Genomic DNA, 56,189 nt, shown 5'->3' on the forward strand with positions numbered 1-56,189 from the left:
GACGCCATTTGCGGGAATAGCTCAGTTGGTAGAGCACGACCTTGCCAAGGTCGGGGTCGCGAGTTCGAGTCTCGTTTCCCGCTCCATATTCAATAAAAACGCCGATCAGCAATGATCGGCGTTTTTATTTGTGCGCGTTTAGCACCCGTGCCAGCCGCTGCGTGGCTTGACGGATCTCATCCCGATCCAGTGAGGCAAAACCCAGGCGCAGGGCATTTTCCGGCAGGTTCATCGGCGAAAACTGACGGGCGCTGCGCACCACGATGCCCTGGTCCTGGGCGGCGTTGACCCGTTGATCGACGTCGGTGTCATCCTCGAACCGCACCCAGAGCGCGAGACCACCCTCCGGCTCGCGTACCCGGATACGGTCGCCAAATGCCTCCTGCAGGCAGCTCTGCAGCACCTCCCGACGCGCGGCGTATTCTTTTGAAACGCGGCGCAGGTGTTTCTTCAATTCGCCCTGGTTGATCAGGTCGGCCAGCATCTTCTGCGCGACCGCGTCGCTGTCTCCCACCACCAATGCCGCGCTCCTCTGCAGCACTTCAATCACGCTGGCGGGGGCGACGACGTAGCTGCAACGAAAGGTTGCGCCCAACGCTTTGGATAACGAGCCAATATAGATCACATGACGTTGTGCGTGATCACTGGCCAATGGCAAGTACGGCCGCCCGTTGAAATGGTATTCGTGGTCGTAGTCTTCTTCGATCACGCAGAAATTGTGCTGCGCCGCCAGTGCCAGCAACTGTTGTCGACGTGCTGCATGCAGGCTCACGGTGGTGGGGAATTGATGGTGCGGCGTGAGGTAAATCATCCTCACGTTGTGCATGTGGCATAACCGCTCGATGTGGTCCGTTCGACATCCTTCGTCGTCCATATCGACCATGACCAATTGCGCACCGAGCTTGCGGAAGATTTCCCACGCGGGGGGATAGCTCAAGCGTTCTACCAGCACCACGTCCCCCGGTTGGATCAGCAGGCCGGCGGTAAGGAACAGCGATACCTGAGTGCCTGGGGTCAGGCAGATATTCTCGGCGTTGACGGGCAACCCACGGTTATTGCGCAACATTTGCGCCAGTGCGCAACGCAATTCATAGCCGGTGCCCTCGCTCCCATAACGCACGCAGTTGGACGTAAAGCTTTTGCGCAGCGCGTTGCGGTAGTAGCGATGCAGCACGGCCTGGGGCAGCAAGCGATGGTCGCAGGCGCCGTTATCGAAAAACAGCGCGTCGTGCCGATGTTGCAGGGCGATCACCTGGGCGTTCTGGGTGAAGTACGCGACGTTCGCTTGTTCCAGCAATGGCGGGGCAAAAGACTGTTGTGCGCCGCGCGGCGTTGGCGTGGGCGCCAGTTGCGTATTGACGAACGTCCCACGTCGCGGCTCGCTGATCAGCCAGCCTTTGGTCAGGGCTTCTTCATAGGCCAGGATGACCGTCTTGCGGTTGACGTCGAGCAACTGCGCCATTTCTCGCGTGCCCGGCAGCAGCGTGCCCGGCGACAGACGCCCGTCGACGATCGCAGCCACCAGGCCCTCGGCGATCTTGCGATAGGAGGCTTGGTGGGTGTTCTCATCCAACTTGAGCAACGGGCGCCATTTACGCATCTGGACCATCTGAAGTATCCAAAACTGGAGGTTTCTAATGGGCCTAGTCTAGCGCAACAATCAAGCCTCACTTACCCCGAGGTCTTTATGAATACACGCCATGTCATCGAACTCGCCCCCTCGGGGAAAACCTTTGAAGCCGGTGACGAGCTATTGCTGGACGCGATGCTCGCCAGCGGCCTGTCCGTTCCGTTTTCCTGCCGTCGCGGCGCCTGCGGATCCTGCAAGGTCATCGTCACTGCGGGGCACTACCGGGCCAAGTCACTGGCGCCCGGCGCCCCTGCGCCATGCTTCCCCTTGGCGGCCAATGAAATGCTGTTGTGCCAAAGCCACGCGTGCGCCGATATGCGCCTGGAAATTCCTGGCTGGTCGCTGGACACGCCCGCGCTGGTTGTCGAGGCGACGGTGCTGAGCAAGCGCGCACTCAGCGCCGATATCACGGAGTTGGTCCTGATGCCGGATAAGCCATTGGCAGTGCGGCCGGGCCAGTACCTCAAATTCCGTCTGGTCGGCGGTGACTCGCGCTGCTTCTCGATCGCCAACCTGCCGGCCGAAGGCGATGGGCGCCTGGTGTTTCAGATTCGCCGGGTGCGCGGCGGGCTGTTTTCCGAGACGCTTCTGGATGACCTCGAGGCCGGCGATCTGTTGCAGTTGGAAGGGCCTTTTGGTGCCTGTACCTGGCAGGACGATGCCGCTGCGCCTGTGGTCTTGTTCGCCACGGGCACCGGCTACGCGGGTATCAAGCCGATCTTGCTGACCGCCCTGCAACAGGATGTGCCCGTGACGTTTTACTGGGGTGGCGCACAGGCGGCAGATTTTTACGACCGCGCATTCCTGGATCGGGCGGTCATCGACTCTGCGCATTTTCATTGGCACCCGGTACTGGCAACCGAGGGCAGGGTGCAGGAGGTTGCGCTGAGCCATGGTCACGCCTGGGAGGCGGCTCAGGTGTATGCCTGCGGCAACAGCGTAATGATCAACCAGGCGCGTGCAGCTTGCCTGGACGCGGGCTTGCCGGCCCATCGGTTTATCGCAGAGGCCTTTGTGCCCAGTGGCCAGTCCGGCGCCGATACGCTGCTCGACAACCTGGATCAAACCTGGGAAAAAGTCGGGCCGCGCTATTCTCTCGACGGCATGCTCGCGGCACGTGAGAAAAGCGTGCGTGCACTGGCCGCGATCGCCAGTCAACTGAAGGTGGGCATGACCACGGGCGCCGCCCTCGAAATGGCCGCCCAGCAACTGCAGGCCATGGGTGCCTCACATACCTGGCACCCCACCTACATCCGCTTTGGCGATGATACGGTGCGCCCATCCCGGGAAGGCATCGACCCACTGCGCACATTGCGCCCCAGCGACATCGTGGTGGTGGACCTTGGCCCGGTCTGGGACGGCTATGAAGGGGACTACGGCGATACCTTTGTCTTCGGCGAGGCGCCGTTGCACCTGGAGTGCCGCAAGGTGTTGCATGAAGTCTTCGATGAAACCCGCGAAGCCTGGCTGCGAGGCATGACCGGCTGTGAACTGTATGACTTTGCCGAACGCCGCGCCGTGGACAAGGGCTGGCGGCTGTCACGCAACCTGGCCGGTCACCGCATTGCGGATTTTCCCCATGCATTGTTCGGGAACAAGGAACTGGCTGACTTGGCTATCACCCCCAGCGAAATGGTGTGGGTGCTGGAGATCCAGCTTTGTCACCCCGTGCTGCCCATCGGTGGGTTCTTCGAAGATATCCTGATGCGTTGAGCCCGCCGTTGCGGCGGGCTCAAATCGCCTCAGAGCTTGGGCAGTTGTCCGACGCGGCCCATCATTTCGGTGACGATCTGCAGGTCGAGCAGGAACTGCTCGACGCTCTTGAACTCGCCGTCCGTGTGCCCGGTGTATTTGACTTCCGGGCGCGCCAGGCCGAATTGCACGCCATTGGGCAATTCGTGCACGGAGGTCGCGCCGGGCGAAGTGCCGAACTTGTGTTCCATGCCCAGGTTTTCGCTGGCCACGGCGAGCAAGGCTTTCACCCATTCGCCTTCAGGGTTGCGGTACATCGGCTCGGCCACCGAGTAGGTAAAGTCCACCTTGACCTTGGATTGCTTGTCCCAGGCGCTGAGCTTGTCGGCGATTTCGGCCTTGAGCACTTGCGGCGTCTTGCCCTTCGGCACGCGCAGGTTCACCGCCAGTTTGAAGGCTTTGGCATCCTGGCCGACAAAGGTCAGCGAGGTGGTCAGCGGCCCCATGAAGGGGTCGGAGAAGCCCACGCCCAATTTGCCGCCCAGGTAATCCAGGCCCCAGTTGTCGGCGGCATATCGCGCGGCATCAGTGATGTGGTTGTGTTTGAGGGCGATCTTGCCGTCCAGGCTGTGGATCAGCACCAGCATGCGCGCCACCGGGTTCACACCGGATTCCGGTTTAGAGGAATGAGCGGACACGCCGGTCACCGTCAGCTTGACCTCGTTGCCGACCACTTTGGCCGCCACCTCGAAGTCGCCGCCATTCTGCTTGGCGTATTCAACGCCGGCTTTTTCCAGGCTGGTCGCCAGTTCAGCCGGCTTGTCGCTGACCAGAGTGGCCACCGATACCGAAGGAATCTGGTTGGTGGCCATGCCACCGGTCATCGAAATGATCTCGGCGCCTTTGCCTTCACCTTTGCGCACCGGGAAGGTGGCCATGACGGTGCCGTAACCTTTCTCGGCAATCACCACCGGATAGCCGCCATCCAGCGCCAGGTTGTATTGCGGAACCGGGTTGTGTTCGAAGTAGTACGGGATCGCATCGCCGGAGGTTTCTTCAGTCGTGTCCACCAGCAACTTGAAGTTGCGCGCCAGCGGCAGCTTTTCTTCCTTGATCACTTTCATGGCGTACATGGCCACGACGATGCCGTTCTTGTCATCCTCGGTGCCACGACCATACATGCGGTCGCCGATCAGCGTGACTTTGAACGGGTCGAGTTTGGTGCCGTCCTTGAGCACCCAGTTTTCCGGCGTTACGGGCACCACGTCTGCGTGGGCGTGGATGCCCACCACTTCGTCACCGCTGCCTTCCAGGGTGATTTCATAGACGCGGTTGTCGACGTTGCGGAAATTCAGATTGAACGCTTTGGCCAGGCTCTGGATCTTGTCGGCGATCTTGAGAAATTCCGGGTTCTTGTACTGCGGCAGGCCGTCGACATTGAACGTCGGGATTTCCACCAGCTCGCGCAGGGTTTCCAGGGCGGCCTTGCCGTACTTCACCCGCGTGTAAATACCGAGCAGACGATTGATTTCGTTCTGCTGGTCGGCGCTCAGCGGTTTGTTGGCCAGGAAGGTCTCGATGGCCGGGCCGACATCATCGGTTTTCGCCAGCTCGCCCTTGGACAGGGTACCGAGGAAACCCCGGAAATCGGTAGCCGGCGCTTCGTTGAAATGCTTGATGATCGTCGCGCTTTGTTCGGCGCTGAGGTTGGCGAAAGCGGGTGTGGCGACTGCCGAGAGGCTGGCTGCGAACAGGGTGGCGGCTACCAGTTTTTTGAGTGGAAAGTGCATTGTCAGAGGCATTCCTTTGCAGATAGTGAGTAAGAGGTTTCTGATCAATAAGTCAGAAACATTTCTACACACTACCATCACCAAGGTCGCTATAGGGAGGCCTTGGTGTGGGAAATATCGTACTCAGGTGTCAGGGCAATAAAGACTCAAATGTGGGAGGGGGCTTGCCCTAATGCCAGTCAGTTAAGAGAACCTGCCGCAACCAAACTCTGTAGTGAGCGGGCTTGCCCCGCGCTGGGCGGCGCAGCCGCCCCAACAAAGACGCCACGGTATTTCAGAAGGACCGAAGTGCCTGGGTTTGGGGCGGCTGCGCCACCCAGCGCGGGGCAAGCCCGCTCACTACAGATGATGTGTTCTACATCCCACCATTAACTGACTGGCATTAGGGCTTGCCCCCCTCCCGCAGGGGGGCGTTGAATCACATTTCAGGTCAAGGCTTGCCTGGGTGCGGCTCCGGATACTGAGCCATGACCTCCAGCGCCTTGGCATATGGCCCATCCCACAACTGCTCATGCAACTCGCCGATACGCTTGGCCATCGCGTTGTCGTGCATCACCACTTCCAGGTTGCGCGAGTTGTCGAAGTAGCCGCCGAGCCAGTTGCTCGTACCGACCCACGCCACCTGCCCGTCGATCTCCATGGTCTTGCTGTGGATCACCCGCGCATAGGGGATAAAGCCTTGTTTGGCCTCGGGCAGCGTGACGATCTTGATTTCGACATTCGGCAATACGGCCAGGCTTTTGAGGTAGGGCAGTTCCAGCGTGTCGGTGTTCCAGTTAGACACCATCAATTTGATCGACACCCCACGTGCGGCGGCGGCGCGTATGGCGTTGTCGATCACGGCGTAGTAGGGGCGGGTGCGATCCGGCCCATAGGACAACGGCGCATAGTCCAGCAGTTGCACGCGCACTTCCTTTTTTGCCTCGCTCAGCAGGCGTGGCAGCTCCAATTGTGAATCGCCCACGCCCGGTGGGTTGTAGCGTTGCGGGCTGGCGACCAGGTAGTTGCCGGTGCGCGCAGGTTCCTGGCCGGTGACCGGCAGGGGCACGGGTTTGTGGTCGGCGAGGGCGGCCTGGGCTTTCCAATCCTGGTTGAAGATCGCCTGGACCTGTCTCACCACGGTCGCATCGCTGATGCGCAGGCCGGTTTCGTGGATATGTTCCAGTGAACGCCAATCGAAATTCTGGCTACCGACAAACGCCTGTTTACCGTCCACCACCAGGTATTTGGCGTGGATGATGCCGCCGCTCACTTGCCCGTAGGGCAATACGCGGAAGGTCAGGTTGGGAATGGCGCGCAAGCGTTCCAGCGTGGAGGCTTCCGATAACTTGATGCCTTTTTCTTCAAGCAGGAAGCGAATCTTCACACCGCGTTTGCCGGCGGCTTCCAGGTGCTGGATCACGGTGTCCATCACTGAGCCTGGGTGGTCGGCGGCGTAGAACTGGCCGATATCAATGGTCGTTGTCGCACCGTCGAACAACTCGATCCACACCGGACCAGGCTGGCGCAGGTCAGCCGTGCCCAACGCAGTCTCCACCGGTACGGTGTGCACCAGTTCAAACCCCGGAATTGAAAAGTCCGCTTGGGCAAGCGGACTGAGGAGCACGCCGGCGATGTCTGCGATACGCAATTTCATGGATAGGTGCATGGGCGTCTCATCGAGCAGAAAGAACGGCGGGCGCATCACGCGCCCGCCTTTAAGGTCATGCCGTGCGGGTGTGCAGCGGCGTCGGCACCAGGTGCGGGACTTCACCCTGGACACGGGCGCCGGTGGCGGCGCGGATCAGCAGGATCTTCAACTGATCGTTGATGCGCTCCAGGCTGTCCTGGAAGAAGTTATGGAACACCACGCAGAACAGCGCAATGGCAATCCCCAGGCCGGTGGCGAACAAGGCCGTACCGATACCACCGGAGATCTGGCCCGGGTCGGATACGCCGGCCGTGGCCAGTGCCTTGAAGGTGTCGATGATGCCCAGGATGGTGCCCAACAGGCCCAGCAGCGGCGCGGCGGTGGTGATGGTCTCGATGATCCACAGGCTGCGCGACAGCGGTGCACGGGTCTTGAGGTACTGGGTGTCGATCTCGTCGTCCAGGTCCTTGCGCGAACCATGGGCGGCCTTCTGTGCCAGGATCGGCAGTACCATGTTCAGCGGCAGGCTGGCGCGGCGGGTCAGCGCCTGCGGCAGGTCGCGTTCGCTGTGCACGTTGGCACCGAGCACTTCGGTCAAGTCACGTGCCTGGCGACGCACATAGGCGAAGTAGATGCCGCGTTCGATGGTGATAAAGATCGCAATCGCCATGGCGGCGTACATTACATAAAAGGTGATGGCGTGAAGCAGGTTCATGTCCATGATCTGTAGCCTCGCAATTAGAAGTTCGCTTCCAGGGAAACCGTGACGGTACGGTCTACGCCCACGATGTAAGCCGGGTCGCCATCGCGGAAGCCGCTGTAGCTCGCCGAGTTGGTCTTGGTGGTGTACACGCCGTCCAGGTATTTCTTGTCGAACAGGTTGTCGACGTTCAGGCGCAGGGTCGCGTCCTTGACCACTTTCTTGTCCACCGGCAGGTAGATACCGGCGCCGAGGTTGAACACGGTGCGGCCGGAGATGGATTCATCGTTGGTCAGGTCGCCATAGAGCTGGCTGGTGTATTTGCCGCCGAAGGTGCCGTAGAAGCGCCCATCGTCATAACCGATGTTGGCTGCCAGCATGTTCTTGGGCACGTTGGCGAACTGCTTGCCGCTGGTGGGCAATACGATGGCTTTGCCCGCGTTGTAGACGGTCAGGTCATCTTGCTGTTCGGCCTTGGTGTAGGTGTAGGAGGTGTAGTAGTTGAAGTGGTTAGGCAGCAGGCCGCTCCATTCCAACTCCAGGCCCTTGTTGGTGACGGAACCGGCGTTGATGTCGGCGAAGTCGCCGTTGATGTCCTTGGACGATACCTGGCGGTTCTTGAACTCCATGTAGAACAGGGTGGCGGCCAGGGTCATGTCGTCGGCGGTGTAGCGCCAGCCCAGTTCGTGGTTCCAGCTGGTTTCCGGCTTGGAGTTGATCGAGTCGGCACCTTTGTCGTACAGCACATAGTTCTGCGGCACGCGCATGTTGCGCGACAGGCTGTAGAACAACTGGTCACGTTCGTCGAGTTGGTATTTCAGGCCCGCGTTGGGCAGCAGCTTGTTGTAGGTCTGGTTACGCTTTTCCGGTTGTTCGGTGAGGCTGCCATGGTTGGTGCCGTCGCGCTCGACGTTCATGTAGGCAAGGCCAGCTATCAGGGTCCAGTCCGAATTGATGAACCAGGTGTCCTGGGCCCAGACTTTTTGCGCCGGGGTCACGGTGAAGCGGTCGCGACCCTGAACGGTGTTGCCGTTGGCGTCGACCACGGACGAGCCATCCGGCCAGGTGTCGCTTGGCTTGCCGCTGTTCTTGAGGGCAATGAACGGTTGGGTCTGGCTCTGGCGTGCGCGCTCGTACCAGTAGCCGAATTGCAGGCTGTGGTCGCCCAGGTCCCAGTTCAGTTTGGTGGTGATGCCCGGGCGCCAGGTCTGGGTGCGCGAAGGGCGATAGTAGACGCCGCTGGTCGAGGAGCCATCGGCATTGTACTGGGCGGCGGTTGGCAGGTTGCCCAAGTCGAAGACGCCGCCCTGGTTGGAGCCACGGTTCAGCGCATAGGAAGAGGAGCCGACACCGCTGCCATTACCCCAGTAGTAATACGGGATGACCGACAGCGACAGGTTGTCGGCCAGCTTGAACTGGGTGTTGAGCACGCCGGTAAAGGTCTGGAACGGGTTCTGCGCCAGGGCGTAGTAGTTGTTGACCTTGCCGTTGCTGCCCAGGGCCGGCGTCGCGGCGTACGGGTCGTATTTGCGGCCGAACTGCTGGAACTGCGCCTTGGTCAGTTGGCTGTAACTGTTGTTGTCCTGCTCGTGGTACTTGAGGATCAGGTTCGCGGTGTTGCCGTTGCCGGCGTCGAAGAAGCTGTTCCACTCTACTTTGTCGGCGCGCACGGCACCCGAGCCCCGCCACATATCGCCTTCAGTGTGGGACACCGAGAGCCAGTTGCTCAGGCCGTTGACCTCGCCGGTGTTGAGGCGGGCGAAGGTCTTGCGGGTGGCGTTGCTGCCCACGACCTGCTTGACGAACGCCCCGGTTTCCTTGGTCGGGCGGATCGTCACGATGCCGATGTTGCCGCCGCTTGAACCGATATGCGGGCCGTCTGCTTCCGAGGAACCCTGGGTGACGAAGATCTGGTCGATGTTTTCCGGGTCGCCCAGCAGGTTGGAGTACAGCGCGTAGTTGCCGGAGTCGTTGATCGGCATACCGTCCACCGACATGCCCACCTGGTCGGAGTTCATGCCGCGCATGGTAAAGCGGAAACCGGAGAGGCCGGTGTTGTCTTCGCTGGAGATATTCAGCCCCGGCGTGTACTTGAGTTTGTCGATGGCGTTGCCGGTGGCGGTTTGCTTGTCCAACGCTTCCTTGGTGATGGTCGAGCGGCCCTTGGCGCTTTCTTCCGGGACCATGTAACCGCCCCCAGCGGTCGCCTTGCCCTGTACGCCAATCGTCCCGACGTCACTGTCGCTGGTGGCTGCCATGGCCCAGCCCTGGGTCATGCTCGTTGCGGCAACGAGTGCCAGATGAATACGTGTGAACCTCATCACTGTCGTCCTGGTGTCGGGTGCTTATTGCACGCTGTAGTTGAAGGTGGCGGTGAAGCGTTGCTCGTTGCGTCCACCGAAGGCTTGTTCGGGGAACGGCTTGACCTGCTTGATACGGCGCAGGCTATTGGTAGCGGCCCGGTTGAGCAGCATGCTCGGTGCCGGGGTCTGGATCCCGGAGTCGAGGACGCGGCCTTGTCGATCCACCATCAGCCAGACCACCACCTCGCCACTGGGGCGCTCGAGGGACGCCTGGCGCCCGGTGGGGTATTGCTTGTAAGTGTCCAGCTCGTTGCGCAGACCCTTGAGGTAACCCCCCTCCAGTGCCTGCCCATCCACCTTGGGCGGTGCCGGTGGCGCAGGCGGTGCGGGTGTCGGTGCGACGGCGGCCTGCACCGGCTTGGCGGCGACGGGGGCTACTGGCGCGGGGGCGGGCGTTGGCTTGGCGGCCACCACGGGTTTGGGTTTGGGCAGCGGCTTGGGCTTGGGTTCAGGTTTGGGCAGAGGCTTGGGCGGCGGTGGCGGCGGGGCCGGTTCGGCTTCTTCATCCTCGATCACCGGTGGTGGCGGTTCTTGCTCCACCACGGGTTCAGGCACCACCTCGGGCTCCGGCTCGACCAGGGCAAGCTCGACCGCCGATTCATCGTACTGAGGCTGGATCTTCAGGGGCTGGGACTGGATGCCCAAGGCAATCAGCACCAGGGCGATCAGGGCCGGGACACTGCCCAGCAGCTGACGCGCACGGAACAATACATACATGGTCAGGACTTACGCGTGGCGATGGAGACGGAGGTAAAGCCACCCTGGCGCAGGGTGTCCATCACTTCCACCAGGCGCGCAACCTCGACGCCTTTGTCGCTGTTGACGATGATCGTCGACTTGGTATCGGGCTTTTCAGCGGCCTTCAGGGCCGGTACCAAGGCGTCGACCGTGAGGTCTTTGCCGTCGAGCTGCAGTTGGCCTGCCAGGCCCAGCGTCAGGATGAATTTGTTCTGCGGCTTGAGTTGTTGCGAGCTGCTGGCGCTGGGCAACTGCGTCTTCATGCCGAGTGCCGGAATCACGTTCAGACTCACCAGTACGAAAAACACCAGGAGGAACATCATCACGTCGATCATTGGGATCAACTCGATGTGTGCCTTGCGTTTCTTGGGTTCATCCCAGGTTCTCATTCCGTTACCCCGTTATTGAATTAGGGGCGACACGCTAACAGTCAAAAATGACCGAACGGTTAACAAAAATTTACGGTTTGAAGGCTCTAGGACGAGTCTTTCAGAAGATTTACCTTGCAGTTTTGTGACGTAATGAAATTGACACGAAGGCCGTACACTCTTGTGCATTTATTTCGCGAGCCGCCCCGTATGTCGACTGAACTGCCTCATTTGTCCACGCCGCGTTTACTCCTGCGGGCACTGGAGCCGGACCAGGCCGAGATACTCTCCACGCTCGCCAACGGGCCGAAAATCGCGGATAACACCGCCAATATTCCAGTGCCTTACACGTTGGAAACTGCGCAGCTTTTTATTGCCGGGAGCGCAGAAAAATATCGTGCCGGCGAGTTGCTGAGCCTGGGCATGCATGTCCAGGCAACCGGCGAATTGATCGGTATCGTCAGCCTGCGTATCAACTCTCGACATCACTATGGACACCTCGGCGGATGGGTGGCGGCGCACTGTCGCAATCAGGGTTATGCCGCGGAAGCGGCGAGTGCAGTGACCGACTTCGGCTTCGTCGAACTGGGGTTGCAACGGGTGGGCAGCCAGTGCTTTGGTCGCAACCAGGAGTCGGCGCGGGTCATGGAGAAAATCGGACTGCGCTATGAGGGCTGCCTGCGTCAGGCGTTTCTCAAAAATGGCGTGTATGAGGACTTGCTCGGGTTTGCCACCGTGCGTGACGACTGGGAGCGCCGGTTGTGAGCGGCGCAGTGGACCATGGCCGCCGCCGGGTACTCTCCGGGCTGGCGGTGGCGACGGCATTTTCGATCCTCAGCCCCTTTGCGCGCAGTGCCGGGGTGGACTACCCGTTTACCCTGGGCGTGGCATCGGGTGACCCGTTGCCGGATGGTTTTGTGATCTGGACGCGCCTGGCGCCCGTGTTCAATGCCGTGGATGGACGCGGTGGGTTGAGCCGCGCCGTGCCGGTGCGTTGGCGGGTGGCCAGTGATGCGGCGATGAAGCGCATCGTCAAGCAGGGCGAGGTGATGGCGACCGAACGGTTTGCCCACTCAGTGCATGTCGAGGTCGCGGGGCTGGAAGCGGGCAGGCCGTATTGGTACCAGTTCGAAGGGCTTGGGGCACAGAGCCCGGTAGGGCGGGTGAATACGGCGCCGCCCTTGCAGGCTATGGCTGCGGCACGGGTGGGGTTTGTGTCTTGCTCGCATTGGGAGCGCGGGTATTTCAGCGCCTACCGCCACCTCGCGGCCGAGCAACCGGACCTGGTGTTTTTTCTCGGCGACTACATCTACGACAGTTCCTACGCGCCGGACTCGGGCAAGATCATTCGCCCCCACGGCAGTGGCAACGCAGTAAGCCTGAGCGATTACCGCAACCGCTATGCGCTGTACAAAACCGACCCGGACCTACAGGCCTTGCACGCCGCCGCGCCCAGCGTGGCGACCTGGGATGACCACGAGGTACAAAACGACTACGCCAATCGCTGGTCCCAGGACCCGAAAATACCGGTGGGGCAATTCCTGCAGCAACGGGCGGCGGCCTACCAAGCCTTTTACGAGCATATGCCACTGCGCGCCGGCAGCGTGCCCAGAGGTCCGGATATGCGCATCTATCGGCGTCTGGACTACGGCCGGCTGGCGCGCTTCCATGTACTGGATGGGCGCCAGTACCGCTCGGAACAGCCCTGCATTCTCGCCAACGGCAGTCACCAGGGGCATGTCGCCGACAATACGTGCACGGACTTGCGCGCACCCAATCGCACGATGCTCGGTTGGGAGCAGGAAGCCTGGCTGGACCGAGGGTTCGCCGAGTCGCGGGCGCAGTGGAACGTCATCGCCCAGGACCTGCTGGTGGCACCGCTGACTCAGCGCGACCTGACCAACCACAAGCCCGGACGCTGGACCGATGGGTGGGACGGCTATATGGCCAACCGCGAGCGCATGTTGGCGTCGATTCAACGCCGACGGGTGAAAAACCCGGTGTTCTGGGGCGGCGATATCCACTCGTTCTGGACCACGGATCTGCACGCTGACGCCAGTGACCCGGACTCGCCCGTTGTCGCCACCGAATTCGTCGGCACGTCAGTGACGTCCGACGGCCCACCGTTCGATGCCTTTACGCAGATCCTGCCGCTCAATCCCCATGTGAAGTTCTTTGACAGCCGTCAACGTGGCTACGTATCGGTGGCGCTGGAAGAGCAGAAGATGGTGACGAACTTCCGGGTGATCAGCGACCCGCGCGACCCCAGCGCCACGGTCTCGACCCTTAAGTCGTTTGTGGTGGAGCCGGGGCGAGCGGGGGCGATTGCGCTTTAATCCAGGCTGTAGCGTACCGACAGCGCGCCTTTCTTTTCCGACAGGGCCAGGATCGTTACCTGGCCCAGTTCGCTCAGCGATTGCACATGTGTGCCGCCACAGGCATACGGCGGCAACTCGCCGAACCCGACTTCCCGCGTGCCGTCTTCCAGCGTCGTGTGACGGGCATAGTCAGCGGCGATCCATTGCTCGATCTGCCGCTGAATCAACTCGGGATCCATGGCTTGCGCTGTCTCCCCGCGGATAAAGGTGATTTTGCCTTCACCCGGCCAGTGATGCGCCTTGATCGGCATCCAGCCCAGGCTTTCCCCGGCATTACCGATCAGATGCCCGGCGGAATGCAGGCGCGTGTGCAGGGCACGGCGTTGTTCGTCGACCCTTGCGGTGACGGTTCCGAGCGCGACGGGTTTATCGACATAGTGAGCGAGGCGGTCGGCTTCCTGGATAACACGCAGTACGGCGCTCTCACCGAGCCAACCGGTGTCGTGCGGCTGGCCGCCGCCCTGGGGATGAAAAATCGTCGATTGCAAGGTGACTGCAAACTGATCTTCGTGCGGTGTACAGGCGAGCACTTCAAGTTCGGCTGTCAGATGGTCGTGAGTAAAGAATAGGCGCTCGGTCATGGGTTACATCCGCATCAGGGTTCTGTGAGCAGTATAAATAGTGCTCGGATAGGTGATAATCCGTTCAAATATCAATGGACCTGTGCGTTATGAGCATCAATCTTCCTTTGCCGTTGCTGGGCGAAATGGCGATTTTCGTCAAGGTGGTCGAAACCGGCAGCTTCTCTGAGGCTGCGCGGCAACTGAGTGTTTCACCCTCGGCGGTGAGCCGCAGCATCTCGCGCCTGGAGCAAGCCCTGGCCACTAGGCTTCTGCAACGCACCACGCGCAAGTTGCGCTTGAGCGAGGGGGGTGAAGAGGTTTTCAAGCGCTGCCGGGAGATGGTCAGCGCGGCGCGTTCGGTGATGGAAATCAGCGGCCAATTCACTCATGAGGCCGAGGGCCTGGTGCGGGTCAGCGTGCCCAAGGCGGTGGGGCGGTTTGTGGTGCACCCACATATGCCGGAGTTTTTGCGGCGCTACCCCAAGGTGGATGTGCAGTTGATCCTCGAAGATCGGCATGTCGACCTGATCGATGACAACGTCGACCTGAGCATCCGCATTACCGACAGCCCGCCGCCGGGCCTGGTGGGGCGGCAGTTGTTGCCCATTGAGCATTTATTGTGCGCTACGCCGCACTATCTGGCTGAGCAGGGGACGCCGTTGCACCCCCATGATTTGCTGGAACACAGTTGCATTTACCTGGGTGAAACCCCGGGGGATTCCCGTTGGAAATTCCGCCAGGGCAGCAAGGCTGTGACCGTCGGCGTGCGTGGGCGCTACGCGGCGAACCATACCGGGGTGCGTCTGGACGCCGTGTTGCAGCATGTGGGGATTGGCAGCTTGCCGTACTTCACTGCGCGGCATGCGTTGGAGGCGGGGCGCTTGGTGCAGGTGTTGCCGGAGTGGGATTTTATTGCGTCCTACCACGGCGAGGCGTGGTTGCTGCATTCGCCGACGCGCTATCTGCCGCCGAAGTTGCGGGTGTTCATCGATTATCTGGTGGAGTGCATGGCGACGGAGCCGACATTGCGCCGACGGTAGGAACAGGGTCCGAAATGTGGGAGCGGGCAAGCCCTAATGCCAGTCAGTCAAATGGTGGATGTAGAACACATCATCCGTAGTGAGCGGGCTTGCCCCGCGCTGGGTGGCGCAGCCGCCCCCAACCCGGGCGCCTCGGTCCTTCTGAAATACCGTGGCGTCTTTGTTGGGGCGGCTTTGCCACCCAGCGCGGGGCAAGCCCGCTCACTACAAAGTTTGGTCGTGGCAGGTTTTCTTAACTGACTGGCATTAGGGCAAGCCCGCTCCCACCTGAAGATCAGTGCTTGCTCTGGTCCTGAGGCATGGAAAGCAGCTGCTTTTCCTGGTTCCAGTCGAACGGTTCGTCGTTCTGTTCGGCCTCATAGCGACGCTCTTCCAGTGCCTGGTACATGTCCAGTTCTTCGTCGGGCATGAAGTGCAGGCAATCGCCGCCGAAGAACCACAGCAGGTCGCGTGGCACCAGATGGGCAATTTGCGGGTAGCGCAGGATGACCTGACTCATCAGGTCCTGCCCCAGGTACTGGCTTTCGATGGGGTCGACCGGCAGCAGGGCGCGCAGTTCGTCGAAACGCTCCAGGAACAGCGCATGGCTTTCCTCAGGCACCTGTTCGGCTTCGCCGACGGCAACCAGGATGCTGCGCAGGTGGTCGAGCAAGACGAGATGATCGGCAACGGCGTTGGACACGAGATAAGTCCTCTAAAGCAAAAACGGGCGCGAGAGTATATAGCTCAAGCGCCCGTAATTATATGACTGCCCGACTCAGCGGACTTTACCCTCAGCCTGGGCCAGTTCTTCCTTGCTGAAATCGTCCACGTCGATCACCTTGCGTCGCGCGGCTTCAGCCTCACGCAGCGTCTGCGCTTCGGCGGCCTGCAGGACGCCTGCGTTCAGCGCGGCATCGATGACATGCTCGCCCGCAGCGGGTTTGACCTGGCCGCTTTTGAGCGCGGTGTGCAGTTTTTTCTGCAAGGGCTGTCCGGCACCGAGCAGGTCGTAGGCGTGTTGCAGTGCGCCCACCGGATCCTCCGCCGATTGTGGGCGGTAGCAGCCGGCCAGCAACTCCTCCAGGGTAGGGTCGCCCTTGGCCCGGCCGATCACCGCGGCCACTTCGGCATCCAGCGCATCGGACGGTCCGGTATGGCGACGCCCGAACGGGAACACGATCACCCGCAACAGGCAACCGAGCACTTTGTTCGGGAAGTTGCTCAACAGTTCATCCAGTGCGCGCTCCGACTGGCCGAGGCTTTCTTCCATGGCCCAGGCGAACAGCGGTTCCAGGTGATCCGGCGAATCGAGGTCGTGATAACGCTTGAGCGCGGCCGATGCCAGGTACATATGGCTCAGCACATCGCCCAGGCGTGCCGACAAGCGTTCACGACGTTTCAACTCGCCGCCGAGCAGCATCATGCTCAAGTCGGCGAGCAGGGCGAACGCGGCGGCCTGGCGGTTCAAGGCGCGGAAGTAACCCTGGCTCAAGCGGTTGCCCGGGGCTTTCTCGAAATGCCCTACACCTAGGTTCAGTACCAGCGTGCTGGCGGCGTTGCTCACGGCAAAACCGATGTGCTGCAGCAGCAGGCCATCGAACTCCTTGAGAGCCTGGTCATGGTCTTCGCGACCGGCCAGGGCCATTTCCTTGAGCACGAACGGATGGCAGCGAATGGCGCCCTGGCCGAAGATCATCAGGTTGCGCGACAGGATATTCGCGCCTTCCACGGTGATGAAGATCGGCGCGCCCTGCCAGTTACGGCCCAGGTAGTTGTTCGGGCCCATGATGATGCCCTTGCCGCCGTGCACGTCCATGGCGTGGCTGATGCACTCGCGACCGCGTTCGGTGAGGTGGTACTTGAGGATCGCCGACAGCACCGAAGGTTTTTCCCCCAGGTCCACGGCGTTGGCGGTGAGCATGCGTGCGCTGTCCATCAGCCACGCATTGCCGCCGATACGCGCCAGGGCTTCCTGGATACCTTCGAAGGCCGACAGCGGCACGTTGAACTGTTCACGTACCTGAGCGTACTGGCCGGTCACCAGGCTGGTGAACTTGGCGGCGCCGGTGCCCACGGCAGGCAGCGAGATCGAACGGCCAACCGACAGGCAGTTCATCAGCATCATCCAGCCTTTGCCGAGCATTTCCTGGCCGCCGATGAGGTATTCCAGGGGAATGAACACATCCTTGCCGGAATTGGGGCCGTTCATGAACGCGGCACCCAGAGGCAGGTGACGGCGGCCGATTTCGACGCCGGGGGTGTCGGTGGGGATCAGCGCAAGGCTGATGCCCAGGTCTTCTTCTTCGCCCAGCAGATGATCCGGGTCATACGCCTTGAAGGCCAGGCCGAGCAGCGTCGCTACCGGGCCAAGGGTGATGTAGCGTTTTTCCCAGTTCAGGCGCAGGCCGAGGGTTTCCTTGCCTTCCCATTCTCCCTTGCAGATCACACCGGTGTCGGGCATGGCGCCGGCGTCGGAGCCGGCCAGCGGGCCGGTCAGGGCGAAGCAGGGGATGTCATCGCCACGGGCCAGGCGTGGTAGATAGTGGTTGCGCTGTTCGTCGGTGCCGTAATGCAGCAGCAGTTCAGCCGGGCCGAGGGAGTTGGGCACCATCACCGTCGAGGCCAGGTCGCCGCTGCGCGTGGCCAGCTTCATCGCCACCTGGGAATGGGCATAGGCGGAGAAACCCTTGCCGCCGTACTCCTTGGGAATGATCAGCGCAAAGAAACCGTGGGTCTTGATGTGCTCCCAGGCGGCGGGCGGCAAGTCCATGGCCTGGCCGATTTCCCAGTCGCTGACCATGGCGCAGAGTTCTTCGGTGGGGCCGTCGATAAACGCTTGTTCTTCTTCGGTCAGTTGGGCCTTGGGGTAGGCCAGCAACTTGTCCCAGTCGGGGCGGCCGCTGAACAGTTCGCCATCCCACCACACGGTGCCGGCGTCAATGGCGTCGCGCTCGGTCTCGGACATCGGTGGCAGGACTTTCTGGAACCAGTTGAACAGTGGCTTGGTGAAGTATTGACGACGCAGGTCGGGTAGCAGCAGGGGGGCGGCGACTGCCGCGATCAATACCCAGAAGATCAGCAACAGCCAGCCCGGCGCGTGGCTCCAGGCGCCCATCGCCAGCAGGTAGACGGCGACCACGCCCAGGGCGGGCAGGGGCGCGGTGCGGCGGTGTGCCAGGTAGGCAATGCCGAGCACTAGAACCAGTATCCACAACAACAGCATATTCAATCCTCCGTGAAACCAGGGGCGAAACCACCTTGGAGCTTAGTCGGCATCCGAAAAAGCGCGGTGATCAGGGTGTAACGAGTTGTATTGGGAGCACCATCACCAGGCGCCGACATTTGGCCGAATCGTCGTTATCTCCAGGGCAGACCTGTCGTTAAACTTCAGGCATGTCTCGGAGATAACGCTTATGGATACGTACCTGCGTCCCAGCCGCTTCATCGATAGTGACCACCCTGCGGTGGTGGAGTTCGCCGAAAAACATCGGGGTCCGAGCGCAGATCCGCGTGACCAGGCAGTCAGTCTTTACTACGCCGTGCGTGAGGCTATTCGCTACAACCCTTACACCTTCAGCCGCGATCCCGGCAGCCTGAAAGCCAGCTTCGCGCTGGCCGCCGGCGAGAGCTACTGCGTGCCCAAGGCTACCCTGCTCGCTGCGTGTGCTCGCCATTGCGGTATCCCGGCGCGCATCGGCCTGGCGGATGTGCGTAATCATCTGTCGACTCCCCGCCTGATCGCGCTGCTCAAGAGTGATGTATTCGCCATGCATGGCTACACCGAGTTGTTCCTGCGGGGCCGCTGGGTCAAGGCCACGCCGGCGTTCAACCAGCAACTGTGCGAGTTGTTCGATGTACCGCCACTGGAATTCGATGGCATTCACGACAGCATCTTCCACGCATTCAACCGTCAGGGCCGACGCTCGATGGAATATGTGCTGGAGCACGGGCAGTTTCCGGACGTGCCCGAAGCGTTTTTTTTCGCCCACATTCAGCAGTGTTATCCCCACCTGTTTACCGAGGACGCGCCAACCTTGCTGGGCGACATGCACAGCGATTCAAGCCGCGCGTGAACCGGCGTATGCTGCTGCATTCATCAAGCCATGTTCATCAACGATAAGGCGCGGTCATGCTGAAGATCTGGGGTCGTAAAAATTCATCAAACGTCAGGAAAGCACTGTGGTGCGCCGAGGAACTCGGCCTGGACTATGAGGCAATTGATGCGGGCGGGGCTTTTGGCGTGGTCGACACGCCGCAATATCGGGCAATGAATCCCAATGGCCGGGTACCGGTGATCGAAGACGGTGATTTTGTGCTGTGGGAATCCAACACCATCGTGCGTTACCTGTGCGCCAAGCATGCGTCGGCGTTTTACCCGAGCGACCTGCAAGCCCGCGCCAACGCCGAAAAGTGGATGGACTGGACCACCTCGACCCTCGCCGAGCCGTTCAAGGCGGTGTTCTGGGGCATCTTGCGTACCCCGGCGGAAAAACAGAACTGGGACAGCATCAACGCTGGGCGCCAGGCCTGTATCGATGCTTTGGCTACCGTGGACAAAGCCCTGGCCGAGCAGCCTTATCTGTCCGGCAACGCATTCGGCATGGGTGATATCCCCCTGGGCTGCTTTATTTACGCCTGGTTCGAAATGCCTATCGAGCGTCCTGCAATGCCGCATCTGGAGGCTTGGTACCAGCGCCTGCAGCAACGCCCGGCGTACCGCAAAGCCGTGATGACTGCGTTGACTTAATACCTACTATTAATACGGGTGACTGTACTTGTGCGACGTGGGCACGCACCATGCCCGTGCATCGCAGGTTGAACTACCTGCGGTGCGCCCTCATCTATCTTGTCTATTCCCTTCTTTGGTGCGTAATCCGATATGAGTTCCGCTCTGTCCATCCGGCAGCTAACCAAAACCTACGGCAACGGTTTCCAGGCCTTGAGTGGTATCGATCTGGACGTCGCCGAAGGTGACTTTTTCGCCTTGCTCGGCCCCAACGGCGCCGGCAAGTCCACGACCATCGGCATCCTTTCGACCCTGGTCAACAAGACCAGCGGCAGCGTGAATATCTTTGGTCATGACCTGGACAAATCCCCTGCGGCGCTCAAGCGTGCCATCGGCGTGGTGCCCCAGGAGTTCAATTTCAACCAGTTCGAAAAGACCTTCGACATCGTCGTGACCCAGGCCGGCTACTACGGCATCCCGGCGAAAGTCGCCAAGGAGCGCGCCGAGCAGTACCTCACCCAACTGGGCTTGTGGGACAAACGTGACGTGCCGTCCCGCTCGCTGTCCGGGGGTATGAAACGTCGCCTGATGATCGCCCGTGCGCTGGTCCATCAACCGCGCCTGCTGATCCTCGATGAACCCACCGCGGGCGTGGACATCGAACTGCGTCGCTCGATGTGGACCTTCCTGACCGAGCTGAACGAGAAGGGCATTACCATCATCCTCACCACCCATTACCTGGAAGAGGCTGAGCAACTGTGCCGCAACATCGGCATCATCGACCACGGCACCATCGTCGAGAACACCAGCATGCGTAACCTGCTGGGCCAGTTGCATGTGGAAACCTTCCTGCTGGACCTGAAAAACAATCTGTCGGCGCCGCCGCAGTTGCTCGGTTACCCAAGCCGGCTGGTCGATGGCCACACCCTGGAAGTGCAGGTGGACAAGGCCATGGGCATCACTGCGCTGTTCACCCAGTTGGCGACTCAGAACATCGAAGTGCTGAGCCTGCGTAACAAAACCAATCGCCTTGAGGAGTTGTTCGTGTCCCTGGTGGAGAAAAATCTGGCGAAGGTGGCGGTATGAGTTCCGAACTGCAACCCAACCTCGTTGCCCTGCAAACCATCGTCTACCGCGAAGTGAAGCGCTTTACCCGGATCTGGCCGCAAACCCTGCTGCCGCCGGCGATCACCATGGTCCTGTACTTCGTGATCTTCGGTAACCTGATCGGTCGCCAGATCGGTGACATGGGCGGTTTTACCTACATGGAGTACATCGTGCCCGGGCTGATCATGATGTCGGTGATCACCAACTCCTACGGCAACGTGGTCTCCAGCTTCTTCGGCAGCAAGTTCCAGCGCTCCATCGAAGAACTGATGGTATCGCCGGTGTCGCCCCACACCATCCTGATCGGCTACACCCTGGGCGGCGTGCTGCGTGGCTTGATGGTCGGCGTGATCGTGACCTTGCTGTCGTTGTTCTTCACCCATCTGCAAGTGCATCACCTGGGCGTCACCCTGTTGGTGGTGGTGCTGACGGCGACGATCTTCTCGCTGCTGGGGTTTATCAACGCGGTCTTTGCACGCAACTTCGATGATATTTCAATCATCCCGACCTTCGTGCTGACGCCGCTGACTTACCTGGGCGGTGTGTTCTACTCCATTACCCTGCTGCCGCCGTTCTGGCAGACCGTGTCGCTGGCCAACCCGGTACTGCACATGGTCAACGCCTTTCGCTACGGCATCCTGGGGGTATCGGATATCAAGATCAGCGTGGCGATCACCTTTATGCTGATCGCTACCGTGGTGTTGTACATCGGTTGCGCGAGGCTGCTGGTGAGCGGGCGTGGTATGCGTACGTAAGGTCGAACGCTGTAAAAATGTGGGAGGGGGCTTGCTCCCGATGGCGGTGTGTCAGTCAATCAATAAGGTGACTGGTCCACCGCCATCGGGAGCAAGCCCCCTCCCACATTTGGTTTGGTATATGAGCTTCAGGCTTTGAGCGCCAAGTCGATCAGCTCATGCAGCTCTTCAACCGGCAGTGGCGTGCTGGAAAACAGGCTGCGATACACCGTTGGCGCGGCAATCAGGTTCAGCAACCTGTCCAGTGTGGGTAACGGACCGACGGTGTCCTGATACCGATCAAGAATAATCTGCAACTGGCCCATCAGAATGTGGGTGCAATAGTCCCTTGGGCGACTGCACTGCACGTCGCGCATCATATTGCGCCCCAGCTCCGAGCTCATTTCATCCAGGTATTGTTCGCCCCAGGCGCGCAGGTCGCCGCGCAGGCTACCGGTGTTGGCAGGTTCGCCGTCCGGGCGCAGGCGCTCCAGTGCCACATCGGCGAGCAGGGCGGACAGGTCGCCCCAACGGCGGTAAATGGTGGACGGCGTGACGCCTGCCCGTGCCGCAATCATCGGCACGGTAACGCTGGAGCGCTCATGGGCTTCCAGCAATTCACGGGCAGCGCTGTGCACTGATTCTTGGACCCGGGCACTACGGCCTCCCGGGCGAAGGCCTTCTTTTATCGCCATGGCTAAAACCTTAACACAAAGAATTTGCTTTAAGCGCTTTCTGGTAGCACACTTCGAAAAAGCAAATTATTAGCTTTAGCGGAGCGTGCCCATGTCCAGTCCTACTTCCCATCGTTCCCGCCTGGCGTTCCTGGTGGTGACGGTGCTGACCTTTCTCGCCGCGTCCAGCGCGCCAACGCCGCTGTATCAGGTGTATCAAGACCATCTGCATTTCTCGGCGGCTGTGTTGACGATGATCTTTGGCGTGTATGCCGTGAGCCTGTTGGCAGCCTTGCTGACCGTCGGCTCGCTATCGGATTACCTGGGACGCAAGCCGGTCATTTTTGCGGCATTGATCCTGAATATGCTGGCGATGCTGCTGTTTATCAACGCTGATAGCACCGCGTACCTGATTGCCGCCCGGGCGGTGCAAGGTTTCGCCACCGGCATGGCGACGGCGGTGCTGGGTGCAACCTTGCTCGATACTGACCGTGTCCGCGGCCCGATGCTCAACAGCCTTGCGCCGATGCTGGGGATGGCCAGTGGCGGTTTAGGCAGCGGCCTGTTGGTGGAGTTTGCGCCACGGCCGACCCAATTGATTTATTTCGCGATGCTCGGGCTGATGACCCTGCAAGCGCTGTATGTGTGGCGCTTGCCGGAGACAGTCAGCCGCATACCGGGGGCCTTGAAGTCGCTGGCGCCGACGCTGCATGTCCCCGAACAAGCGCGCCGTGCCCTGTGGCTGGCGATGCCGCTGAATGTGGCGGTATGGGCACTGGGAGGGTTCTTTTCTTCGCTGGTGCCTTCGCTGGTGCGGGCTGCTACCGGGTCGACCTCGCACCTGATTGGGGGTGGGTTGGTGGCGGTGGTGACGCTCAGTGGTGCGGTGATGATCTACAGCCTGCGCAATCGCCCGGCCGATAAAATCATGCGCCTGTCGGCTGTATTGCTGGCGACCGGGGTGGCGCTGTTGTTGGTGGCGGTGCAGAGCGCCAGTCTGTGGCTGTTCTTTGTGGCCAGTGTGATCGCCGGCTTGGGTTTTGGCGGCGGCTTCACGGGCAGTGTGCGCAGTATCGTCGGTTTGGCGTTGCCTCATGAGCGGGCAGGGCTGATGTCGGCCTTCTATATGTTGAGCTATCTGGCGTTCTGCTTGCCGGCGTTGCTGGCCGGTAACCTGAGCCGGGAGTTTGGCTTGATCGCCACCACCGATGGCTACGGTGCCGTGCTCATCCTTTTGGCCCTGGGTGCACTGGCCGGCTTGCTGTTGCAGGAAACGGCGCGGGCCAAGGCTGCGGTATAGTCAGTGTCATATATAGGTAAAGTAGATAACAGATAGAGAAATTACCCGTTATATAGATATTCGATCAGGTTCTATGATGGCTTCAACCTCATACGAGGAAGAGGATTATCAACATGAGCTGCGCGAATACCCCAAGCTACAAACCCTTCAGTCACCTGACCCGGCCGCGGGAAGTGATTCGTCAATTCACGCCCAACTGGTTTGCCGCCACCATGGGCACCGGCGTGCTGGCACTGGCGCTGGCACAACTGCCCGTCAACGTGCCGGGCCTGTACGCCGTCGCCGAAGCGTTGTGGATGTCTACCATTGGCCTGTTTGTAGTGTTCAGTGGGTTGTACGCCGCGCGTTGGGTGATGTATTTCCAGGAGGCGCGGCGGATTTTCGGGCACTCCACGGTTTCGATGTTCTTCGGCACCATTCCCATGGGGCTGGCAACCATTCTCAACGGTTTGTTGCTGTTCGGCCTGCCGCGGTGGGGCAGTGACGTGCTGCCGTTGGCGCAGACTCTGTGGTGGTTGGACGTCGCGATGGCCCTGGCGTGCGGCGTGCTGATTCCGTTCATGATGTTTACCCGGCAGGAACACAGTATCGACCAGATGACCGCCGTCTGGCTGTTGCCGGTCGTCGCGGCTGAAGTCGCCGCAGCCAGTGGTGGCCTGCTGGCGCCGCACTTGGCCGACGCCCATGGGCAACTGGTGATGCTGGTGACCAGCTACGTATTGTGGGCATTTTCGCTGCCGGTGGCGTTCAGCATCCTGACTATCCTGATGCTGCGCATGGCGTTGCATAAACTGCCCCACGCCAACATGGCTGCGTCGAGCTGGCTGGCGCTGGGCCCTATCGGCACCGGCGCACTCGGTATGTTGCTGCTGGGCGGTGATGCGCCGGCGATCTTCGCGGCCAATGGCCTGCCCGGTGTCGGCGAGATGGCCAACGGCCTGGGCCTGGTGGCGGGCATCACGCTGTGGGGCTTCGGTTTGTGGTGGTTGCTGATTGCGGTGTTGATCACCCTGCGTTACCTGCGCGCCGGCATTCCATTCAACCTCGGCTGGTGGGGTTTCACCTTTCCGTTGGGGGTGTATGCCCTGGCCACGCTGAAGCTGGCGAGCGTGTTGCATCTGGGGTTCTTCAGTGTGTTTGGCAGCGCGCTGGTGCTGGCCTTGGCGCTGATGTGGCTGATCGTGGCCAAGCGCACCGTGCAGGGCGCCTATAAAGGTGAGCTTTTTGTTTCACCCTGCATTGCAGGAATAGGGAATAAGTAAGCGGGTTTAGGTAAAGTCGTGGCCTGTCTCTTTATAAAAGCCTTCGGCAATAAAGCCTATCAGGCCACGCAGGAACACGGACGATGAGCCACCCCTCGCAATTCACCTTGCTGCGCACGCGGCGCTTCTTGCCGTTTTTCGTCACCCAGTTGCTGGGTGCCTTCAACGACAACATCTTCAAGCAATCGCTGATCCTCGCCATTCTCTACAAACTCACCATCGACGGTGACCGCTCCATTTGGGTCAACCTCTGTGCGCTGCTGTTTATCCTGCCGTTCTTCCTGTTTTCGGCGCTGGCTGGGCAGTTTGGCGAGAAATTCAACAAGGATGCGTTGATCCGTGCGATCAAGATCGGTGAAATCGTGATCATGGCCGTGGGTGCCACGGGCTTTCTGTTCAATCATCTGGAGCTGATGCTGCTGGCGCTGTTTGCCATGGGCACGCACTCGGCGCTGTTCGGCCCGGTGAAATACTCGATCATGCCCCAGGCCCTGCATGAAGATGAGTTGGTCGGTGGCAATGGCCTGGTGGAGATGGGCACGTTCCTGGCGATCCTGGCCGGCACCATCGGCGCCGGGATCATGATGTCGTCCGCGCATTACGCGCCGGTGGTGTCAGTAGCGATCGTCGGTGTGGCTGTACTGGGTTACCTGGCCAGCCGCAGCATTCCACGGGCGGCGGCTTCTACGCCAGGCTTGCGGCTGAACTGGAATATCTTCAGCGAGTCCTGGGCCACCTTGCGCCTGGGCCTGGGGCAGACGCCGGCGGTGTCACGCTCGATCGTGGGCAACTCGTGGTTCTGGTTTGTCGGGGCGATTTACCTGACGCAGATCCCGGCCTATGCGAAGGAATGGCTGTACGGCGACGAAACCGTGGTCACGCTGATTCTCACCGTGTTCTCTGTGGGTATCGCCCTCGGCTCCATGCTCTGTGAAAAACTCTCCGGGCGTAAGGTCGAAATCGGCCTGGTGCCGTTTGGCTCGTTTGGCCTGACAGTGTTTGGTTTGTTGCTGTGGTGGCACTCTGGTGGTTTCCCGCAGAACGTCCAGCCCAACGACTGGCTGGCGGTACTCGGTCATGGCCAGGCCTGGTGGGTGTTGTTCGATATTCTCGGCCTGGGCGTGTTCGGCGGTTTCTATATCGTGCCGCTGTATGCGTTGATCCAGTCGCGCACCGCCGAGCATGAGCGGGCGCGGGTCATCGCGGCCAACAACATCCTCAACGCGCTGTTCATGGTGGTGTCGGCGATCGTGTCGATCCTGTTGTTGAGCGTGGCCAAGCTGTCGATCCCCGAGTTGTTCCTGGTGGTGTCGCTGCTCAATATCGCGGTCAATACCTACATCTTCAGGATTGTCCCCGAGTTCACCATGCGGTTCATGATCTGGCTGCTCAGCCATTCCATGTACCGCGTCGAGCATCGCAACCTGGAAGCCATTCCGGATGAAGGCGCGGCGTTGCTGGTATGCAACCACGTGTCGTTTGTCGATGCGCTGCTGATTGGTGGCGCGGTGCGTCGGCCGATTCGCTTCGTGATGTACTACAAGATCTACCGCTTGCCGGTGCTGAACTTTATCTTCCGCACGGCAGGGGCGATTCCGATTGCGGGCCGCCATGAAGATATCCAGATCTATGAAAAAGCCTTCACGCGGATTGCCCAGTATCTGAAGGACGGGGAGTTGGTGTGCATCTTCCCGGAAGGCAAGTTGACGGCCGATGGCGAGATGAATGAGTTCCGTGGCGGGCTGACGCGCATTCTGGAGGAGACGCCGGTGCCGGTGATTCCCATGGCGTTGCAGGGGTTGTGGGGGAGTTTTTTCAGTCGCGACCCGAACAAGGGGTTCTTTCATCGGGTCTGGTCGCGGGTGGTGCTGGTCGCGGGTGCACCGGTAGCGGTGGAGGCGGCGACGCCTGCGCGGTTGCAGGAAGTGGTGGGTGTGTTGCGAGGGAGTGTCAGGTAGTTTTGTGTGGGGTGTACTGGCCTCATCGGGAGCAAGCCCCCTCCCATACTTGGAATACATTCCAAGTATGGGAGGGGGCTTGCTCCCGATGGCGGCAGTGGCCTAAGTGCTGATCTTGAGCCCAACGAGCCCGCAAATGATCAGCGCCACACTGGCCAGCCGAAACAGCGCCATGGATTCACCAAACAGGATGATCCCGGCGATCACCGTACCCACAGCTCCCACGCCGGTCCAGACCGCATAGGCGGTGCCCAATGGCAGCTCCTTCATGGCCAGCCCGAGCAAGCCGAGGCTTAAGGCCATCGCGGCAATCGTCAAGGCGGTGGGTAGCGGTTTGCTGAAACCATCGGTGTACTTCAAACCGACAGCCCAGCCGACTTCGAACAAACCCGCAAAAAACAAAATGATCCAGGACATGCTGACCTCCCATCTATTGGTGGGGTCGTCCCCTGGTTGAGCGCCGCAAAGCGTCGCGAGGTCGTCCCCGCGAAGCTCGGTAGAGTGCCGAAAACGGATCGGACGATCAAGTTTTCGGTTGGGTCTCCAATGCGCTGCGGTCGGCCTTTTCGCTCATGCGACGGAAATAGGTCGAGAGCAACGCTCCAGAGATATTGTGCCAGACGCTGAACAGCGCACTGGGCACCGCCGCCAGTGGTGAAAAGTGCGCACTGGCCAGCGCAGCGCCCAGCCCGGAGTTCTGCATGCCCACTTCCAGCGCCAGCGATTTGCGCTGCGCCAAGGGCAGTTTGAACAACCGGCCGGTGAAGTAACCCAGCAAGTAGCCGAAGCTGTTGTGCAACATCACCACCGCCATGATCAGCAGGCCGGACTCGGCGATCTTCGCCTGGCTCGCCGCAACCACTGCCGCGACGATGATCACGATGCTGACCACCGACACCAGCGGCAGCACCTCGACCGCATGGCGCACCCGCTCGCCCAGTACGCGCTGCGCCACCACGCCAAGCACGATGGGCAGCAGCACCACTTGCAGGATCGACCAGAACAACTCCATGAACGACACCGGCAACCAGGCCGAGGCCAGTAACCAGATCAGCGCAGGAGTGAGCAGTGGGGCGAGGAGGGTGGTGACGGCGGCGATGGCCACTGACAGCGCCAGATCGCCCCGGGCCAACCAAGTCATCACGTTGGAGGACGTGCCGCTTGGGCAGCAGCCGACCAGGATCACCCCGACGGCTATCTCCGGCGGCAGGTGGAACGCCTGGCACAAGAGCCAGGCCACGCCCGGCATGATTACAAAGTGCGCAACCACGCCCAGTGCCACGCGCCAGGGATGACGTGCGACCTCGGCGAAGTCTTCAAGTTTGAGGGTCAGCCCCATACCGAACATCACCAGGCCCAACAGCGGGACAATGGCGCCTTTCAGCCCGATGAACCAGCTGGGCTCCAGGAAGGCGAGCACGGCAAACAACAACACCCAGTAAGCGAAGGTATTGCCGACGAAACGGCTCAAGGCGGCGAGTGCGCGCATGGGGATGTCCTTGTTATTAGAGGCTTGGCGTGACACTGCAATCAAATGTGGGAGGGGCCTCCCACATTCTGATCGTCAAACGGCTTAAATGCCCTGCGGGGTTTCTTCACCGCCCAGCGCTTCAACCAGTGCCGGCAGGAAGTCGCCAAACGTCAGCATCATCAGGGTAAAGCTGGCGTCCAGTTGCCCCAGGGCCTCGTCGCCCCCGTCCTGTTCTGCCTGGTCTTGCAGCAGGTCTTCGAACTTCAGGCGCTTGACCGTCATCTTGTCGTCGAGCATGAAGGACAGCTTGTCCTGCCACGCCAGGGCCAATTGGGTCACGACTTTGCCGGTGCTCAGGTGCAGCTGGATTTCTTCGCTGGTCAGGTCCTGGCGTTTGCAGCGCACGATGCCACCGTCTTCGTGGGTGTCACGCAGTTCGCATTCGTCGAGGACGAAGAAGTCATCGGCCGGTTTCTGGGTGGTGACCCAATCGGTCATGATTGCAGTTGGTGCGGTTTTCACCGTCAGCGGACGTACCGGCAGGGTGCCGATCACTTCACGCAGGGTCGACAGCAGGTCTTCGGCACGTTTCGGGCTTGCCGAGTTCACCAGGATCAGGCCCTGTTTCGGCGCGATGGCGGCGAACGTCGACGAGCGACGGATAAACGCGCGTGGCAGGAAGGCCTGGATGATTTCATCCTTGATCTGGTCGCGTTCCTTCTTGTAGACCTTGCGCATTTGCTCGGCCTCGATCTCTTCGACTTTCTCTTTGAGTGCGTCGCGTACCACGCTACCCGGCAGGATGCGTTCTTCCTTGCGCGCGGCGATCAGCAGGAAGTCACCGCTGATGTGTACCAGGGGAGCGTCTTCACCTTTACCGAAAGGCGCGACGAAACCGTAGGTGGTCAACTCCTGGCTTGCACAAGGGCGCGCCAGTTTGGTGGCCATGGCCGCTTCCAACGCCTCGGCATCAACAGGCAGATCTTGGGTCAGGCGATAGATAAGCAGGTTCTTGAACCACATGGGGTGAGTCTCTCCTTTATACAAAGGGGGGCATTATTCTCTTGATAGCGTCCCAGGCCAACCCTGCCTAAGCCATTGGAAGGGCTCAAAAAAAAGATTTAAGAAAGTGCTTGCCAGACCTTGGGTCGCTCCGTAGAATGCGCGCCACACCGAAACGAAGGGTGATTAGCTCAGCTGGGAGAGCATCTGCCTTACAAGCAGAGGGTCGGCGGTTCGATCCCGTCATCACCCACCATTCGCTTCATGTGTTACGCGCAGCGGTAGTTCAGTCGGTTAGAATACCGGCCTGTCACGCCGGGGGTCGCGGGTTCGAGTCCCGTCCGCTGCGCCATATTCGGTAACCTGGAACACTGAACGCCAGGTCACCAGAAAAGCCCGCTCATCGAGCGGGCTTTTTTCTGCCCGAAATATGGCAAAAAATCGTGGGATAAACTTTTTTTAAATAAATTGCATTTAAATCAAGACATTACGATTTTTTGGTGTATGATGCGCCCACACCGAAACGAAGGGTGATTAGCTCAGCTGGGAGAGCATCTGCCTTACAAGCAGAGGGTCGGCGGTTCGATCCCGTCATCACCCACCATTCGCTTCATGTGTTACGCGCAGCGGTAGTTCAGTCGGTTAGAATACCGGCCTGTCACGCCGGGGGTCGCGGGTTCGAGTCCCGTCCGCTGCGCCATATTCGGTAACCTGGAACACTGAACGCCAGGTCGCCACAAGAAGCCCGCTCATTGAGCGGGCTTTTTTTTGCCTGTCATTCAGCTCAACGACTTAATGGCTTGCTTCGCCGCAATCGGCGCGATATCCCGGCGGCCCAGGAACACGAAAACGACCATTGCCGTGAGCAGGGTGAGTGCCGCCAGCCATTGCAGCAACGTGTCGAAGCTTTCCAGGTAGGCCGTACGTAGCAACGCCAATGGAATGTTCGCACTGGCGTGCAGCGTATCGCCCATGACCAACTGTTGGGCTACCACTGAAGCGTCCTGCGCAGCCATGGCATTCAGATGATGCGCGACCAGCGTGCTCAACGCCGCCAAGACGATAGCCAATGCGACACCCTCACTGGCCACCCGGGTTGTATTGAAGATGCCCGCCGCCATCCCCGCCCGTTCCTTTGGCACCACACTGATCGCCAGGCCATCCATCAGGCCCCATGGCAGGCCAGTACCGATGCCAATCACCAGCATGGCAACGACGGTCTGCAGTGGATGACCGGGCGTTCCCAGGCTCAACCCATACAAGCCCGCTGCGGCGATCAAAAAACCAATCGCACACAGCATTCCAGCCGGCAGCCAGCGCGTCAGCATCGCAGCGATCATGGGCACTACCAGCATCGGCGCCGACAGCGCCAGCATCATCAGGCCTGCCTCAAATGCACTGGCGCCTTCGACACCGATAAACCTCAGTGGCAGCAATACCACCAGTACGATGTAGCAGTAACAGGTGCCTATCGGTAGCAACTGCACGCCAATGAAGCGCGCAAAGCGAAACAGCCGCAGATCCAGCATCGGTTGGCTTGCGCGGTTTTCAACGAGGATAAACATCAGTAAGAACATCACCGCCGCTGTGAGCAGGGCTAGCGTCGTCGTTGAGGTCCAGCCTTGGTGCGGCGCCAGGATTACCGCTGTGGTCAGGCTCACCAGCATGGCCGAAAACATCAGGATGCCGGCCAAGTCCAGGCGGCGTGCTTGCGGGTCGCGGCTTTCACGCATTTTGGGTGCGGCGAACAGCAGCGAGAGCCCCGCCAGCATGGCCGTGGCTATAAAAATCGCGCGCCAGCCCCACTGTGTGATCAGCACACCCGAGATCAGCGGGCCAAAGGCCAGGCCCGCGCCGAAAGTGGTACCCAACAGGCTGAAAGCGCGCGTCCTGGCATGCCCGTCAAATTCCTGCGCCAACGCCGCACTGCCGCTGGCCAAGGCGATAGCCGCCGCGACACCCTGCACGCCGCGTAATACGTCCAACCAGAAAATATCCGGCGCCACGGCCAGCAGCAGGGAGGTCGTTGCAAACAGCGCCATTCCCCACAAGAACAGGCGCTTGCGCCCATAAAGGTCGGCGAGTGTACCCGCCGCCATCAGCAAGCTGCCGAAGCTGAGCATGAACGCATTGGTTATCCAGGCCATTTGTGTGGGATGGGCAGCGAACGCTATTCCAATAGACGGCGTCGCCACGGCGCCTCCGGTGAAGCTCATGGGTAAAACCAGAGCGGCCAGGCAGATCGCGATCAGGATGGCATAGCCGCCCTGAGCCGCAGTGGAGGGTGTGTTCATGGAAATTCCCGTTGGTCTATAAAGATGAAGACTCTAATCAGGATGTAATTCATGATAAACAGGCAGGAATTCCACTCATAGCGGAACAAAAGGATGCAATGCTGTGACCGATAACCTTAGTGGTGTGATCGCCTTCGTGAAGACTGCACAGGCTCTGAGCTTCATTGGCGCGGCGCGAGTTTTGGGAGTTTCCGCCTCCGCCGTAGGCAAAAACGTCGCCAAGCTTGAGGCTGAGCTCAATGTGCGGCTGTTGCATCGCAGCACCCGTAAAGTCAGCCTTACCGTCGAGGGGCAATTGTTTTATGAGCGCTGCCGGAAAATCCTCGATGATTTGCAAGACGCCCGCGCCATGCTCTCCCATGCCATCCAGGCGCCGCGTGGCAAGTTACGGGTCAGCCTGCCCACCATCGGTTATCGCTTTCTCCTGGCGCATATGGTCGCGTTCCGGGAGGCCTACCCGGAAATCGAGTTGGAGCTGGATTTCAACGATCATCTGGTGGACGTGATTGAAGAAGGCCTCGACGTAGTGATTCGTAGCGGAGACTTGGTCGACTCGACATTAATGGCGCGTCGGCTGGGGCCGTTCCGCTTTGTCATGTGTGCATCGCCCGAGTACTTGCGAACCCACGGCCGGCCCGAAACGCTCACTGACCTTGAGCACCACCCCTGCCTGCGTTATCGGTTTGCCACTACCGGTAAAATAATGGAGTGGACGTTGTCCGCCAATCCGGCGATCACCCAGTTGCGCCTGCCCACCGCGATGACCTTGAACAACATGGAAGCCATGCTCATGGCCGCCATCGACGGCCATGGTATCGCCTATATGCCGGATTTCCTGGCCCGGGAGGCGTTGGCCAGGGGGCAGTTGGAGACCGTGCTGAACGGGCATTCCAATGACCAGGGCCAGTTCTGGGCGCTGTGGCCCTCCAGTCGTCATCTCTCGCCGAAAATCCGTGCGTTCGTGGATTTTGCCGCTGAACGCCTGTTCACCACCCATCAAGAGTGAGGGCGGCGGCTGATTTCTACGATCAGCTTATTTGGCTTTCTTTTTCTTCTCGCCGCGAGTGGCAAGCAGTTCAAAGCAAAATGCGGCGGTGCCGAAGAGCGCGATCATTGAGAGGACGACCATACCTAAAGTTGAGCTTTCCACGATGACTTCCTACGGGTTGAGGGGTAGGAGGTGACGGTAGAGTCTGTGGGGTGGGTTGCTCAATAGGGGTGACGTAATCGTTATGCCGAGCAGGCGATCTATACGGATTCTTTGCGGGTTACCGTGTCCCTGTCCGTTACCTCGATAACGGATAGGGACACGGACAACATTACAAGTTGCGGCTATGCCGATAGTCACTGACCGCCTCGTACACCGCCTTGCGCAAGCGGTTGATTCCCCCGATCGGCCGGTGCGCCTCCAGCCCGAACCACGGGTTGAACGACTGGTTGTCACAGGCCAGGTTCAAGGCCGGTGTGTCAAAGTCCTGCGCGGGAATCCGCACCTTGGCCACGGTTTCATAGGGCGCATCGCTTTCCTTCCATTCGATGCTGGTGTCTTCGATCGGCATGAATTTCTGCGGGTTCTGCCGCTGAATCTGCAATACAAAACAGGCTGGTACACGGTCGGTAGACAGTTGCTGGTTCAAGGCGCTGCGCAGGAAATTCGGCAGGTCCTGGTTCTGTTTGGGGAGCACATACTCCGGGCAGCTTTGTGGGTCGGGGGCGACGCGGAATTTGGCATTGGCCGCGCCGAATTTGTACGGTGAAACTGAAAAGTAGGTCGCCTGCGTCGGGCTCGCCGGTGCCGGCGCCAAGGTCGCCAGGGCGATAAACAGATGGCGTACCTGCCAACTGCGAGGGTCGGCTTTGGGGAAGAACGCCAGGACCTTTTTGCCGTCGGCCTGGGCGCCGATGTTCTGCGCGTATTCCGCCACATCACTGACAAAGAAATTTGGGTGGCTGAACATCACGAAGTCTTGTTCCGTGCGTGCTTGCTGGTCCGCCATCAATTGTTTGCCCGGTACATCCAGCAGCTTGAGCGCCATGCCCCGAGCATCGCGAATGCTGTCGAACTGTGGGTAGGCATTGCCGTTGGACAGCCGCATCTGCGCCTGCCAGGTCTTGCCCGGCTCGGCGAACACACCTTGGCGCAAGGCGGGGTCGAGGTCCGCCAGTACGCTGACTTCGGCCTTCACGCAGCCATGGGCCTTGGCGTGGGCATCACGCAGATAGCGCGTGCCTTCGCGGTGTTGGTCGACAATCCGTACCGCCGTCTGGATGATGCCCTGGGTCATGGCCGCTTCACCGGCCGGGATCTGCTCGTTCGGCGACACCGGGCCACTGTGCTGCCAGGCGAACCAGGCAGTGGCTCCCAGCCAGCCGAGCACGCCCAGGCCGATCAGCCACAACAGGGTTTTGCCGAGAAACCGGCCCAGGCGCAGCCAGAGACGTGCGAGCAGCGAGCGTTCGTTGTATTGGGATCGAATCATCATGGCAATTGTTGCTCCAGCGGGCCGCCCAGCACTTTGAGGTATTCCAGCAGCGCCCAGCGTTCTTGTGGCTGCAGGCTACGGCCGATCACGCCGTTGCCGCGTTGACCGGCGCGGAATTCATGGCCGCTGTTGTGGTTGCCGGTGATTTTGGTATCGAACAGGAAGGCGTTCTTGAATGCAGCGGTTTCAAAGCCCAGGTGGCGCGGGTCGTAGTTGAAGGTGCCTTTATAGAACGTGGTGCTGCGCTCGTCCTGGGGCGAAAGCAATTGATAGATCGTCGGCACCGAGCCGTTGTGCAGGAACGGCGGGGTTGCCCAGACGCCGGCCAGCGGGCGTGCCTTGTAGGCGCGCAGTTCGCGCACACCGATAGGCAGGCCGAAGCCGTCCAGGCCCGGGCGTTCGGCCGGGGTCACACCGGCAGCGCGGTAGGCGTGCTCTTCGACGAAGGCGGTGACGTAGGCCAGGCCCTGGGCCACGGACATCTTTTTCAAGTCCATCGGTTCGGTCGGGGTCGGGTGCAACTGGACATCGAGCTTGGCCAGTTCCGCCGGGTCCCATTGCAGGGCGCTCAGGTCATAACGGTGGTCGGCGATGTTGCTTGCGGCGGTTGGGTCGGTGCCGATGTATTCGACCGGGAGCATTTTCAGTTGCTGCACCGGGCGTCCCGTTTCCTGGCTGACGGCGGGCACATGGCAACCAGCGCAGTTCTCGGCGAACAGGGCGCGGCCCTGGGCGGCGAGGGGTTTGTCGATGGCACCGAACAGGTCTTCCGGCCAGGTCGGCGGCTTGAGGTGTTGCAGGGTTTCTTCAATCAGGTTCAGGTCACGCACGCGCACGCTGGAAGGGTAGCGGGCGTCTCCCTGCAGCGGCTGGCCGGCGTTGTCGAAGAAATTCAGAGTGGCGCCGACGCCGAGGGCTTCGCCGATATTGCGCGCCATGGGTTGCTGGGCTGAGCCGTTCCATTGCACCCAATCGAAGGTCCAGATATCCCACAGATGGGGGTAGTCCACGGGGGCGTTGGCGATGCGGTAATTGTCCGGTGAAATCGCGTCGCCGAAACTGGCATTGGCAATACGGCCAAATGCATCGGTGCGGCCAGGACCTTCTTCGGTGGGATAGAGGCCACGGTGGGTGTCGTTCCAGGCGACTTTGAGGAACTGGTCCAGGGACTGCTTGAAGTCCGCGCGCAGTTGTTTCTTGTTGTTGTCGTCGTAATCGAAACCGAGCACTTCCCGGGCAAAGCGCTCGAACTTCCAGGGGTTGTAATACGTGGCGGCAAGGCTGGCCACCAGGGCCTGGCCGAAACTGCCGCCACGCAAGGTGGGCACGCTGGAAGGCAGCACATGTTGAGCCGAGCCACCGTCTACGCGCAGGGCCTGGCCTTTGAAGTGCAGTTCGCCGGTGTGGCAGGCGGCGCAGGTGATATCCAGATACTCCACTTTGCTGTCGGCGTTCTGATGCCGGGCGAACCCCACGGGCAGGTTGCCAGGGTTTTGCGTGGTGGGCACCTGCTTGGGATCGACCAGGAAACCGAAGCGTGCCAAGTATTCGGGCGTGGCAAAGCGCTGCTCCGAGAAGGGCAGTTCCAGGGCTGTGAACCAGTTGTAATGCAGGCCCTTTACCTGGGTGCCCTGGGGCGTGAAGTAGTAGGTCTGACGGTCGGCGGCACTCCATTGATCCTGGTAATGCACCTGCTGCACGGGCACGTAGTCCGGCAGTCTGGGGTTGACGGTGTAATAGAGCACCACGGCCAGGAGCAGGCCCAATGCCAGGAGTATCAGGAGTAAAACACGGGAAAAAATGCGCAAGATAACTATCCTTGTCGAGGGGTAGCGCTCTTATGCCATCACCCCACGGGGGCGGCAAGTGGCCATGAGCGCGGTTACAGGTGGTCCCGCGATCCTTCGCGGACCCCCATGATGAATGAAAATGCTTTTAAACACGTGAACTTATCAGAAGTTTCCCGCTCAGATGCCGGTAGCCATTGGTCGTGGCCGCCTGATAAGCTCGCGACTTTAATTCGATTGCCCTTTTGGCGCATGAACAAGGAAATAGCATGAAACAGCATCGGTTGGCGGCGGCGGTGGCCCTGGTTAGCCTGGTACTTGCGGGTTGTGATTCGCAGACCAGCGTAGAGCTGAAAACCCCGGCGCAGAAAGCTTCCTACGGCATCGGCCTGAACATGGGCAAAAGCCTTGCTCAAGAAGGCATGGATGACCTGGACTCCAAAGCGGTAGCCCAAGGTATCGAAGATGCCGTCGGCAAGAAAGAACAGAAGCTGAAAGATGACGAACTGGTCGAAGCGTTTGCCGCACTGCAAAAACGTGCTGAAGAACGTATGACCAAAATGAGTGAAGAGTCGGCAGTTGCCGGCAAGAAATTCCTCGAAGAAAACGGCAAGAAAGAAGGTGTGGTCACGACCGCTTCCGGTCTGCAGTACAAGATCCTGAAGAAGGCCGACGGCGCTCAGCCCAAGCCGACCGACGTAGTGACTGTTCACTACACCGGTAAGCTCACCAATGGCACCACCTTCGACAGCTCCGTAGATCGCGGCAGCCCGATTGACCTGCCGGTCAGCGGCGTGATCCCGGGTTGGGTCGAAGGCCTGCAACTGATGCACGTGGGTGAGAAGGTCGAGTTGTACATCCCTTCGGACCTGGCCTACGGCGCACAAAGCCCGAGCCCGGCGATTCCGGCCAACTCCGTGCTGGTATTCGACCTGGAACTGCTGGGTATCAAGGACCCGGCCAAGGCTGACGCCCCTGAAGCACCTGCTGCACCAGCCGCCAAGAAGTAATCGGCGCTTGAACACACAACGCCCCGTTTTGACGGGGCGTTGTTGTTTCTGCATATTGGCGAAACGCCAACCCTCCGTTCGTGCAGTGAATCTGATCGAACGTCCGTTGTGCCGCGCAGTCTGAACTAAGACTCAAGCATGGGTAGCCGCACATCAACGTCAAGTCAATGAAATCTTGGGTTTTTTTAATGTGCGCAAAAAACGCCCGATCTAACTGAAAGCCTTGTAAACAGAGGGTTTCAGCCATGAAAAAAGGCTCTGTTCACAAGGTTATCCACAATTTGTGTGGATAACCTTTTCTGTCGTCTGGAACTGGAGTGACGAATGAAACCACCCTTCAATTTCACCCGTTTCCTGCCCATGGCTGCGCGCCTGCTCGGCCGCGGCCGCTTGCCCACCTTGCTGTTTGCCGTTGCGGCCAAGGGGTCGAGCCAGGGCAATCGCCTGGGCAAGCTCAAGGATGATCTAAAGCTGCTACAGGCCCTGTGCCTGGCTTACTGGCGTGGCGAATACCGCGCCATCAGCCCAAAGGCACTCATCTCGGTGGTGGCGGGGCTGATGTACTTCCTGAGTCCGATTGACGCGATCCCGGATTTTATCCCCGTATTCGGTATGCTGGATGATATCGCCGTGCTGGCATGGCTCATGAAGACCCTGGACGGCGAACTGGGCGCCTTTCGCACCTGGCGTGACGCCCAGCGCCCCGAAAAGCTGGCGGTGGTTGAGCGCCTGCCGGCGACGCCTGCGCTGCTGGCCGAGGAAAACCCGCAAAAAAACTGACGGTGCTTATATCCCCCTGCGACCTTTGTGGCTGTTAGGATTACACTTCTAAGGAAAGAACTTACTTAGTAAGTGTTGTTATCCTACGGGGCAGTCATGGATATTCAGATCATTTCACGCGATGGCGAACCCGAATACGCGGTGTTGCCATGGGACCAGTACCAGGCGCTGCTTAAAGCTGCCGGCCAGCAACAACCCGCACCGACTCCATCTTCTGCCACCCAGGCCACGCCTGATCAGGCTTTGCGTCCGCTCGCCGAACTGCGCGGCTTGCGTGAAGGCAAGGGCCTGGCCATCGAAGCCCTGGCCCGTACCGTGGGGATCAGCCCCTCGTATCTTGGATTGATTGAAAGTGGTGAGCGCCAGCCGGATGCCGCTATCCGCCGCAGCCTGGCCTGGGAATTGGGCGTTGCAGGTTGGAGGGATGAATCTTGAGCCTACGTATCAGTCGTCAACACTGGGATGGATTACTCAACGAGTTGGACCAGGCGCGCCGCCAGCGCCATTTGCTGACCTACCGCGCGTTGCTGGAGCGCCTGCAGTTTCCAACCCCTGCCATGCAAACCCTGGCTGCCGCTCTCGAACACCTGGCGGCGCTGGATGCCAAGGCCGAGCAGCCGTTGCGCAGTTCCCTGGTGATCAGCCAGGGCGCCAGCCGCCTGCCACGTACCGGTTTCTTTGAGTGTGTAGAGCGCCTGGGGCGCTTCAGTGGGCCATCCGATGGCGTGGCCGCTGCCTCCTGGCATGCCTCGGAAGTGGTGCGGGTATTCGAATACGAGTACCCGGAATCCGCCGAGGCTTAAAGCGCCTGGGGCAGCGTCTCCACGCTGTCGATGACATGGATGCTGTAACCGGCCACATTCTTGGCATGGTGTTTGGCCTGGGAGGCCAGCTCCGCCAACTGGCTGGCATCCAGTTGTCCACAGGCCTGTGGATAGAGATGCACCACGCCAATGGATAGCGACAGCAGCGCAAACTCCTGACGTATGCCCTGGCGGTTCAACGCCACGAAACAGCCGGCCTCCAAGTGTTCGGCGCGATAGAAGCGTCGGCATTGGGTGTGGAAATCATCCAGCAATTGGTTGAGCCGCTTGCGCCAATCCTGCGGGCCGAGCACCAGCAAAAAATCATCACCGCCAATATGCCCGACAAAGTCTCGGCTGGGGTCGATCCGGTCGTTCAGGCATTGCGCCAGGCATAGCAGTACCTCATCTCCACGTCCGTAGCCGTAGATATCATTGAACGGCTTGAAACTGTCGATATCCACGTAGCAAATCACCGACTCACGTTGTTGCTGCAGCAACCGCGTCAGGCACTGCTGGATGGGCACGTTGCCCGGTAGCAGAGTCAGCGGATTGGCGTAGCGTGCCTGCTGGATTTTCAGCTCGGTGATCAGCTTGAGCACATCGATCACCCGGCCCAGGCCCAAGTAGTCCCCATTGAGGGTGATGATGAAATCTTCTTCGATGCGCTGCCGTGCGCGGCTGGTCAACAGGCGGCTGACTTGCTGAAGCGACTGGCTCAACTCCACGGCCAGAAAGTCATCGCTCATCAAGCGGCTGATGGGCTTGCGCGCGAACAGATCGGTGGCGAAAGGCTTGAGCAGCGCATCGGACAACGAGTGTCGATGCACAATGCCGACCGGGTGGCCACGCCGGTCCAGTACGGCCAGCGAGTTCAGGTTGGCCTGGCGGCGAAACGACTCCAGCACCTGGGCGGTGGCGGTGTCTTGGTCCACCGCAGGTTGTTCGTTGAGCAGGGCGCTGAGGTCGCTGCCTTCTTCGCTGAGGGCGGTGCTGGCACTGTCTTGCTTGGGCAGCATCAAGTGTGCTTCTTGCGGCGGATGTTCCTGGGGCCGGCAGAGCAGATAGCCCTGGACCAGGTCGACGCCCATCTCCGTCAATACCGCGAGTTCTCCAGGCAGTTCGATGCCCTCGGCAATGACCTGGGCATGGGACGCCCTGGCGATTTGCAGGATAGAGCCGACGAATTCGCGCTTGAGTGCGTCCTGGTGAATACCGTCGATAAAGTGTCGGTCGATCTTCACGTAGTCCGGGCGCAGTTCCGACCACAGGCGCAGGCTGGAATACCCGGCGCCCAAGTCATCCAGGGCAATGGCAAAGCCCATGTCGCGGTAATGGTGCAGGGCGGTTTGCAGGAGTGCGAAATCGTCGGTGGGTGTCTGTTCGGTCAGCTCGATGACCACCTGGCTGGGTGGAATGCCGAAATCGCGCAGCAGTTGCAGGGTACGGCCTGGCTGGTGCGCGGTCTCCATCAGGGATTCCGGCGAGATATTCAGGAACAGCTTGCCCGGCAGCTTCTGCTCGCTGAAGCGTCGACATGCACTTTCGCGGCAGGCCATTTCCAGCTCACTGAGTCGCCCCGTTTGGCTAGCCACCGAGAACAGGGCGACGGGGGAGTGCAGCGGGCTATTGGAGGGGCCGCGGCTGAGGGCTTCATAGCCGAGGATGCGTCGCTCGGACAGGCAGATGATCGGTTGGAACAGGCTGTGCAAACTGCCATGAGCGAGAATAGAGCCCAATGCATTCAGCTGTTCGGTCATGGTCATGGCGATCTCGATCGAAAAAAAAGGACCGCAGGCATGGAGCCTGCGGTCCTTCATTTCACGACAGAATAATGTCTATATGATGACACTCCGTAGGGTGTTCAACATTAAATCGCCATCATTTACTGTTTGGCCACCTGTTTGCTGAGCTTGAGGTAGTCCAGCAGGACCCGGCCGGTCTCGGCCAGGTAAGCGTCGTCTTCCGGCTTGGTTTTTTCCGCCTCGGCCGGCAGCGCATCTTCATCTTCTTTCTTCAGTTCCTTGAGCGGGTCTTCGCCCTTGGCCTTGCGGCGGATGTTTTCCAGCACAAGTTGCTGATTTTCGATGTCGGTGTGCTGCGCACGGCGGTCCGCTTCATTGAGGCTGACGGTTTTTTCTTCCATCAGCTTCTTGGCCAGGGCCAGTTTGTCGCGGATGAACACGAACTCGGCATCCTTGGCGGAGCGAGCGTCATGGTCGGCCTTCAACTGCGCCAGGTACGGTTTGAACGGGTCCGACGCCGGCTTGATGGCCGGGCGGATGGTGTCCCACGGCATCGCTTCGGGCAGGGCGCTCTCGCCGATTTCCTTGGTGTCGATGATCGACGGGAAGTCGATATCCGGCAGCACGCCCTGATGCTGGGTGCTCTGCCCGGAAACCCGGTAGAACTTGGCCAGCGTCAGCTTGAGCTCGCCATGGTTCAGCGGTTGAATGGTCTGCACGGTGCCCTTGCCGAAGGTCTGGCCGCCGATGATCAGCGCACGGTGATAGTCCTGCATGGCACCGGCGAAAATCTCCGAAGCCGAGGCCGAAAGACGGTTGACCAGCAACGCCATCGGCCCTTTGTAGAAGGCCCCCGGGTTCTCGTCTTCCAGCACATCGACACGGCCATCGGCGTTGCGTACCAACACGGTCGGGCCTTTGTCGATGAACAGGCTGGTCAGCTCGGTCGCTTCCTGCAGAGAGCCGCCGCCGTTGTTGCGCAGGTCGATGACCACGCCGTCGACTTTCTCTTTCTGCAGTTCTGTCAGGATTTTCTTAACGTCGCGGGTGGTGCTCTTGTAGTCCGGGTCGCCGGCTCGGAAGGCTTTGAAGTCGAGGTAGAAGGCCGGGATTTCAATCACACCCAGCTTGTAATCCTTGCCATCCTGCTTGAGCTTGAGGATTTTCTTCTGCACCGCCTGGTCTTCGAGCTTCACCGCCTCGCGGGTGATCGACACGATCTTGCTGGTCTGGTCGTTCGGTGCATTGGTGTGCGGAATCACTTCCAGACGCACCACGCTGCCTTTCGGCCCACGGATCAGCTTCACCACTTCGTCCAGGCGCCAGCCGACCACATCGACCATCTCTTTGTCGGCCTGGGCCACACCGATGATCTTGTCGGCCGGAGCGACTTGCTTGGTCTTGTCTGCCGGGCCCGCCGGTACCAGACGCACAATCTTGACCTGGTCATTGTCGCTTTGCAGGACGGCACCGATGCCTTCCAGCGACAGACTCATGTTGATATCAAAGTTTTCTGCGTTATCCGGCGACAGATAATTGGTGTGCGGGTCGTAGGACATCGCAAAGGTGTTGATGTAGGCCTGGAAGATATCTTCGGCGCGGGTCTGATCCAGACGTGCCAGCTGATTCTTGTAGCGCTTGGTCAACAGCTCTTGAATGGCCTTGGGCTCTTTGCCGGCGATCTTCAAGCGCAGCACTTCGTCCTTGACGCGTTTGCGCCACAGGTCGTCGAGGGCGGCGGTGCTGGTCAGCCAGGGCGCGTCCTTGCGATCCACCAGAAGGGTTTCCTTCTGGGTGAAATCAAGCTTGTCGACGCCCTTGTTCAACTCTGCCAACGCGAAGTCCAGACGCGCTTTGACGCGGTCCAGGTAGCGCTTGTAGATGGTAAAGCCGGGCTGCAGGTCGCCGCTCTTGAGGAAGTCGTCGAACTGCGTCTTCCACTTGTCGAACTCAGCGATATCGCTGGCCAGGAAGTAGCTGCGCGAGGGATCCAGCAGCTTGAGGTAGCTGTCGTAGATGATCACCGAGCGAGCATCGTCCAATGGCGGCTTGCTGTAGTGATGGCGCTTGAGCAACTCGACGACGTTAAGGCTGGCAATCACCTCATCGCGATCAGGCTGAAGGTTGTCCCAGCTGTTGGCTGCGAACGTATTGGTCGACATCGACGCGAAGCCGAGACCAATGAAAAAAGCGAGGGCGGTGCTGGGGAACAAATGCTTCATGCTGATTCGACGCGGGGGCAATTGATAACGCATATTAGGCCGTCTTTGAGGGAGCCGGTTCCATATGGTCCGGTCGCATAATGCAAAAAGCCCGGCGCTACTGCTACGGGCTCAGTCCGGAGTCACTATGGAGGCACTCTGAAAGCATTGCAAGGCGTTGGAGATCATACGGATTGGTTAGAGGATTCCAGTCCTACCTGTAACGTAGGTCAAGTTCGCCTCTGTGAGTCTGAATCGCGACAGTTTTGAGCCTTTATCTCGGGTTTGACTAAAACCGGGTTGGGGTTGGAATGCGACCCGCCATGTGGGAGGGGGGCTTGCTCCCGATGGCGGTGTCTCAGTGAAGAATGTTTCATCTGATGCCCGCCATCGGGAGCAAGCCCCCTCCCACATGTTGACTGGGATTACAATTCCCGAGGCAGTGTCAGACCCAATGATGGATCGGCCAGCCGGCCTGTTCGGCATGGGCCCGCAGCACCGGGTCTGGGTTCACCGCCTGTGGGAACTCGACTTTGTTCAACAGCGGCAGGTCATTGCGCGAATCCGAGTAGAAGTACGCACCCTCCAGTGTTTCACCTTCCTGTTCCAGCCACTCCAGCAAACGGGTGATCTTGCCTTCGCGATACGTCAGTACCCCCACGGTCTGGCCGCTGTACACGCCATGCTTGATGTCCAGTTCGATGCCCAGCACTTCGTCGATACCGATGCGTGCCGCAATCGGCTTCACCAGGTGGGTGCCCGACGCGGAAATCACCAGGATCCGGTCGCCCTTTACACGGTGGCGGGCGATGGTCTGAGTGGCATCGCTGTAGATCAGCGGTTCGATCACATCTTCAACCCACGGCTCCACCAGATGCTCGATTTCTTCCGGCGTGCGGCCGATCATCGGCTCCAGGCTGAAATCCATGAAGTCTTCCATGCGCAGCTTGCCTTGGCTGTAGGCGTCCATCAGATCGTTGTTCCTGCGCATGAACGAATCAGGGTCGACCCAGCCCAGCCGGCCCATCTGTTCGCTCCACAGGGTGGCGCAGTCACCGTGGATCAAGGTGTCGTCCAGATCAAAAATTACCAATGCCATCCGTTACGCTCTCTCAAGTCAATCGTTGCATCAGGCTACTTCACACAATGCACTGGGGTCGATGGAAAGTGCCAGGCGCTGCCCATCCGGGTGCAGGTCGTCGGCCGAGCGGTTGAGTACGTCCACCACCAGCTCCACGCCGCGCGCTTCAATGCGGTAGCGAATCACGTTACCCAACAGGCTGTGGCTGCGCACCATTGCGTCCAGCTCGCCGCTGCGGCTCAGTTCGATGGCTTCGGGGCGAATCGCGATGCGCCCGCTGATCGGGCGTTGCAGCAACTGGCTGGCCTTGTCGGCGTCGAGCAGGTTGTAGTTGCCGATAAAACCGGCGGCGAATACGTCCACCGGCGCGGTGTAGAGGGTTTCGGCGTCGCCGCTTTGCACGATCTTGCCCTGGTTCATCAGGAAGATGCGGTCGGACATGGTCAGCGCTTCTTCCTGGTCATGGGTCACAAAGATCGTGGTCAGGCCCAGTTCACGCTGGATCTGGCGGATCTGCTCGCGCAGGTGCTTGCGAATCCGCGCATCCAGTGCCGACAGCGGCTCATCCAGCAGCAACAGGCGCGGGCGGGTCACCAGGGAACGCGCCAGAGCCACGCGCTGGCATTGCCCGCCGGACATCTGGTGCGGGTAGCGGCCGGCCAGATCCTTGAGCTCCACCAGCTGCAGCACTTCCTGCACGCGCTTGTGGCTGTCATCGGCGTTGACCTTTTGCATGCGCAAGCCGAAGGCGACGTTTTGCTCCACGGTCATGTTGGGGAACAGCGCATAGCTTTGGAACACCATGCCGATATTGCGTTTCTGCGGGCTCAGCGGAACGATGTCCTGCCCGTCCAGCAGGATTTTCCCACTGTCGACCGAGGTCAGCCCGGCGATGCAGCGCAGCAAGGTCGACTTGCCGCAACCGGACGGGCCGAGCAGGGTGACGAACTCGCCCTTGGCGATCTCGCAGTTGATGTCGCTGAACACCGGGGTGCCTGCGTAGCCTTTTTGCAGATGTTGGACGCTGACGAAGCTCATTGGCTTTTGTCCTTGTTCAAGATATTGGCGGCCCAGGTCAGCACCAGCACAAAGAAGAAATAGGAAATGACGACGGCGCTGGTGAAGTGGCCGCTGCTGTTGCGCATGTTGTTCAGGTACACCTGCAGGGTCTCGTAGCGGGTACCCACCAGGATGTTGGCGAACACGAACTCACCGAACAGGAACGAGAACGACAGCAGCAGCGCAACCATCAGACCCTTGCGCAGGTTTGGCAGCACCACCAGGATCGCCGCCTGCCAGGTGCTGGCGCCGAGCAGTTGGGACGCGTCCATCAGGTCGCGCAGGTTGATGGCCTGCAGGTTGTTGGTGATTGCCCGATACATGAACGGCAACGCCACGGTGAAGTAGCAACCGATCAGAATCCACGGCGTGCCCACCATCGCCAGCGGCCCCGAGCCGTAGAGTTGCAGCAGACCTACCGACGACACCACCGGCGGTACCGCGAAGGGCAGCAGGATCAGGATATTCATCAAGGCGTCGAGCTTGGGGAAGTGGTAATGCACCACGAACAGCAGCGGCAGAATCAGCACCACCGACAGGATCAGCGCGCCCACGCACACCACCAACGACTGGCCGAAGGCCGCCAGGAAGCGTGGGTCGCTCCACAGTTGCACGTACCATTTCACGGTAAACCCGGCGGGCAGGACCGTCGCCGACCAACTGCTGGCGATGGAGTAGACAAAGGTGCCTACCAAAGGCAGCACCAGGATCGCAAACAGCAGGTACACCACGACCCGATGGTAGAGGGAGGCCGGGCCGGCTTCAGCGCGAGACATGGTAGCTCCTCTTGAGCAGCAGTTGATGGACCACGGTGACGACGGTCATCAGCGCCACCAGTACCACGGCCAGGGCGCTGGCCATGTTCGGGTCCAGGGAGATGTCGCCGGAGACCATCGCCGCGATACGAATCGGCAGCACGTTGAAGTTGCCGGTGGTCAGTGCGTACACCGTGGCATAGGCGCCGAGGGCATTGGCCAGCAGGATCACGAAGGTGCCGAGCAGCGCCGGGGTGAGCACCGGCAGGCCGATATGCCGCCAGAACTGCCAGCCGCTGGCGCCGAGCAGCGAAGCCGATTCGCGCCAGTCTTCACGCAATGCGTCGAAGGCCGGGTAGAGCAGCAGCACGCCCAGTGGAATCTGGAAGTAGGTGTAGAGAATGATCAGGCCGGTCTTGGAATACAGGTTGAAGTCCTGAATGATCCCGGCCTGCTTGAGCATGATCGTGATGCTGCCGTTGAAGCCCAGCAGGATGATGAATGCGAACGCCAGGGGCACGCCGGCAAAGTTGCTGGTCATATTGGCGAACGCCGTCACGAAGTTGCGCAGGGGCGAGTCCACGCGGCGCAACGAATAGCTGCCGAGCACCGAAATGATGATGCCGAACACGCTGGAGTAGAAGCTGATCTCCAGGCTGTACTGGATAGCCTGCAGGTAGAACTTTGAACTGAAGATCTTGGTGAAGTTGGCCAGGCCCCAGCCGAACTCCTCCGATTGCAGGCTATTGACCATGACCCACACCAGCGGGGCGATCTCAAACACGATGAAGAACAGCGCAAACGGTACCAGGCACAGGATCGCCAGCCATTTGCCACGGGTTATGGCGTTCACTTCAACAGCTCCCGGCAGACAGGTTTGTCGTGGGGCACACCGAGCAGTTCGCAGACGGTGCAGCACAGTTCGGTTTGCTTGGGGCTTGCCGTGGCACTCAAGTTGAAGGCCGAGCCCAGTACGAACAGCGGCACTTCCCGTTCTTCCGGCAGCAGGCCATTGTGGGAGCGATCGTTGTTCATGCCATGGTCGGCGGTCACCAGCACCTGGCAGTCGGCGTCGAGCCAGCCCTGCAGGTAGTCGGCGAGGATGATGTCGGCCGAGCGTGCGCTGTTGCGGTACGGCGCGCTGTCGAGGCCATGCTTGTGGCCGGCGTCATCTATGTTCATCGGGTGCACCAGCAGGAAGTCCGGTGTGTGCTTGCAGCGCAGGCTTTCTGCGTCGGCAAACAGGTGGGAATCGGGGTAGTGGTCATTCCAGTAGAAATGCCCGTGCTGGATCGCCAGCGCCTGGTCGTCGGTATGACGATCACGGGAGGCAATGAAGGGCGTGCGGTTATACAACTCGCTGACCCAATGGTAAGCCGCCGCCGCAGTGGTCAGCCCGGCGTCGGTGGCGTAATGGAAAATGCTGCGTTGATTGGACAGGCGTGAAACGTTGTTGTGCACGATGCCGCTGTCGATCGGAGGGACACCGGTGAGGATGCACTCATACAGCGGCCGCGAGAGCGACGGTAATTCACATTCCAGTTTGTAAAGCGCTGCGCGTCCTGCGCCGATGTAGGCCTGCAGATGCCCCATGGCATGTCGGGCGACCTCGTAGTTCAGGCCGTCGAGCACCACAAGGATGACGTTGTGCTTCATAGGGGGAGAGGCTCCGCAACAGTTGGGCTTGACTCGATTTTTGTGATAGGGGGCTGGCTCCCGATAGCGCAGGATCAGCCAATGTATGTGTTGAATGACACACCGCTATCGGGAGCAAGCCCCCTCCCACACAAGCTCGCACCCACATTGGATCTCCATCCAATGTGGGTTGAAGCCTTACTGCATATTGATGATGACTTCTTCCTGCCACTTCTGCGGCAGTGCCTTGGAGGTTTTCTCCCAGGCTTCGGCATCTTTGATCGGCGTGACTTTTTTGTACTGCTCGTTCGGCAGCAACTTGGCCTGAACCTCGGCAGGCAGGGTCAGGTGCTCGGCACGGATCGGACGTGCGTTACCGCGTGCCAGGTTGGTCTGGCCGGCATCGCTGAAGATGTATTCGCGAGTCAGTTTGGCGGCGTTCGGGTGCTTGGCGTATTTGTTGATGATGGTGGTGTAGCCGGAAATCACCGAACCATCCGATGGGATCAGCACCACGTAATCATCCGGGTTGGCCATCTTGGCCTTGTAGCTCAGGCCGTTGAAGTCCCAGACCACGCCCACTTCCACTTCGCCTTTTTCCATGGTGGCGATGGTCGGGTTGGCCAGCGACAGGCGGCCTTGCTTGGCGATTTCCGCAAACATCAGCAGTGCCGGCTGGATGTTTTTCTCGTCGCCACCGTTGGCCAGGGCGGCAGCCAGTACGCCGTTGGCGGCCTGGGCGGCGGTGCTGACGTCACCAATGGAAACCTTGTATTTACCGGTCTTCAGGTCAGCCCAGCTTTTAGGGGCTTCGGAACCGTGCAGCAGCTTTTTATTGACGATGAAGGCGATGGTGCCGGTGTAGGCCAGGGCCCAGTTGCCGTCTTTGTCTTTGGCCCAATCCGGGACCTGTGCCCAGGTGCTCGGTTTGTAGGGTTGGGTCACACCCTGTTTGACCGCGATCGGGCCGAAGGCGGCGCCGACGTCACCGATATCGGCGCTGGCGTTGTCTTTTTCGGCGGCGAACTTGGCGATTTCCTGGGCCGAGCTCATGTCGGTATCGATGTGCTTGAGGCCGTAGGTCTTGGCCAGGTCATCCCAGGTGCCTTTCCAGTTGGCCCAGTCATCGGGCATGCCGACGCTGTTGACGGCGCCTTCCGCTTTCGCGGCGGCTTCCAAGGTTTTCAAATCGGTATCAGCGGCCATGGCGGCGGTGCACATGGCAATGGTCGAGCCTAACAGTGATGCCAGGAAAAGCTGTTTCATCCGAAGCTCCTTTGGGCGTTTTCAACGCTGCGTTTTTTATCGACGTTTGCGGTGGTGTTGGTCTAGGTCAGCAATACCTGAGCCAATCTAGGCGTACTGGATGACAGTTTCATGTCGATGTCGTTTTTACATCCTCGATGTCGCTCACTTCAGACTCAGCGTAGACCATGCTCAAGTGCCCGCAGGCCCTGGACTTGGCCGATGTATTGCAGGGTGTGGAGCAGGGCGGCGGCACGGGTTGTCATCTGCCGGTCATCTGTAGTGCCTACGCTGGCAGGCAGCAGTGGAAGCCCGAATACAGCGCGGTTTATGCACCTGAACGGTGCTGGTCTAGTCCAGATAGGTAACGTTGATGCGTGATGAGGCAATCAAGGCGGTGACATCCATCGGCCTGGCGCTGCAAGAGCAGATCGACCATGGCCTGTTGGCGCCTGCGAGTAAATTGCCCGCCGAGCGCAAGCTCAGCGAGTTGTTTGGTACCACCCGCATTACCGTGCGGGAAGCCTTGTTACAACTGGAAGCCCAGGGCCAGATCTATCGTGAGGAGCGCCGTGGCTGGTTTGTCTCGCCGCCGCGGCTGGCCTACAACCTGATGCAGCGCAGTCACTTTCACGCGATGGTCAGCGACCAGGGGCGGGTGGCGTCGACCGAAGTGATTTCTGCGCGCCTGCAACCGGCCTCTGCAGCCGTGTGTGCGTGGTTGCAGTTGCCGGCGCTGTCCAGCGTGATTCAGATTTGCCGGGGCCGGCGCATTGATGGGCGTCTGGTGTTGTATGTGGAGCACTACCTGAACCCGCAATACTTCCCGGGGATCCTGGCGTGCGACCTGAACCAGTCAATGACCGAGCTGTACGCACGCAAGTACGACCTGCATTACGGCCGCGTTCGCTTCGAGATCGTACCGACCTCCTTGCCGGTGGAAGCCGCCGCCGCGTTGCGCGTGTCGGTCGGTAGCCCGGGCCTGCGGATTGCCCGGGTCAATTATGACCAGCATCAGCGGTTGATCGACTGCGACCTGGAGTTCTGGCGGCACGATGCGATCCATGTGGGCGTGGATGTGGTTTAACGGTAGTGAGCGGGCTTGCTAGGGTGCAAGTGCCTTGATCACTTGATCCACATTGCCTTCCAGCTCAGTCACCGGGTCCGCCCCGTCGACCTTCAATACCAGCAATTGCGCACCCCCTGCCGTCACGGCTGTTTGTACGGCTTCGCTCGGCTGACGGTGATGCAGTACCACCGCCACATCGTTGCCCTTCAAGTCGGCAGTGAGTTGCTGCAATGCCTCGGGTGTCCACTCTGCATCAGGCCGTGCATCGGTGTTGAGCACTTCCAGGTTCAGGCTGCTGACCAGGTAGCCGAAATGATCACTCAAGCTGGCCACGCTCAAGTTATCCGCCTTGGCCAATCTGGCCTCGCTGTCGGCGGTGAGCCTGAGCAGGCGCTGCTTGAGGGCGGCGAGGTTGGCGTCGATGGTCGGCTTGGCGGCCGGTGCCAGGCGGCTCAGGTCGGCGGCCATCACGTCGGCCATGCGTCCCATATTGTTGCTCGATTGCCACGGCTGGCTGTTCAGGCCATCGGTAGCGCCTGGCTGTAGGGCAATGCCTGGCAAACCACCGTCCACCGGGCGTGCAGCGTCCACTTCGACGATACGGATATTGCTGCGTCGCGCCACGGGGTAGAGCGGATCATCCGCCCACAGTGAGCGCAAGCCGATGGCAGCGTCGGCGTCCTGCGCCAGGGCATTCAAAGCCTGCGCGCCGCGACCGGTGAAATACGCCACTTGTCGCGAGCCCGGCAGGTTGGCCGGGGCGGCTCGCTCGAGTGTCACGTCGGTACCTTTGAGCAGCACCTCGGCCAAACCGTAGGTGATCGGCAGTGAGGCCAGGACTTTGACCGGCGTCTGGGGTTGGGTCAGGGCGGCATGGCCGAGGCCCTGGTTGACCTTGAAGTGACTGGGGTCGAAACCGTCGACGGCGGCCATTGCCGAGGTGCTCAGCAAACAAGCAATGGCCAGGCTCAGCGGGCGAAAGGCAGGGTGCATTATCCAAGATTCCCTTTGAGGCTGGGCACTGTGCCGCGCGCGATGGCGGCAAAGGCAAAGGCGATGCCGGCCGTCAGAATGATCGCGGCACCGGACGGGATGGGCAGGTCGAAGATGATCGGCAACAGGATGCCGCACAGGGTGCTCACCGTGGCGATCGCCACCGAGACCCAGAAGAACCCTTTGAGCGACTGGCTCAGCAGGCGCGCCGCTGCGGCCGGAATTACCAACAGCGCGCCCACCAGGATCGCGCCGATGACCTTGACCGCCGCTACGGTGATCAGCGTGACCAGGATCACGAACAGATAATCCAGGGTCTTCACCGCCACCCCGCGTACCGCCGCCAGCTGCGGGTTGAAGCTGGCCAGCATGATGCGGTTGTACAACGGCAAGGCCAGGGCCATGACCAGTGCGCCGACGACTGCCAGCACCAGCAGATCATTGCCATTGACGGTCAGCACCGAGCCGAACAGTACGTTCTCCAGAATGTGCACGTTGATCTTGCCCGCCAGGATCAGCAGCAGGCTCGCACCCAACGCCAGCGACACCGAGAGAAACACCCCGATCAAGGTATCCGGCGCGAGGCCCGTGCGGTTGCGCAGGTAGTTGAGCAGGATGCCGAACAGCAGGCAGTAGCCGAACAGCGCGCCATAAGGGCCGGTGTAGGGCTCACCGAGCAGGATGCCCACGGCCACGCCGGTCAGCGCGGCGTGGCCGACGGCTTCGGAGAAAAACGCAAAGCGTTTGACCACCACCAGCGTGCCCAGGCCGCCCAGCACCGGGCCAATGAGCAAACCGGCGAGCAGCGCGTTGACCACAAAACCGTAGGCCAGTGCCTCCGGAAGATAGCCGGAAGAGGCCCAGCCCTGGACCATCAAGCGAAAGGCTTCATAACTCATGGCACCGGGCTCCGCGGGTGGGTGGAGAACAGGCTCAACAGGCGCTCCGGGGTCAGCGCCTCCTTGGGCGTGGCATCAAACAGCACCCGACGGTTGAGGCCGGTGACGCGGTCGGCCAGGCGGCTCACGGCTTGCAGGTCATGTTCGATCCATAACACGGTGAGGCCGCTCAGGCGCCAGTCGTTGAGCAGGCGTTCGAACACCTGGATACCGGCTTCATCAAGGGCTGACATCGGCTCGTCCAGAACCAGCAGTTGCGGTGCCGGGATCAGCCCCTGGGCCAGCAGTACCCGTTGGCGCTCACCACCGGAGAGTGCGCCCATGCGTCGTTTGCGTTTGTCCTGCATGCCCACCCGCTCCAGCGCTTCGCCTATCGCGCCGGCGTAATGCCTGGACAGGCCGAGAAATGCCGGGCGCCGCTGGCACATGGCAGCCATGAAATCATCGACGGTCATCGGCAAGCCCCGGTCGAACTCCAGGGCCTGGGGCACATAGCCGATGGTGCCGGGCGTGTTCGGCCAGTGCAGACGCAATTGGCCCTGGTGCGGGGTTTGCCCCAGCAGGGTCTTGATCAACGAACTTTTGCCACCGCCGTTGGGGCCGACCAACGCATGAATGCTGCCGGGCTGGACCTGGAAGCTCACGCCGTCAAGAATCGTCGTGCGGCCCAGGGTCAACGACACCTTGTCGAAGTCGAGGGTCGGGCCGATGCTGGCCACTTTCAGAGGTTGCGCCGCCGTCATGCGCCCGACTCCTGAATGGCGCGCACCACGGTGTCGAGGTTGCGGGCCATTTCCACTTCGTACTTTTCAGGCGTGTATTCGCCATAAGAGATATGCGACAGCGGGTACAGCTTGACCCCGGACTCGCGCTGGATGGTCTCGACGTAGGTGGACGGGAAATCCATCTCCGAGAAGATCACTTTCACGTCCAGGGCGCGCAGTTCATCGATGGTTTTTTTCAACTGGCTGGGACTGGGCTCGATGCCGTGGGCCGGTTCGACCACGGCGGTGACCTCCAGGCCGAATTCGCGCAACAGGTAGTCATAGGCTGCGTGCACCGTAGCCACGCGCAGGTCCGGGTTGGGCGCGCGGGTCAGCTTGGCCAGGGCGTCGGCGCGCATCTGGCGCAGGCGTTTGCCGTAGGCACGGGCGTTCTGGGTGTAGGTCTTGGCGTTGTCCGGGTCGAGTTTGCCCAGTTCGCGGGCGATGTTGTTGACCTGGGCAATCGAGGCGCTGATGGACAAGAAGGTGTGCGGGTTGACCACCTTGCCGGCGCCACGGGCCGCGTTACCGGTGGCGGCCAGCAACGGCACGTTGGCGTTGGCCTCGATCACTGGGATGTCCGGGCGCTCGCTGGTGGCGATCATGCGGTCGGCAAAATCGTCATGGCCGACGCCGTTGAGCACGATCACGTCCAGAGTGCCGATGCGCTTGATGTCTTCGGCGCGTGGCTCGTAGGCGTGCGGGTTGAAACCGGCGGGGATCAATGGCACCACGTCGGCCTTGTCGCCGACGATGTTGGTCACGTAGCTGTAATAAGGGTGCAGGGTGATCCCGATGCGCAGGCGTTTAGCCGCCTCGGCGTTGGCGAGCGGGGCGAGCACCAGGCTGCACAGGCCAACCAGCAACAGGCGTAACAGGCGCGATGAAATAGACATGGGTAATCGGTCTTCTCGTTCAGTGACGGTGCTGGCGGGTCACGCCGGCATCGAATTGCGTGACCACCTGCTGCCAACCGGCGGCAATCAGGGCCGGGTCGGTGAGGTCGGAAGGGGCGGCGAGATCGGCTCGGCGGTTGATCCACACATCCGGTTCGGAACCGTGCACACGCATCAGCAATGAGCCGCTGGTGCCGGGCACCTGGCTCAAGCCCAGGTAGGCGGCCGGCTCAAGCAATTGCCAGCGATGGCCGCCCCGGCTTACTGAGCTGGCGTCCTGGGCGAACGGCGCAAAACCTTCTTCGGCCAGTTGTTCGGGCGTCGGGAGGGCGTTCTGCTTTTGTTGCAGCAGCTGGATTTCATCAAGGGTGACCCGCAGGTCGGCGTAGATGCCTTGTTCGGCGGGGCTCAGGTCACGACGGGCATCCAGCTGATGGCTGGGCACCGCGGCCACCTCCTGGGTCTGGCCATGCAGGGACACCACGCTGCCGGCCACTGCCAGGATGACCAGGCACAGCAGCAACACGTAGAGGGTTTCGTGGCCGGCCCCGGCGGGGCGTACAACCTGTGTGGTACTCATTGTGGCTGGATGTCCGCTTGGTCGATTTCGACGACATGGCCGGGGCCGGCGTCAAACAGCACGTAGAATTCGGCGGAAGGCTTCTTGAAGGTCAGGGTCGAGTCCTGGCCGAGCTTGCCGGGCAGCAGGATGGTTTCGTCGTAGCCGATCACATCCAGGGTTACGCCCGGCGCGCCGCTGCCGTCGGAAAAACCGCCTGTGCACTGGATCTGCTCGTCGGGGATTTCCTTGCATTCGCACATCGGGTTGTGGGCTAGCGCCACGCTACTGAAACCGGCGCAAAGCAATAGCACTGCGCGGGAGAAGCGCCTCAACATCATGGTTTGACTCCTTGCTTGTTCAGCCAGGCAATGGTGGCAGGCGAGGCCTGGCTCAGCGGGATGGAACCCTGGTGCATGCTGCCGTCCCAGCCTTCCATGGTGACCCACAGTTCGGCATCGACGGGCGTGCGTTCCGGCACCGGCAACAGCGCGCCCATGCGGTACGGCGTACCGAAGAAGATCACCCCGGCGGCCCGGAGGCTGCGCGGTTTGCCGATGCGCAGGTAGGTGGCCTTGACCTGTTCGGTGCACGTGGCGCACAGGGCTGCGTTGAAGAATTTCATCGGGCCGGCCGGGTCCGGGCGTGGGCCTTCGTTGCGAAATTCGGCGAGGGTCAGGCTCCAGGGGCCGACCTGCACTTCCCCGGCCACTCGCTCGCCGATACCGCTGTCTCCACGAAACAGGGCAGCCTCGGAAAAGTAGCGAGGCATGAACCCCAGCGGTATCAGGATCAGCAGCACATTCAGATAGAAGCGCCACTTCAGCCAGAAGGCCCGCAGTGGCGAAGGGGCAGCCGCGACGACTTTGCTCATCAGTGACCCTCCGTGGTTTCAGCTTGCAGCACCGGGATAGGCGCCGATTTCCGTGGGGCCTTGGCTTCGCGCTTGAGTGCATGGAGCGTGGCCAGGGCGGTGCGTTTGGTCCAGATCAGCAGGCCGCTCAAGACCATCATGCTCAGCACCAGGCCGAAGAATGCCCAGATCAGTTTGATCCACAGGCCGCCGAAGTCGCCGGTGTGCAGCGGGCGCATGGACTCGGTGACGAACTCCAGCGGGGTACGGTCGGACAGCAGGTGCGAGACGCCGATTTCACCGTTGTACGGGTTCAGTTGCGCGGTCTGGAACATCAACGGGTACCAGCCGCGCCCGCCGATCTGCAGATGGCTATAGGCATTGCCCGGCAGGAACACGAAGGTGGCGTCCAGCCCCGGGATGCGCTCGCCGGCAATCTTGATCGCGTCGTCCAGGGCGATCCTCGGTGCCGGCGCGCCTGGGGCCGACAGCGGCACTTTCTCCCGGGCGATCACCGGCACGATGGGTTCGCTGGAGATGGAAATCTGGTTGTCGCCCAGGATCGCCTGGATCAGGAACCAGGTGCCGGTGATGGAAATGACCGCGATGAACCAGATCGACCAGATCCCGCTCAGGCGGTGGAAATCGCCCCAGAAGATCCGGGCGCCGTGGCGGATGCGCAGGGTCGGCCTGAAAAAGCCCTTCCAGAAACGCTTGTACACCACCAGCCCGGTGACCAGCGAGGCCAGCAACGGCAGGCCGAGCAGCGACACCAGGTACCAGCCCCAGCTGTAACCGTTGGTGAACGGCACCAGCCACCAGCCGTGCAGGGCACGGGTGAACTGCTTGAAGTCGAACGCCGGGCTGATGCCCTGGATCACCCCGGAGTACGGGTTGACGTAGGCCTCTACCGAGCGCCCATCGGGGTAGGTGAGATTGACGCTCAGGGCGAAGTGCGATTCATCCGGGCGGATGATCGATTGCACGATGACTTGGGGGTCGGCCTGTTTGATCGCGGCGATCACCTGGTCAAAGCTCAGCAGTGGTGCATCCTCCGACGGTTTGCTCGCACGGATATCCGGGTTGGCGAGCCAGACGATTTCCTGGCTGACCACTGCCAGGGTACCGGTGACGCAGACGATCAGTACAAAGAACCAGATGGGCAATGCCAGCCAGCTGTGGACGAGAAACCAGAGTTTTGAGCGCGACTTCTTCGACATGTGAATGCGGGTCTTGATCGGAGCGGGCGATGGAGGCCCGGAAAAGGCCGGTCGTAGCTTTTGCTGACGCGACGGGCTGTATCTAAGTTAAGACGAATGAGAATGGGAAATCCCTAAGCGGAAAATGAAAGAAAATGTTTCTGGTTCAAATCGCTTGTGTATTTCAAGGCCGAATCGAACACGAAACATGTTCCCAGCTATCACCCGGCTGCCATTGATGGCGCCGGGGCGCTGCGTAGGATGGGCGCACACCGTTGAGTGAGCCCCAGGAAAAATGACTGCCAGAACCCTCTACGACAAACACATCGATGCCCATACCGTGTGTGCCCTGGATGATCAGGGCCATGTCCTGCTGTATATCGACCGCCAGGTGATCAACGAATACACCAGCCCCCAGGCGTTCAGCGGCTTGCGCGAGGCCGGGCGCAACGTATGGCGCCCAGGCACGGCACTGGCAGTGGTCGACCATGTGAACCCGACCACGCCCCAGCGTATCGCGGCGATGCCGGATGCGGGCGGCGCCCGGCAAGTCTCTTACCTGGCGCAAAACTGCCGGGACTTCGGCATCGAGTTGCTGGATATCCTCGACAAGCGCCAGGGTATCGAACACGTCATTGCGCCGGAGCAGGGCTTCATCTTGCCGGGCATGGTGATTGCCGCCGGCGACAGCCACACCACCACCTATGGCGCGCTGGGCGCGTTCGGCTTCGGGATCGGCACCTCGGAAATCGAGCACCTGCTGGCCTCGCAGACGCTGGTTTATAAACGCCTGAAAAGCCTGCGCGTCACCGTCGATGGTGCGTTAGCCAGCGGCCTGACTTCCAAGGACGTGATCATGGCGCTGATCGGCCAGATCGGCGCATCCGGCGCTACCGGTTATGCCATCGAGTTCCGCGGCTCCACGATTGATGCCTTGAGCGTCGAAGCGCGCATGACCATCTGCAACATGG

At 60.6% G+C, this 56,189-nt stretch carries 51 protein-coding genes and 5 tRNA genes (1 of these 56 running past the window's edge); 23 read left to right on the forward strand and 33 right to left on the reverse strand.

Features of this window, described 5'->3' with window-relative positions:
• Positions 1-10 precede the first annotated feature (10 nt).
• Positions 11-86 (forward strand) — tRNA-Gly (locus C9383_RS26125).
• Between the two features lie 38 nt (positions 87-124).
• Here the strand turns inward: C9383_RS26125 and pdxR are convergent.
• Entirely contained in the window at positions 125-1,609 is a 1,485-nt protein-coding gene (gene pdxR / locus C9383_RS26130; protein WP_090365917.1) for a MocR-like pyridoxine biosynthesis transcription factor PdxR, read from the reverse strand.
• A 78-nt stretch (positions 1,610-1,687) separates the two neighbouring features.
• Between pdxR and C9383_RS26135 the strand changes: the two genes are divergently transcribed.
• Entirely contained in the window at positions 1,688-3,343 is a 1,656-nt protein-coding gene (locus C9383_RS26135; protein ID WP_090365915.1) for a M24 family metallopeptidase, read from the forward strand.
• Between the two features lie 29 nt (positions 3,344-3,372).
• Here C9383_RS26135 and C9383_RS26140 read toward each other — a convergent pair whose 3' ends face one another.
• From C9383_RS26140 to C9383_RS26170, 6 genes are all read right to left on the reverse strand, one after another.
• Complete coding sequence (locus C9383_RS26140; protein ID WP_090365914.1) at positions 3,373-5,112, reverse strand: dipeptidase; 1,740 nt, start codon at positions 5,110-5,112, stop codon at positions 3,373-3,375.
• 430 nt (positions 5,113-5,542) lie between these two features.
• Positions 5,543-6,760 carry a phospholipase D-like domain-containing protein gene (locus C9383_RS26150; protein WP_090372208.1) on the reverse strand — a complete coding sequence of 406 codons (1,218 nt, stop codon included), beginning with the start codon at positions 6,758-6,760 and terminating at the stop codon, positions 5,543-5,545.
• A 55-nt stretch (positions 6,761-6,815) separates the two neighbouring features.
• Positions 6,816-7,463: a MotA/TolQ/ExbB proton channel family protein gene (locus tag C9383_RS26155; RefSeq protein WP_090365912.1), complete on the reverse strand. Its 648-nt coding sequence runs from the start codon at positions 7,461-7,463 to the stop codon at positions 6,816-6,818.
• A 17-nt stretch (positions 7,464-7,480) separates the two neighbouring features.
• Positions 7,481-9,763: a TonB-dependent receptor gene (locus C9383_RS26160; RefSeq protein ID WP_090365911.1), complete on the reverse strand. Its 2,283-nt coding sequence runs from the start codon at positions 9,761-9,763 to the stop codon at positions 7,481-7,483.
• 24 nt (positions 9,764-9,787) lie between these two features.
• Positions 9,788-10,522 carry an energy transducer TonB family protein gene (locus tag C9383_RS26165; protein ID WP_090365909.1) on the reverse strand — a complete coding sequence of 245 codons (735 nt, stop codon included), beginning with the start codon at positions 10,520-10,522 and terminating at the stop codon, positions 9,788-9,790.
• A 2-nt stretch (positions 10,523-10,524) separates the two neighbouring features.
• Positions 10,525-10,932 (reverse strand): ExbD/TolR family protein, encoded by a 408-nt coding sequence (locus C9383_RS26170; protein WP_060757004.1) that lies wholly within the window; start codon positions 10,930-10,932, stop codon positions 10,525-10,527.
• A 189-nt stretch (positions 10,933-11,121) separates the two neighbouring features.
• Between C9383_RS26170 and C9383_RS26175 the strand changes: the two genes are divergently transcribed.
• Entirely contained in the window at positions 11,122-11,676 is a 555-nt protein-coding gene (locus C9383_RS26175) for a GNAT family N-acetyltransferase (protein WP_090365907.1), read from the forward strand.
• A complete protein-coding gene (locus tag C9383_RS26180) occupies positions 11,673-13,247 on the forward strand; it encodes an alkaline phosphatase D family protein (protein ID WP_090365906.1) in 1,575 nt (524 codons plus the stop codon). The genes C9383_RS26175 and C9383_RS26180 overlap by 4 nt, the downstream gene beginning before the upstream one ends.
• On the opposite strand, the gene C9383_RS26185 is transcribed toward C9383_RS26180, so the two are convergent.
• The gene (locus C9383_RS26185; protein WP_090365904.1) at positions 13,244-13,870 is read right to left on the reverse strand and encodes an alanyl-tRNA editing protein; all 627 of its coding nucleotides are present in this window, start codon (positions 13,868-13,870) and stop codon (positions 13,244-13,246) included. The genes C9383_RS26180 and C9383_RS26185 overlap by 4 nt on opposite strands.
• Before the next feature lie 89 nt (positions 13,871-13,959).
• Here C9383_RS26185 and C9383_RS26190 point away from each other — a divergent pair, with 89 nt between their 5' ends.
• The gene (locus tag C9383_RS26190; RefSeq protein WP_090365903.1) at positions 13,960-14,892 is read left to right on the forward strand and encodes a LysR family transcriptional regulator; all 933 of its coding nucleotides are present in this window, start codon (positions 13,960-13,962) and stop codon (positions 14,890-14,892) included.
• Between the two features lie 274 nt (positions 14,893-15,166).
• On the opposite strand, the gene C9383_RS26195 is transcribed toward C9383_RS26190, so the two are convergent.
• Together C9383_RS26195 and C9383_RS26200 are read right to left on the reverse strand one after the other, a co-directional pair.
• Positions 15,167-15,574: a PA2817 family protein gene (locus tag C9383_RS26195; RefSeq protein ID WP_060756949.1), complete on the reverse strand. Its 408-nt coding sequence runs from the start codon at positions 15,572-15,574 to the stop codon at positions 15,167-15,169.
• Positions 15,575-15,649: 75 nt separating this feature from the next.
• Positions 15,650-18,097 (reverse strand): acyl-CoA dehydrogenase, encoded by a 2,448-nt coding sequence (locus C9383_RS26200; RefSeq protein ID WP_090365901.1) that lies wholly within the window; start codon positions 18,095-18,097, stop codon positions 15,650-15,652.
• A 190-nt stretch (positions 18,098-18,287) separates the two neighbouring features.
• Here C9383_RS26200 and C9383_RS26205 point away from each other — a divergent pair, with 190 nt between their 5' ends.
• The 4 genes from C9383_RS26205 (at position 18,288) to C9383_RS26220 (ending at position 21,462) form a co-directional block, all read left to right on the forward strand.
• Positions 18,288-18,947, forward strand: a complete 660-nt coding sequence (locus tag C9383_RS26205) for a transglutaminase-like domain-containing protein (RefSeq protein WP_090365899.1) — start codon at positions 18,288-18,290, stop codon at positions 18,945-18,947.
• Between the two features lie 56 nt (positions 18,948-19,003).
• A complete protein-coding gene (locus C9383_RS26210; RefSeq protein ID WP_090365898.1) occupies positions 19,004-19,621 on the forward strand; it encodes a glutathione S-transferase family protein in 618 nt (205 codons plus the stop codon).
• Between the two features lie 132 nt (positions 19,622-19,753).
• Positions 19,754-20,686 carry an ABC transporter ATP-binding protein gene (locus tag C9383_RS26215; RefSeq protein ID WP_090365896.1) on the forward strand — a complete coding sequence of 311 codons (933 nt, stop codon included), beginning with the start codon at positions 19,754-19,756 and terminating at the stop codon, positions 20,684-20,686.
• Positions 20,683-21,462: an ABC transporter permease gene (locus tag C9383_RS26220; protein ID WP_060756954.1), complete on the forward strand. Its 780-nt coding sequence runs from the start codon at positions 20,683-20,685 to the stop codon at positions 21,460-21,462. Before C9383_RS26215 ends, C9383_RS26220 begins: the two co-directional genes overlap by 4 nt.
• A gap of 128 nt (positions 21,463-21,590) precedes the next feature.
• Here the strand turns inward: C9383_RS26220 and C9383_RS26225 are convergent, their stop codons facing one another.
• Positions 21,591-22,136, reverse strand: a complete 546-nt coding sequence (locus C9383_RS26225; RefSeq protein WP_060756955.1) for a TetR/AcrR family transcriptional regulator — start codon at positions 22,134-22,136, stop codon at positions 21,591-21,593.
• A gap of 91 nt (positions 22,137-22,227) precedes the next feature.
• Here C9383_RS26225 and C9383_RS26230 point away from each other — a divergent pair, with 91 nt between their 5' ends.
• From C9383_RS26230 to C9383_RS26240, 3 genes are all read left to right on the forward strand, one after another.
• Entirely contained in the window at positions 22,228-23,415 is a 1,188-nt protein-coding gene (locus C9383_RS26230; RefSeq protein ID WP_090365894.1) for an MFS transporter, read from the forward strand.
• A 113-nt stretch (positions 23,416-23,528) separates the two neighbouring features.
• Positions 23,529-24,677: a TDT family transporter gene (locus tag C9383_RS26235; RefSeq protein WP_090365892.1), complete on the forward strand. Its 1,149-nt coding sequence runs from the start codon at positions 23,529-23,531 to the stop codon at positions 24,675-24,677.
• An 83-nt stretch (positions 24,678-24,760) separates the two neighbouring features.
• Complete coding sequence (locus C9383_RS26240; protein ID WP_090365890.1) at positions 24,761-26,635, forward strand: MFS transporter; 1,875 nt, start codon at positions 24,761-24,763, stop codon at positions 26,633-26,635.
• Between the two features lie 102 nt (positions 26,636-26,737).
• Here C9383_RS26240 and sugE read toward each other — a convergent pair whose 3' ends face one another.
• From sugE to rdgC, 3 genes are all read right to left on the reverse strand, one after another.
• Complete coding sequence (gene sugE, locus C9383_RS26245) at positions 26,738-27,052, reverse strand: quaternary ammonium compound efflux SMR transporter SugE (RefSeq protein ID WP_090365889.1); 315 nt, start codon at positions 27,050-27,052, stop codon at positions 26,738-26,740.
• Positions 27,053-27,158: 106 nt separating this feature from the next.
• Positions 27,159-28,124, reverse strand: coding sequence for a bile acid:sodium symporter family protein (locus tag C9383_RS26250; protein ID WP_090365887.1), 966 nt, complete (start codon positions 28,122-28,124; stop codon positions 27,159-27,161).
• Between the two features lie 84 nt (positions 28,125-28,208).
• Positions 28,209-29,129, reverse strand: coding sequence for a recombination-associated protein RdgC (rdgC, locus tag C9383_RS26255; protein ID WP_060756961.1), 921 nt, complete (start codon positions 29,127-29,129; stop codon positions 28,209-28,211).
• Between the two features lie 159 nt (positions 29,130-29,288).
• Between rdgC and C9383_RS26260 the strand changes: the two genes are divergently transcribed.
• The 4 genes from C9383_RS26260 (at position 29,289) to C9383_RS26275 (ending at position 29,808) form a co-directional block, all read left to right on the forward strand.
• Positions 29,289-29,364 (forward strand) — tRNA-Val (locus C9383_RS26260).
• A gap of 19 nt (positions 29,365-29,383) precedes the next feature.
• Positions 29,384-29,460, forward strand: a tRNA-Asp gene (locus C9383_RS26265).
• Between the two features lie 176 nt (positions 29,461-29,636).
• Positions 29,637-29,712: transfer RNA gene (locus C9383_RS26270), tRNA-Val, on the forward strand.
• Positions 29,713-29,731: 19 nt separating this feature from the next.
• Positions 29,732-29,808 (forward strand) — tRNA-Asp (locus tag C9383_RS26275).
• A 79-nt stretch (positions 29,809-29,887) separates the two neighbouring features.
• On the opposite strand, the gene C9383_RS26280 is transcribed toward C9383_RS26275, so the two are convergent.
• Positions 29,888-31,402 carry an MFS transporter gene (locus tag C9383_RS26280; RefSeq protein WP_090365886.1) on the reverse strand — a complete coding sequence of 505 codons (1,515 nt, stop codon included), beginning with the start codon at positions 31,400-31,402 and terminating at the stop codon, positions 29,888-29,890.
• A 103-nt stretch (positions 31,403-31,505) separates the two neighbouring features.
• Here C9383_RS26280 and C9383_RS26285 point away from each other — a divergent pair, with 103 nt between their 5' ends.
• Entirely contained in the window at positions 31,506-32,408 is a 903-nt protein-coding gene (locus C9383_RS26285) for a LysR family transcriptional regulator (RefSeq protein WP_090365884.1), read from the forward strand.
• A gap of 313 nt (positions 32,409-32,721) precedes the next feature.
• Here C9383_RS26285 and C9383_RS26290 read toward each other — a convergent pair whose 3' ends face one another.
• Both C9383_RS26290 and C9383_RS26295 read right to left on the reverse strand, forming a co-directional pair.
• A complete protein-coding gene (locus tag C9383_RS26290) occupies positions 32,722-33,885 on the reverse strand; it encodes a catalase family protein (RefSeq protein ID WP_090365883.1) in 1,164 nt (387 codons plus the stop codon).
• Positions 33,882-35,693 carry a di-heme-cytochrome C peroxidase gene (locus C9383_RS26295; RefSeq protein ID WP_090365881.1) on the reverse strand — a complete coding sequence of 604 codons (1,812 nt, stop codon included), beginning with the start codon at positions 35,691-35,693 and terminating at the stop codon, positions 33,882-33,884. The genes C9383_RS26290 and C9383_RS26295 overlap by 4 nt, the downstream gene beginning before the upstream one ends.
• Positions 35,694-35,941: 248 nt before the next feature.
• On the opposite strand from C9383_RS26295, the gene bamJ reads away from it, so the two are divergent.
• From bamJ to C9383_RS26315, 4 genes are all read left to right on the forward strand, one after another.
• On the forward strand, positions 35,942-36,682 hold the full coding sequence (bamJ, locus tag C9383_RS26300; RefSeq protein WP_060756966.1) for a BamJ family beta-barrel-assembly machinery protein: 741 nt from the start codon (positions 35,942-35,944) through the stop codon (positions 36,680-36,682).
• 324 nt (positions 36,683-37,006) lie between these two features.
• On the forward strand, positions 37,007-37,462 hold the full coding sequence (locus C9383_RS26305) for a YkvA family protein (RefSeq protein WP_090365879.1): 456 nt from the start codon (positions 37,007-37,009) through the stop codon (positions 37,460-37,462).
• A gap of 96 nt (positions 37,463-37,558) precedes the next feature.
• Complete coding sequence (locus tag C9383_RS26310) at positions 37,559-37,897, forward strand: helix-turn-helix domain-containing protein (protein ID WP_090365878.1); 339 nt, start codon at positions 37,559-37,561, stop codon at positions 37,895-37,897.
• The gene (locus C9383_RS26315; protein ID WP_005786715.1) at positions 37,894-38,265 is read left to right on the forward strand and encodes a hypothetical protein; all 372 of its coding nucleotides are present in this window, start codon (positions 37,894-37,896) and stop codon (positions 38,263-38,265) included. The genes C9383_RS26310 and C9383_RS26315 overlap by 4 nt, the downstream gene beginning before the upstream one ends.
• Here C9383_RS26315 and C9383_RS26320 read toward each other — a convergent pair.
• From C9383_RS26320 to C9383_RS26355, 8 genes are all read right to left on the reverse strand, one after another.
• Entirely contained in the window at positions 38,262-40,031 is a 1,770-nt protein-coding gene (locus C9383_RS26320; protein ID WP_060756999.1) for a bifunctional diguanylate cyclase/phosphodiesterase, read from the reverse strand. The genes C9383_RS26315 and C9383_RS26320 overlap by 4 nt on opposite strands.
• A 119-nt stretch (positions 40,032-40,150) precedes the next feature.
• Entirely contained in the window at positions 40,151-42,232 is a 2,082-nt protein-coding gene (locus tag C9383_RS26325) for a carboxy terminal-processing peptidase (protein ID WP_232966038.1), read from the reverse strand.
• A 424-nt stretch (positions 42,233-42,656) separates the two neighbouring features.
• Positions 42,657-43,310 carry an HAD family hydrolase gene (locus C9383_RS26330; RefSeq protein ID WP_090365874.1) on the reverse strand — a complete coding sequence of 218 codons (654 nt, stop codon included), beginning with the start codon at positions 43,308-43,310 and terminating at the stop codon, positions 42,657-42,659.
• 30 nt (positions 43,311-43,340) lie between these two features.
• Positions 43,341-44,330, reverse strand: a complete 990-nt coding sequence (locus C9383_RS26335; RefSeq protein WP_090365872.1) for an ABC transporter ATP-binding protein — start codon at positions 44,328-44,330, stop codon at positions 43,341-43,343.
• Positions 44,327-45,127, reverse strand: a complete 801-nt coding sequence (locus C9383_RS26340; RefSeq protein ID WP_060756971.1) for an ABC transporter permease — start codon at positions 45,125-45,127, stop codon at positions 44,327-44,329. The genes C9383_RS26335 and C9383_RS26340 overlap by 4 nt, the downstream gene beginning before the upstream one ends.
• A complete protein-coding gene (locus C9383_RS26345; RefSeq protein WP_090365870.1) occupies positions 45,114-45,959 on the reverse strand; it encodes an ABC transporter permease in 846 nt (281 codons plus the stop codon). The genes C9383_RS26340 and C9383_RS26345 overlap by 14 nt, the downstream gene beginning before the upstream one ends.
• Positions 45,956-46,762 (reverse strand): alkaline phosphatase family protein, encoded by an 807-nt coding sequence (locus C9383_RS26350; protein ID WP_090365868.1) that lies wholly within the window; start codon positions 46,760-46,762, stop codon positions 45,956-45,958. The genes C9383_RS26345 and C9383_RS26350 overlap by 4 nt, the downstream gene beginning before the upstream one ends.
• A 177-nt stretch (positions 46,763-46,939) precedes the next feature.
• A complete protein-coding gene (locus C9383_RS26355) occupies positions 46,940-48,007 on the reverse strand; it encodes an ABC transporter substrate-binding protein (protein ID WP_060756974.1) in 1,068 nt (355 codons plus the stop codon).
• A 352-nt stretch (positions 48,008-48,359) separates the two neighbouring features.
• Between C9383_RS26355 and C9383_RS26360 the strand changes: the two genes are divergently transcribed.
• A complete protein-coding gene (locus C9383_RS26360) occupies positions 48,360-49,073 on the forward strand; it encodes a UTRA domain-containing protein (RefSeq protein WP_090365867.1) in 714 nt (237 codons plus the stop codon).
• Between the two features lie 18 nt (positions 49,074-49,091).
• On the opposite strand, the gene C9383_RS26365 is transcribed toward C9383_RS26360, so the two are convergent.
• The 8 genes from C9383_RS26365 to C9383_RS26400 are packed head-to-tail and all read right to left on the reverse strand — an operon-like array spanning position 49,092 to position 55,239.
• On the reverse strand, positions 49,092-50,048 hold the full coding sequence (locus C9383_RS26365) for a metal ABC transporter substrate-binding protein (protein ID WP_090365865.1): 957 nt from the start codon (positions 50,046-50,048) through the stop codon (positions 49,092-49,094).
• Complete coding sequence (locus C9383_RS26370; protein ID WP_090365864.1) at positions 50,048-50,947, reverse strand: metal ABC transporter permease; 900 nt, start codon at positions 50,945-50,947, stop codon at positions 50,048-50,050. Before C9383_RS26370 ends, C9383_RS26365 begins: the two co-directional genes overlap by 1 nt.
• Positions 50,944-51,690 (reverse strand): metal ABC transporter ATP-binding protein, encoded by a 747-nt coding sequence (locus tag C9383_RS26375; RefSeq protein ID WP_090365862.1) that lies wholly within the window; start codon positions 51,688-51,690, stop codon positions 50,944-50,946. The genes C9383_RS26370 and C9383_RS26375 overlap by 4 nt, the downstream gene beginning before the upstream one ends.
• Positions 51,687-52,607, reverse strand: a complete 921-nt coding sequence (locus C9383_RS26380) for a metal ABC transporter substrate-binding protein (RefSeq protein WP_090365861.1) — start codon at positions 52,605-52,607, stop codon at positions 51,687-51,689. The genes C9383_RS26375 and C9383_RS26380 overlap by 4 nt, the downstream gene beginning before the upstream one ends.
• A gap of 19 nt (positions 52,608-52,626) precedes the next feature.
• Positions 52,627-53,187 carry a DUF6162 family protein gene (locus C9383_RS26385; RefSeq protein WP_090365859.1) on the reverse strand — a complete coding sequence of 187 codons (561 nt, stop codon included), beginning with the start codon at positions 53,185-53,187 and terminating at the stop codon, positions 52,627-52,629.
• On the reverse strand, positions 53,184-53,507 hold the full coding sequence (locus C9383_RS26390; RefSeq protein WP_090365857.1) for a hypothetical protein: 324 nt from the start codon (positions 53,505-53,507) through the stop codon (positions 53,184-53,186). The genes C9383_RS26385 and C9383_RS26390 overlap by 4 nt, the downstream gene beginning before the upstream one ends.
• Complete coding sequence (locus tag C9383_RS26395; protein ID WP_090365856.1) at positions 53,504-54,040, reverse strand: thiamine pyrophosphate-binding protein; 537 nt, start codon at positions 54,038-54,040, stop codon at positions 53,504-53,506. The genes C9383_RS26390 and C9383_RS26395 overlap by 4 nt, the downstream gene beginning before the upstream one ends.
• A complete protein-coding gene (locus C9383_RS26400) occupies positions 54,040-55,239 on the reverse strand; it encodes a PepSY-associated TM helix domain-containing protein (RefSeq protein ID WP_090365854.1) in 1,200 nt (399 codons plus the stop codon). Before C9383_RS26400 ends, C9383_RS26395 begins: the two co-directional genes overlap by 1 nt.
• Before the next feature lie 274 nt (positions 55,240-55,513).
• Between C9383_RS26400 and leuC the strand changes: the two genes are divergently transcribed.
• A protein-coding gene (gene leuC / locus C9383_RS26405) for a 3-isopropylmalate dehydratase large subunit (protein WP_090365852.1) crosses the window boundary here: on the forward strand, positions 55,514-56,189 show its 5' end (the start). It continues 743 nt past the right edge of the window; 676 of the gene's 1,419 nt are visible here — the first part of the coding sequence; it begins with the start codon at positions 55,514-55,516; its stop codon lies off the right edge, out of view.

Origin of the sequence: Pseudomonas palleroniana, from assembly GCF_003031675.1 — a bacterium.
In the GTDB taxonomy this organism is placed as follows: domain Bacteria; phylum Pseudomonadota; class Gammaproteobacteria; order Pseudomonadales; family Pseudomonadaceae; genus Aquipseudomonas; species Aquipseudomonas palleroniana.

What these genes read in the sequence shown, in the direction of transcription:
- pdxR (WP_090365917.1), bottom strand. Translation starts at nt 1,609, where the DNA reads ATGGTCCAGATGCGTAAATGGCGCCCGTTGCTCAAGTTGGATGAGAAC.
- C9383_RS26135 (WP_090365915.1), top strand. Translation starts at nt 1,688, where the DNA reads ATGAATACACGCCATGTCATCGAACTCGCCCCCTCGGGGAAAACCTTT.
- C9383_RS26140 (WP_090365914.1), bottom strand. Translation starts at nt 5,112, where the DNA reads ATGCACTTTCCACTCAAAAAACTGGTAGCCGCCACCCTGTTCGCAGCC.
- C9383_RS26150 (WP_090372208.1), bottom strand. Translation starts at nt 6,760, where the DNA reads ATGCACCTATCCATGAAATTGCGTATCGCAGACATCGCCGGCGTGCTC.
- C9383_RS26155 (WP_090365912.1), bottom strand. Translation starts at nt 7,463, where the DNA reads ATGGACATGAACCTGCTTCACGCCATCACCTTTTATGTAATGTACGCC.
- C9383_RS26160 (WP_090365911.1), bottom strand. Translation starts at nt 9,763, where the DNA reads ATGAGGTTCACACGTATTCATCTGGCACTCGTTGCCGCAACGAGCATG.
- C9383_RS26165 (WP_090365909.1), bottom strand. Translation starts at nt 10,522, where the DNA reads ATGTATGTATTGTTCCGTGCGCGTCAGCTGCTGGGCAGTGTCCCGGCC.
- C9383_RS26170 (WP_060757004.1), bottom strand. Translation starts at nt 10,932, where the DNA reads ATGAGAACCTGGGATGAACCCAAGAAACGCAAGGCACACATCGAGTTG.
- C9383_RS26175 (WP_090365907.1), top strand. Translation starts at nt 11,122, where the DNA reads ATGTCGACTGAACTGCCTCATTTGTCCACGCCGCGTTTACTCCTGCGG.
- C9383_RS26185 (WP_090365904.1), bottom strand. Translation starts at nt 13,870, where the DNA reads ATGACCGAGCGCCTATTCTTTACTCACGACCATCTGACAGCCGAACTT.
- C9383_RS26190 (WP_090365903.1), top strand. Translation starts at nt 13,960, where the DNA reads ATGAGCATCAATCTTCCTTTGCCGTTGCTGGGCGAAATGGCGATTTTC.
- C9383_RS26200 (WP_090365901.1), bottom strand. Translation starts at nt 18,097, where the DNA reads ATGCTGTTGTTGTGGATACTGGTTCTAGTGCTCGGCATTGCCTACCTG.
- C9383_RS26205 (WP_090365899.1), top strand. Translation starts at nt 18,288, where the DNA reads ATGGATACGTACCTGCGTCCCAGCCGCTTCATCGATAGTGACCACCCT.
- C9383_RS26210 (WP_090365898.1), top strand. Translation starts at nt 19,004, where the DNA reads ATGCTGAAGATCTGGGGTCGTAAAAATTCATCAAACGTCAGGAAAGCA.
- C9383_RS26215 (WP_090365896.1), top strand. Translation starts at nt 19,754, where the DNA reads ATGAGTTCCGCTCTGTCCATCCGGCAGCTAACCAAAACCTACGGCAAC.
- C9383_RS26220 (WP_060756954.1), top strand. Translation starts at nt 20,683, where the DNA reads ATGAGTTCCGAACTGCAACCCAACCTCGTTGCCCTGCAAACCATCGTC.
- C9383_RS26225 (WP_060756955.1), bottom strand. Translation starts at nt 22,136, where the DNA reads ATGGCGATAAAAGAAGGCCTTCGCCCGGGAGGCCGTAGTGCCCGGGTC.
- C9383_RS26230 (WP_090365894.1), top strand. Translation starts at nt 22,228, where the DNA reads ATGTCCAGTCCTACTTCCCATCGTTCCCGCCTGGCGTTCCTGGTGGTG.
- C9383_RS26235 (WP_090365892.1), top strand. Translation starts at nt 23,529, where the DNA reads ATGAGCTGCGCGAATACCCCAAGCTACAAACCCTTCAGTCACCTGACC.
- C9383_RS26240 (WP_090365890.1), top strand. Translation starts at nt 24,761, where the DNA reads ATGAGCCACCCCTCGCAATTCACCTTGCTGCGCACGCGGCGCTTCTTG.
- sugE (WP_090365889.1), bottom strand. Translation starts at nt 27,052, where the DNA reads ATGTCCTGGATCATTTTGTTTTTTGCGGGTTTGTTCGAAGTCGGCTGG.
- C9383_RS26250 (WP_090365887.1), bottom strand. Translation starts at nt 28,124, where the DNA reads ATGCGCGCACTCGCCGCCTTGAGCCGTTTCGTCGGCAATACCTTCGCT.
- rdgC (WP_060756961.1), bottom strand. Translation starts at nt 29,129, where the DNA reads ATGTGGTTCAAGAACCTGCTTATCTATCGCCTGACCCAAGATCTGCCT.
- C9383_RS26280 (WP_090365886.1), bottom strand. Translation starts at nt 31,402, where the DNA reads ATGAACACACCCTCCACTGCGGCTCAGGGCGGCTATGCCATCCTGATC.
- C9383_RS26290 (WP_090365883.1), bottom strand. Translation starts at nt 33,885, where the DNA reads ATGATGATTCGATCCCAATACAACGAACGCTCGCTGCTCGCACGTCTC.
- bamJ (WP_060756966.1), top strand. Translation starts at nt 35,942, where the DNA reads ATGAAACAGCATCGGTTGGCGGCGGCGGTGGCCCTGGTTAGCCTGGTA.
- C9383_RS26305 (WP_090365879.1), top strand. Translation starts at nt 37,007, where the DNA reads ATGAAACCACCCTTCAATTTCACCCGTTTCCTGCCCATGGCTGCGCGC.
- C9383_RS26310 (WP_090365878.1), top strand. Translation starts at nt 37,559, where the DNA reads ATGGATATTCAGATCATTTCACGCGATGGCGAACCCGAATACGCGGTG.
- C9383_RS26320 (WP_060756999.1), bottom strand. Translation starts at nt 40,031, where the DNA reads ATGACCATGACCGAACAGCTGAATGCATTGGGCTCTATTCTCGCTCAT.
- C9383_RS26325 (WP_232966038.1), bottom strand. Translation starts at nt 42,232, where the DNA reads ATGAAGCATTTGTTCCCCAGCACCGCCCTCGCTTTTTTCATTGGTCTC.
- C9383_RS26330 (WP_090365874.1), bottom strand. Translation starts at nt 43,310, where the DNA reads ATGGCATTGGTAATTTTTGATCTGGACGACACCTTGATCCACGGTGAC.
- C9383_RS26335 (WP_090365872.1), bottom strand. Translation starts at nt 44,330, where the DNA reads ATGAGCTTCGTCAGCGTCCAACATCTGCAAAAAGGCTACGCAGGCACC.
- C9383_RS26340 (WP_060756971.1), bottom strand. Translation starts at nt 45,127, where the DNA reads ATGTCTCGCGCTGAAGCCGGCCCGGCCTCCCTCTACCATCGGGTCGTG.
- C9383_RS26350 (WP_090365868.1), bottom strand. Translation starts at nt 46,762, where the DNA reads ATGAAGCACAACGTCATCCTTGTGGTGCTCGACGGCCTGAACTACGAG.
- C9383_RS26355 (WP_060756974.1), bottom strand. Translation starts at nt 48,007, where the DNA reads ATGAAACAGCTTTTCCTGGCATCACTGTTAGGCTCGACCATTGCCATG.
- C9383_RS26360 (WP_090365867.1), top strand. Translation starts at nt 48,360, where the DNA reads ATGCGTGATGAGGCAATCAAGGCGGTGACATCCATCGGCCTGGCGCTG.
- C9383_RS26365 (WP_090365865.1), bottom strand. Translation starts at nt 50,048, where the DNA reads ATGCACCCTGCCTTTCGCCCGCTGAGCCTGGCCATTGCTTGTTTGCTG.
- C9383_RS26370 (WP_090365864.1), bottom strand. Translation starts at nt 50,947, where the DNA reads ATGAGTTATGAAGCCTTTCGCTTGATGGTCCAGGGCTGGGCCTCTTCC.
- C9383_RS26375 (WP_090365862.1), bottom strand. Translation starts at nt 51,690, where the DNA reads ATGACGGCGGCGCAACCTCTGAAAGTGGCCAGCATCGGCCCGACCCTC.
- C9383_RS26380 (WP_090365861.1), bottom strand. Translation starts at nt 52,607, where the DNA reads ATGTCTATTTCATCGCGCCTGTTACGCCTGTTGCTGGTTGGCCTGTGC.
- C9383_RS26385 (WP_090365859.1), bottom strand. Translation starts at nt 53,187, where the DNA reads ATGAGTACCACACAGGTTGTACGCCCCGCCGGGGCCGGCCACGAAACC.
- C9383_RS26390 (WP_090365857.1), bottom strand. Translation starts at nt 53,507, where the DNA reads ATGATGTTGAGGCGCTTCTCCCGCGCAGTGCTATTGCTTTGCGCCGGT.
- C9383_RS26395 (WP_090365856.1), bottom strand. Translation starts at nt 54,040, where the DNA reads ATGAGCAAAGTCGTCGCGGCTGCCCCTTCGCCACTGCGGGCCTTCTGG.
- C9383_RS26400 (WP_090365854.1), bottom strand. Translation starts at nt 55,239, where the DNA reads ATGTCGAAGAAGTCGCGCTCAAAACTCTGGTTTCTCGTCCACAGCTGG.